We start from the raw sequence: 55704 nt of genomic DNA on the forward strand, positions 1-55704 counted from the left end.
GCCGCCATCAGCGGGCCACCGCGCACCGCGATCTGTCCGGCCTGCACACTGGAGAACACGTGCAGGCCGAATACCGCCTCCGGCTTGAAGTCGGCGAACAGGCCTTCCTTCAGCATCAGTGCGGCACCGCCCTCTTCCGGCGGCGGTGCACCTTCCTCGGCCGGCTGGAAGATCAGCATCACCTGGCCCGGCAGGTCCTTCTTCATCGCGACCAATGCTTCGGCCACGCCCAGCAGGGTGGCGGTGTGCGCGTCATGGCCGCAGGCATGCATCACGCCCACGGTCTGCCCGCGGTACTGGTCGGTGGCCTTGGAGGCGAACGGCAGGCCGGTCTGTTCGGTCACCGGCAGCGCGTCCATGTCCGCGCGCAGGGCGATCTTCGGGCCGGGCTTGCCGCCTTCGATGATCGCCACCACGCCGTGGTGGGCGATGCCGGTCTTCGGCTTCAGGCCCATCGCACGCAGGCGCTTGGCGACCTCGGCCGAGGTTCGCACCTCGCGGTTGGACAGCTCCGGGTGCTGATGGAAGTCACGGCGCCATTCGACCACCTTGGCCTGCAGGCGCTGGGCGGCGGCGGTCACTTCGGGGCGTTGCCCGTCCTGGACATGGGCAAGGACCGGCAGGGCCAGCAGCAGGGCGGACAGCAGCAGCGAACGGCGCATCGCAATCTCCACGGCAAAGGGGGTTCCAGCTGAATGTAGGGCAACGCCGCCGCCACGGGAACCTCCGCGGCCAGATCCGGTCATAGCGCCCGTCCCATCCGTCATGCAGGAAACGTGATGTGGCGCAGGTATGCTTTGCGCATTGCCAACCGGGGCCGCGCCCCGTCCAGCCCTCTTGGAGTCCTTGAATGTCACGTGTTTGGAAGATCGTGCTGCTGGTCGTGGCGGTACTGGTGCTGGCCGTGGTCGGCCTGCGCGTGCTTGGCGGGGGCAAGGAAAAGGCCGGTGGCGCGGCAGCAGCTGCGCGCCAGGGCGGTGAAGACCCGGATGCCGGCCCGGTGCCGGTCACCGTGGTGGATGCGGCACGCCAGGACGTGCCGGTCTATGCCAGCGCGCTGGGCACGGTGACGGCAATGAACACCGTCACCGTCAGCCCGCAGGTGGGCGGACAGCTGATGAGCCTGAACTTCCGCGAAGGCCAGGAAGTGAAGAAGGGCGATGTGCTGGCGGTGATCGACCCGCGCACCGCCCAGGCCAGCTATGACCAGGCGGTGGCATCCAAGCGCCAGAACGAGGCGCTGCTGGCCACCGCGCGTTCCAACTACCAGCGCTCGAACGCGCCGGAGTATCGCCAGTTCGTCGCCAAGACCGATCTGGATACACAGCGAAACCAAGTGGCACAGTACGAAAGCGCAGTCGCGGCGAACGAGGCCAGCATGCGCTCGGCGCAGGTGCAGCTGCAGTACACCAAGGTCACCGCGCCGATCACCGGCATCGCCGGCATCCGTGCGGTCGACGCCGGCAACGTGGTCAACGCCGGCACCGCGCTGGTCACCCTGACCCAGATCCATCCGATCCACGTGCTGTTCAACCTGCCCGAGCGCCAGCTCGGCGACGTGCGCCAGGCACAGGCCGCCGGTGCGGTGCCGGTGGCAGCGCTGGACCGCGCCGATTCGCACGTGCTGTCCGGTGACGGCAAGCTGGACGTGGTCGACAACCTGATCAGTGCCGACAGCGGCACGTTCAAGGCACGCGCGATCTTCGACAATACCGACAACGGCCTGTGGCCGGGCCAGTTCGTCAACGTGCGCATGCAGCTGCGCACGATTGCCGGCGGCGTGGTCATTCCGACCCAGGCCGTACTGCGCGGGCCGGATGGCGAGTACGTCTATGTCGTGCAGGGCGACAACACGGTGAAGATGCAGACCGTGCGCAGCGGCGTGGAAGTGGGTGACAGCCAGGTGCAGATCGCCGAAGGCCTGAAGGGCGGCGAGCGCGTGGTCAGCGAAGGCCAGTTCCGCCTGAAGCCGGGCAGCAAGGTCACCGCGCTGAAGCCGGGCGAGACCCCGGTCGCACCGACCGAGGCCGAACTGAAGGCCGCCGAGCAGAAGAACGGCGGCGGTGGCCGTCGCGGTGGTGGCCCGCGCTGAGCGCAGGCTACTGACCTTCCCGCGCCGGCAAGCCTGCCGGCGCTGCCATTGAAGTGCCAGCAAGGATCAGTCCGTGGGCTTTTCGACGATCTTCATCCGCCGCCCCATCGCCACCTCGCTGTTGATGGCGGGCCTGTTGCTGCTGGGCATCCTCGGTTACCGCAAGCTGCCGGTGTCGGCGCTGCCGGAAATCGATGCGCCCAGCCTGGTGGTCACCACCCAGTACCCTGGCGCCAACGCCACCACCATGGCCTCGCTGGTCACCACGCCGCTGGAGCGCCAGTTCGGTCAGATCTCCGGGCTGGAGCTGATGACCTCCGACTCGTCGGCCGGGTTGTCCACGATCATCCTGCAGTTCTCGATGGACCGGAACATCGACATCGCCGCGCAGGACGTACAGGCGGCGATACGCCAGGCCACCCTGCCCTCGTCGCTGCCCTACCAGCCGGTCTACAACCGGGTGAACCCGGCCGACGCGGCCATCGTCACCCTCAAGCTGACCTCCGATACGCGGCCGCTGCGCGACGTCAACAACTACGCTGACTCGATCCTCGCCCAGCGCCTGTCGCAGGTACAGGGCGTGGGCCTGGTCTCGATCGCCGGCAACGTGCGTCCGGCCGTGCGCATCCAGGTCAATCCGGCGCAGCTGTCGAACATGGGCCTGACCCTGGAAGAGCTGCGCAGCGCGCTGACCCAGGCCAACGTCAATGCACCCAAGGGTTCACTGAACGGCAAGACCCAGTCCTACAGCATCGGTACCAACGACCAGCTCACCAGTGCCGCCGAGTACCGCGACACCATCATCAGCTACAAGAACGGCCGTCCGGTGCGTTTGTCCGACGTGGCCGAAGTGGTTGATGGCGTGGAGAACGACCAGCTGGCCGCCTGGGCCGATGGCAAGCCGGCGGTGCTGCTGGAAGTGCGGCGCCAGCCCGGCGCCAACATCGTGCAGACCGTCGAGCGCATCCGCGCGATCCTGCCGCAGCTGCAGGGCGTGCTGCCAGCCGACGTGCACCTGGAGATCTTCAACGACCGTACCGAGACCATCCGCGCCTCGGTGCATGAAGTGCAGTTCACCCTGATCCTCACCATCGGCCTGGTGGTGGCAGTGATCTTCGTGTTCCTGCGCCGGCTGTGGGCCACGATCATTCCCTCGGTGGCCGTGCCACTGTCATTGGCGGGCACTTTCGCGGTGATGGCCTTCACCGGCATGTCGCTGGACAACCTCTCGCTGATGGCGCTGGTGGTGGCCACCGGCTTCGTGGTCGACGATGCGATCGTGATGATCGAGAACATCGTGCGTTACATCGAGCAGGGCAAGAGTGGCAAGGAAGCGGCCGAGATCGGTGCGCGCCAGATCGGCTTCACTGTGCTGTCGCTGACCGTGTCGCTGGTGGCAGTGTTCCTGCCGCTGCTGCTGATGCCCGGCGTCACCGGCCGCCTGTTCCACGAATTCGCCTGGGTGCTGAGCATCGCGGTGGTGCTGTCGATGCTGATCTCGCTGACGCTCACCCCGATGATGTGCGCCTACCTGCTCAAGCCCGACGCCCTGCCCGAGGGCGAGGACGCGCATGAGCGTGCGGCGGCGGCCGGCACGCAGAACCTGTGGACGCGCACCGTCGGCCTGTACGAGCGCAGCCTGGACTGGGTGCTGGGCCACCAGCGCCTGACCCTGGCCGTGGCCGGCGGCGCACTGGTGCTGACCGTGCTGCTGTACGTGCTGATTCCCAAGGGCCTGCTGCCCGAACAGGACACCGGCCTGATCACCGGCGTGGTGCAGGCCGACCAGAATATCGCCTTCCCGCAGATGGAGCAGCGCACCAGGCAGGTCGCCGAAGCGCTGCGCCAGGATCCGGATGTGACCGGCGTGTCGGCCTTCATTGGCGCGGGCAGCATGAATCCCACGCTCAACCAGGGCCAGCTGTCGATCGTGCTGAAGGAACGCGGCGAGCGCGATGGCCTGGATGAGATCCTGCCGCGCCTGCAGAAGGCGGTGGCCGGTATTCCGGGCGTGGCGCTGTACCTGAAGCCGGTACAGGACGTAACCCTGGACACCCGCGTGGCCGCCACCGAGTACCAGTACTCGTTGTCGGACGTCGATCCGGCGACGGTGGCCACCCAGGCCACGCGCCTGACCGAAGCGCTGCGCAAGCGCCCGGAACTGGCTGACGTCGACAACAACCTGTCCAACCAGGGCCGCGCCCTCGAGCTGAACATCGACCGCGACAAGGCCAGCGTGCTGGGCGTGCCGATGCAGACCATCGACGACACGCTCTACGATGCGTTCGGCCAGCGCCAGATCTCGACCATCTTCACCGAACTCAACCAGTATCGGGTTGTGCTGGAAGTGGCGCCGGAGTTCCGCACCAGCACCGCGCTGATGGAACAGCTGGCCGTTGCCTCCAATGGTGCCGGTGCTCTGACCGGCACCAATGCCACCAGCTTCGGCCAGGTCACCTCGTCGAATTCATCGACGGCTACCGGCATCGGCGCGCAGAACACCGGCATCACCGTCGGCGCCGGCAGCATCATTCCGCTGTCGGCACTGGCCGAAGGCAAGGTCAGCAGTGCGCCGCTGGTGGTCAGCCACCAGCAGCAGCTGCCGGCGGTGACGGTCTCGTTCAACGTGGCGCCGGGCTATTCGCTGTCCGACGCCGTGCGTGCGATCCAGGAGACCAAGGACAGCCTGGACATGCCGGCACACCTGCATGCCGAATTCATCGGCAAGGCCGCCGAATTCACCGGCAGCCAGACCGATGTGGTGTGGCTGCTGCTGGCCTCGCTGGTGGTGATCTACATCGTGCTGGGTGTGCTCTACGAGAGCTACATCCACCCGATCACGATCATCTCCACGCTGCCGCCGGCCGGTGTCGGCGCGCTGCTGGCGCTGATGCTGTGCGGGCTGAGCCTGTCGGTGGATGGCATCGTCGGCATCGTGCTGCTGATCGGCATCGTCAAGAAGAACGGCATCATGATGGTGGACTTCGCCATCGAGGCCCGCCGCGCCGGTGCCAACGCACACGAAGCGATCCGCCGCGCCTGCCTGCTGCGCTTCCGCCCGATCATGATGACGACGGCTGCGGCCATGCTCGGCGCGCTGCCGCTGGCGCTGGGCACCGGCATCGGCTCGGAACTGCGCCGCCCGCTCGGCATCGCCATCGTCGGCGGCCTGCTGTTGTCGCAGCTGGTCACGCTGTACACCACGCCGGTGATCTACCTGTACATGGAGCGATTCTCCGAATGGCTGGCCCGCCGCCGCGAACAGCGCGCGCTGCGCAACGGTTCGCTGCAGGAGCCGCAGGCATGATCCACGCCCCGCTGCTGCGAGGGGCCGCACGATGAACCTGTCCGGCCCCTTCATCCGCCGCCCGATCGGCACCGCGCTGCTGGCCATCGGCCTGTTCATGGTCGGACTGATCTGCTACCTGCGGCTGGGCGTATCGGCGCTGCCGAACATCGAGATCCCGGTGATCTTCGTGCACGCCAGCCAGTCCGGCGCCGATGCGGCGACCATGGCCTCCACGGTCACCGCGCCACTGGAACGCCACCTCGGCCAGCTGCCGGGCATCGACCGCATGCGCTCGTCGAGTTCGGAAGGCAGCTCGCTGGTGTTCATGATCTTCCAGAGCGGCCACAACATCGATTCGGCCGCGCTGGACGTGCAGACCGCGATCAACTCGGCGCAGGCCGACCTGCCTTCGGGCATGGGCTCGCCGATGTACCAGAAGGCGAACCCGAACGACGACCCGGTCATCGCCATCGCGCTGACCTCGCAGACGCAGTCGGCCGATGAGCTGTACAACGTCGCCGACTCGCTGCTGGCGCAGCGCATCCGCCAGATCAGCGGCGTTGCCTCGGTCGACATCGCCGGTGCCTCGACGCCGGCGGTACGCGTGGACGTCAACCTGCGCCTGATGAACGCCCTCGGCCTGACTGCCGATGATCTGCGCAACGCCGTACGCGCAGCCAATGTCACCTCGCCCACCGGCTTCCTCAGCGATGGCAATACCACCACCGCGATCATCGCCAACGATTCGGTCGCGCGTGCGGCCGACTTCGCCGACCTGGTGGTCAAGACCCAGGGTGACGGCCGGGTGATCCGCCTGAAGGACATCGCCAACGTCTACGACGGCCAGCAGGATGCCTACCAGGCCGCGTGGTTCGACCACAAGCCGGCGGTGGTGATGTACGTGTTCACCCGTGCCGGCGCCAACATCGTGGAGACCGTGGACCGGGTCAAGGCGCAGATTCCGACCCTGCGCGACTACCTGCAGCCCGGCACCACGATGACGCCGTACTTCGACCGTACGCCGACCATCCGCTCGTCGCTGCATGAGGTGCAGATCACCCTGCTGATCAGCCTGGCGATGGTGGTGCTGACCATGGCGCTGTTCCTGCGCCGGCTGGCGCCGACGCTGATCGCCGCCGTAACCGTGCCGCTGTCGCTGGCCGGTGCCGCGCTGGTGATGTACGTGATGGGCTTCACCCTGAACAACCTGAGCCTGCTGGCGCTGGTGATCGCGATCGGCTTCGTGGTCGACGATGCGATCGTGGTGATCGAGAACATCATGCGTCACCTCGACGAAGGCATGCCGCGGATGCAGGCGGCACTGACCGGGGCGCGCGAGATCGGCTTCACCATCGTCTCGATCACCGCCTCGCTGGTGGCCGTGTTCATCCCGCTGCTGTTCGCCAGCGGCATGATGGGCGCGTTCTTCCGCGAGTTCACCGTCACCCTGGTGGCAGCGATCGTGGTCTCGATGATCGTCTCGCTGACGCTGACCCCGGCGCTGTGCAGCCGCTTCCTCAGCGCCCACGACCACACGGCGCCGCCGTCACGCTTCGGCCGCTGGCTGGATGCCGGCCACGAGCGCATGCTGCGCATCTACACCGTGTTCCTGGACTTCTCGCTGCGCCACGCGCTGCTGCTGTCGCTGACACCGCTGCTGCTGATCGGTGCAACCATCTTCCTGTTCGGTGCAGTGAAGAAGGGCGCGTTCCCGCCGCAGGACACCGGCCTGATCTGGGGCCGCGCCAACTCCAGCGCTACGGTCTCCTTCGAGGACATGGTCAGCCGCCAGCGCCGCATCACCGACATGCTGATGGCCGACCCGGCGGTGAAGACAGTGGGCGTGCGCCTGGGCAGCGGCCGCCAGGGCTCCAGCGCACAGTTCAACGTCGAGCTGAAGTCGCGCAAGGAAGGCCGCCGCGAAACCACCGCGCATGCCCTGGCGCGACTGAGTGCGAAGGCCGACCGCTACCCCGACCTGCAGCTGCGCCTGCGCGCGATCCAGGATCTGCCCAGCAACGATGGCGGTGGCTCCAGCCAAGGCGCGCAGTACCGCATCTCGCTGCAGGGCAATGACCTGGCGTCACTGCAGGAATGGCTGCCCAAGCTGCAGGCGGAGCTGAAGAAGAACCCGAAGCTGCGCGACGTCGGCACCGACGTGGACAATGCCGGCCTGCGCCAGAACATCGAGATCGACCGTGCCAAGGCAGCCCGCCTGGGTGTTTCGGTCGGCGCCATCGACGGCGCCCTGTACGGCGCGTTCGGCCAGCGCCAGATCTCGACCATCTATTCAGACATCAACCAGTACAGCGTGGTGGTCAACGCCCTGCCCTCGCAGACCGCTACGCCGGCGGCACTGGACGAGGTGCATGTGCGTGCGCGCAACGGCGACATGGTGCCGCTCACTGCGGTGGCCAAGCAGGTGCCGGGGCTGGCGCCTTCGCAGATCACCCATGAGAACCAGTACACGACGATGGACCTCAGCTACAACCTGGCGCCGAACGTGAGCATGGGCGAAGCCAAGGCGATCATCGACGCCACCGTGGCCGGCATGCGCATGCCCGGCGACATCCGCCTGGCCGATGATGCGGGGTTCGGGTTCAACTCCGATCCCAGCGACATGCTGATCCTGGTGTTTGCCGCGATCCTGACCGTGTACCTGGTGCTGGGCATGCTCTACGAGAGCCTGATCCATCCGGTCACCATCCTGTCCACGCTGCCGGCGGCGGGCGTGGGTGCGCTGCTGGCGTTGTTCGGCACCAACACCGAACTGTCGGTGATCTCGATGATCGCGCTGGTGCTGTTGATCGGCATCGTCAAGAAGAATGCGATCATGATGATCGACTTCGCGCTGGTGGCGCAGCGCGAGCATGGACTGGCACCGCGCGAGGCGGCACGCGAGGCCAGCATCGTACGCTTCCGTCCGATCATGATGACCACGATGGTGGCGATCCTGGCGGCGGTTCCGCTGGCGATCGGCCTGGGCGAAGGGTCCGAGCTGCGTCGTCCGCTGGGTATCGCGATGATCGGCGGCCTGCTTTTCTCGCAGAGCCTGACCCTGCTCAGCACCCCGGCGCTGTACGTGATCTTCTCCTGCCTGGCCGAGCGCTGGCGGGCACGTCGCGCACGCAGGCGCGAAGCGAAGCTGCTCAAGCGCGCGCAGCGGGCGTAGAAGGGCCCATCCGCGCATGGCGCGGATCGACTGAAACGGTAGCGCCGGGCCATGTCCGGCGGGTGCGGACCGTCGGTCCGCACTCCATATTTCACGCGTACCCCGCAATAATGAAGCTCGATCCTTCCACCGAGCCTGCATGTCCGCCCGCCAATCCCGCCTCAGCCGCCTGTGGGCCCACGAAAAGGCCAGTTACGGCCTGCGTGTGTTCATCGCCCTGACCGCAGCGCTTGCCGTGTGCTGGCAGCTGGATGCGCTCACCGCCCTGCCCGGCGTGTTCCTCGGCATCATCGCCAGCGCCATCGCCGAGACCGATGACAACTGGTGGGGGCGTACCAAGGCGGTACTGCTGTCGCTGCTGTGCTTCTGCCTCGCCGCCGCCTCGGTGATCTGGCTGTTCCCCTGGCCATGGATCTTCATCGGTGCGCTGGCGCTGTCCACGTTCGGGCTGACCCTGCTGGGTGCGCTCGGCGAACGCTACGCGTCGATCGCCCAGGCCACGGTAACGCTGGCGATCTACACCATGATCGGGCTGGAGCAGCATGGCGCCAGCGACCTGCACAGCGCGCTGGAAGCGGTCAGCCACCTGCTGGCCGGTGCGGTCTGGTACGGCCTGCTGTCGATCCTGTGGACCGCGCTGTTCGCCAACCGCCCGGTCCGCGAACGCGTGGCGCGCCTGTACGTTGAACTGGGCCGCTACCTGCAGTTGAAGGCAACACTGTTCGAGCCGGTGCGCGAGGCTGACCTGCAACGTCGCCAGCTCGACCTGGCCGAGCAGAACCGGCGCGTGGTCGGTGCGTTGAACGAGGCCAAGACCGCGATCCTGGCCCGCTTCGGCCGTTCCGGGCGGCCAGGCGTGAACTCCGGCCTGTACCTGCGCCTCTATTACATGGCACAGGATTTCCACGAGCGCGCCAGCTCCTCGCACTACCCGTATGGCGCCCTGGTCGACGCCTTCTTCCACAGTGACGTGCTGTACCGCTGCCAGCGCCTGCTCGACCTGCAGGGCCAGGCCTGCGCGCGGCTGGGCGAGGCGATCCGCCTGCGCCGTCCGTTCGTGTATGGCGAAAGCAACCAGCAGGCCGGCCGCGACCTGGCCGATGCGCTGGCCTACCTGCGCGACCAGCAGCGCCCGCAGTGGCAACGCCTGCTCGGCTCGCTGGACCTGCTGGTGCATAACCTGCGCAGCATCGAACGCCGCCTGTTGGACGCCGAGCGTTCCGAGGCCAGCCTGGACAACGTCGATACCCGCCTGCGCGACAGCAACCCGCACACCCTGCGCGAGATGGGCGTGCGCGTGCGCCAGCAGCTCACGCCCGGTTCGGTCCTGTTCCGCCACGGCCTGCGCATGGCATTGGCGCTGATCGCCGGTTTCGCGGCAATCCGCCTGTTCAATGCCCAGAACGGCTCATGGGTGCTGCTGACCATCGTGTTCGTTTGCCGCCCCAACTTCGGTGCCACCCGCCAGCGCCTGGCGCAACGCATCGTCGGCACCGTGGCCGGCCTGGTACTGACCTGGGCGCTGCTGCAGCTGTTCCCGCAGCTGCACGTGCAGCTGCTGATCGCGCTGCTGTCGGCGCTGTTGTTCTTCTTCACCCGCACCGACCGCTACCTGGTGGCATCGGCGGCGATCACGGTGATGGCCCTGACCTGCTTCAACCTGATCGGCGATGGCTTCGTGCTGATCGTGCCGCGCATGGTCGATACGCTGCTGGGCTGCGCAATCGCCGCCGCGGCTGCGTTCCTGATCCTGCCCGACTGGCAGGGCCGCCAGCTGCACCTCGTGCTGGCGCGCGTGCTGGACACCGCCGCACGCTACCTGGATTCGGTACTGGGCCAGTACCGCAGCGGCATGCGCGATGACCTCGCCTACCGCATCGCCCGCCGCGACATGCACAACGCCGATGCCGCGCTGTCCACCGCGCTGTCGAACATGCTGCGCGAGCCGGGCCACGTGCGCCGCAACCTCGATGCCGGTTTCCATTTCCTGGCGTTGTCCAACATGCTGCTCGGCCATCTCTCGGCGCTGGGTGCGCACCGCGACCAGGTGGACAGCTACGCCGGTGATCCGCTGGCGCTGGCCGCCGGTGAGCGCGTGCGAAAGGCGCTGCAGCAGCTGTCCTCGGCCCTGGCCGCACGGCAGCCGGTCAGCGAGGACGACAATGACGCCGACCGCGCGGTGGCCGCCGAGCTGGAGCAGATCGATGAGGCGATGCCGCCGAAGCTGCAGCTGATCCGCACGCAGATGGCGCTGGTGCTGCGGATGCTGCCGAAGGTGCGGGCGGCAGCGAATGAGGCGGTGACCAGCCTGACCTGATCCCTCACCGCTGAATCAGGCATTTCATCCACGCACGGCGTGGATCTACTGCGCCGTGTGCAACGGCGCGTTGCGCCTGGCGCTGCAGTTCGATCACGCCGCCACGCGGATACTGGGCAATCCCCCGCTCCGGATCATCGTCATGAAAATCGAACTCAGTGGCCGCACCGCGCTGATCACCGCCTCCACCGCCGGCATCGGCCTGGCGATCGCCCAGGGTCTTGCCGCAGCGGGTGCGCGGGTCATTCTCAACGGCCGCAGCACCGACAGCGTCGAACGCGCCCGCCAGCGCCTGCTAGCCGCCGTTCCGGGGGCCGAGGTGATCGGCGTGGCCGCCGACCTCTCCGATGCAGCCGGCGTCGATACCCTGCTGGCGGGCCTGCCCAAGGTCGACATCCTGGTCAACAACGCCGGCATTTTCGGCCCCGAGGACTTCTTCGAGACCGAAGACGCCACCTGGGAGCGTTACTGGCAGACCAACGTAATGTCCGGCGTGCGCCTGTCGCGTGCGTTGCTGCCGGCGATGGTGGCAGCCGGTTGGGGCCGCGTGTTGTTCATTTCCTCCGAATCCGCACGCAACATTCCGGCCGACATGATCCATTACGGAGTCAGCAAGACCGCGCAGCTGTCGCTGTCGCGCGGCCTGGCCAAGCGCGTGGCCGGCAGCGGCGTCACCGTCAACGCGGTGCTGCCCGGCCCGACCCTGTCCGACGGCTTTGCGGCGATGTTCGAAGATGAACGCCAGCGCAGTGGCAAGCCGCTGGAGCAGATCGGTCGCGAGTTCGTGATGGCACACCGGCCGTCTTCGGTGATCCAGCGCACCGCCACGGTCGAGGAAGTGGCCAACATGGTGGTGTACCTGGCCTCGCCGCAGGCCTCCGCCACCTCCGGTGCGGCACTGCGCGTGGATGGCGGCGTGGTCGACGATATCGTCTGAGATCTTTCAAAGTGTGCGGACCGACGGTCCGCACCCACAGGTCCGCACCCACAGCGGATGGACAGGAATGCTAGGCTGCGCCGGTCAAGGAGGCTCCATGTCCGGTCACAACCAGTTCGCCCTGCTGCGCCAGCGCCGTTTCCTGCCGTTCTTCGTCGTCCAGGCGCTCGGAGCGTTCAACGACAACGTGTACCGGCAGGCGATCATCAGCATGTTGCTGTTCATGGCCGTGCCGGAGGAAGAACTGGGGCTGTATGCCACGCTGGCACCGGCCATCTTCATCCTGCCGTACTTCCTGTTCTCGGCACTGGCCGGGCAGATCGCCGACAAACTGGAAAAATCGCGACTGATCGTGATCACCACCACCATGGAGATCGTGATCATGTCGCTGGCGGCCACCGGCTTCCTCACCCAGAGCCTGCCGGTGCTGCTGGTCGCCCTGTTCTGCACCGGCATGCAGTCAACCCTGTTCGGCCCGGTGAAGTACTCGGTACTGCCCTCGGTACTCAAGCCGGAAGAGCTGACCGGTGGCAACGGTCTGGTTGAAATGGGCACCTCGATGTCGATCCTGTCCGGCATGATCGTCGGCGGCCTGGTGTTCACTGTGGCCGGCAGCCACGGCACGGTGGTGGCGGCCTGCGCGATCATCGGCCTGGCGATCTGCGGAAATATCGCTGCGCGCCTGATTCCCAAGGTCGATGCCGGCGACCCGAACCTGAAGATCAACTGGAACCCGCTGCCCGAATCACTGGCGGTGCTGCGCATGGCGCGCCAGCAGAAGGCGGTGCGCAATTCAATCCTGGGTGTGTCCTGGTTCTGGTTCGTCGGCACCGTGCTGACCTCGCAGCTGCCGGCCTATGCCGTGACCAACCTCGGCGGTGAGCCGACCCTGTACATCTTTGCGCTGGCCCTGTTCTCGGTCGGCACCGGCATCGGCTCGCTGCTGTGCGAGAAGCTGTCGGCACGCACGGTGGAAATCGGCCTGGTGCCGCTGGGTGCGTTCGGCATGACCGCGTTCCTGCTCGACCTGTACTTCGCCCGCAGTGGCGAAGCAACGGTGCACGGGCTGACCATCGGCACGTTCCTGCAGCAGCCGGGCAGCATCCGCATCGTCATCGACCTGATCGGCATCGGCCTGTTCACCGGCATCTTCGTGGTGCCACTGTTCGCGCTGATCCAGAGCCGCACACCGAAGGCCCAGATGTCGCGCGTGTTCGCCGCGCTGAACATCCAGAATTCCGGCTTCATCGTCGGCGCAGCCCTGCTGTCGCTGGCCGCGCACAAGCTGCTGCACTGGACCATTCCGCAGCAGTTCCTGGCGCTGGCCATCGCCAACGCGCTGGTGGCGATCTACATCTTCACCATCGTCCCCGAATTCCTGATGCGCTTCCTCAGCTGGCTGATGGTGCGCACCCTGTACCGGCTGCGCCCGCACGGCATCGAAGCGAACGTGCCCGACGAAGGCGCCGCGCTGCTGGTCTGCAACCATGTCAGCTACATGGATGCGCTGATCCTGTCGGCGACGATTCCGCGCCCGGTGCGCTTCGTCATGTACTACAGGATCTTCAACATCCCGGTGATGCGCTGGATCTTCCGCACCGCCAAGGCGATCCCGATTGCCGGCGCGCGCGAAGACCCGGCGCTGATGCAGCGCGCGTTCGATGACATAGACGCCGCGCTGGCCGAAGGCGAGCTGGTCTGCATCTTCCCCGAAGGTGCGTTGACCAAGGATGGTGCGATGGCGCCGTTCAAGTCCGGCGTCGAGAAGATCCTCGAACGGCGGCCGGTGCCGGTGGTGCCGATGGCGCTGCGCGGCATGTGGTCGAGCATGTGGAGCCGTCGCGACAGCCGCCTTGGCCGGATGCGCGTGCCACGCCGTTTCCGTGCCACCGTCGAGGTGGTGGCCGCACCGGCCGTGGATGGCCACAGCACCAGCGCACCGGTGTTGGAGGCCCAGGTGCGGGCCTTGCGCGGCGATCACGCCTGACGGTACCGGCCCGCCAGTCGGGCCCGGCGCCCCCCCCACATACGTCACCGTCCAGTGGCGTACGCGACATGTCGTGACTGTAAACGCATACATGCAACGTCGGTTGCGGTAGATTACGCACCCACAGGGGGGAGGTCCGGTCGATACATCACGGCCGGCCACCAAGGAATGGAGTCTCGCTTTGAATCAACCACCACCGCTCAGCCGTCCGGTCTACATCCCCAACCATCTGGTCTGGGCGATCCTGACGACGCTGTTCTGCTGCCTGCCGTTGGGCGTGGTGTCGATCGTCTATGCCTCCCAGGTCGATGGCCGCCGCGCGGCCGGCGACCTGCCGGGGGCCTACAGCGCGTCGCGCAAGGCGGGCTGGTGGGCGGTGGCTTCGGCCGTGGCCCTGCCAGTCCTGTTGCTGTTGTGGTTCGGGCTGTTCGGCGGCTTGGCCGTACTGGGCGCTCTTTCCGACCAATGATTCACCACCACCACCCATCAAGGAGCTTGAACCCATGAATACCGCTACTCCGCAGGTCCCGAACAACCTGGTCTGGGCGATCCTGACCACCCTGTTCTGCTGCCTGCCGGCCGGCATCGTGTCGATCGTCTACGCCGCCCAGGTCAACGGCAAGCTGGCCGCTGGCGACATCGCCGGCGCCCAGGATTCGGCTGCCAAGGCCAAGAAGTGGGCCATCTGGTCGGCCATCGCCTGGGTCGTCGTGGTCGTGCTGTACGTGCTGTTCTTCGTTGTGCTCGGCGGCATGGGCGCGATGAGCAACAGCAGCTACTGATACGCCTGGACGGATCCGGCGCCTGCGCCGGATCCGTTGTTGCATGTCCGCGCTTCCCGCTCGTTCCCGACTCGCCCGCTGGGCACCGCTGCTGGTTTCCGCCGGCCTGGCCGTGGGTGCCACGGTGGTCCTGCGCAACGTCAATCCGTATGTCGCCGGCAATCCGTTGCCGAGCTGCCCGCTCTACGCCCTGACCGGCCTGTACTGCCCGGGCTGTGGCAGCACGCGCTGCCTGTATTCCCTGGTCCACTTCGACCTGCCCGGCGCGATGGCGATGAACCCGCTGCTGGTCATCAGCCTGCCGTTCCTGTTGCTGATGCTGCTGAACATCGCCGGCATCCGCCCACGCGCGCTCGACCCGCTGATGCGGGTACTGGCCAATCCCGTGTTCTGGCTCTGGGTGCTGCCCGGGTATGCGCTGCTGCGCAACCTGCCGTGGGCACCGTTCACTGCACTGGCACCGGTCTAGGTTTCCAGCCAACGGCGCAGCCCCTCGTGGTGGGCGAGTGCATTGATACGGGATCTGGCCGGGCGGGTGGGCTGCGCAGGGGCCGCTGCAAGTCCCCCTCCGGGGCCCGGCCCAGCCGCTGGCGGCTGGGCGTTCGGTCGCTTGCGAAGCCGTGCCTCGCAAGCAAAGCGCCCTCACCCATGTAAGCTCGGTCGCCGCATCCATGCGGCTCACGCCCCTGCGCAGCCCACCCGCCCGGCCACGGACAGTTTCCGTGTGCGTCCACCACGGAAAAGAAAGAGAAGATCAAAAGCGGAAGCGGATCGCTTCGCTCTGCATCCACGCATGGCGTGGATCTACCGTGTCGACCAAGGTCGGCACCTACCCGCAATCGCAGGTCACCCATCGCCACCGGGAAACCATCGGGGGTGGGGCGGTGTGGGGCTGCAGGACCGTTGGCGCCATGGATGGCGCCATCGAGCCCCCAGGGACGGGTTTACGGCGTGTCCTGCAGCCCCACACCGCCCCGCCCAACCCTCAGCAACCCAGAGCCGCTTTGGCTTTGGCTTTGGCTTTGGCTTTGGCTTTGGCTTTGGCTTTGGCTTTGGCTTTGGCTTTGGCCTCTGCAGGTGCAGGGCTGCAAGCCCTGCAAAGCAACTACGTCACCCAGCCTGCAATCACCAGCAGGGCGAGGATCGCCAGCCACAGCAGCAGCATCCGCCACACCAGGCTCATCGCATCACGCAGGTCCGGCAGCCGCTGCCACACCGGCAACAGCCCCGCCTCGGTGTAATCGTGCGCGTCCTCGCGCAGCTCGGCGTTGACGCTGGCCCGCGCCACCGCGCCCAGGAACCCGATGTTGCCGGCCAGGCGCTCACCATGGGCCTGGCGCCAGGCCTTCCACGCCGTATCGAAGTTGCCCACCAGCGCCATCGAGAACGCCATCAACTGCGCCACCGGCCATTCGATCCAGCCCAGCAGGCGCTGCGCCAGCGCCAGCGGCTCCACCGGCACGCGGGCACGCATCGGGCTTTCCGCCATCAATGCCAGCAGGCGATAGCCCAGCGCACCGGCCGGGCCCAGCAGCAGGAACCAGAACAGCACCGCGAACCAGCGCCGCAGTGCATTGAGCACGGTCGCCTCGACCAGCGAGGGCACGTCCTCGCGCAGGCTGCCCCCGGCCGACTGCAGGTTGCGCACGGCCGCCTGTCGTGTCGCCGCGTCATCGGCATCGATGATGGCCTCGATATCGCGGTCCAGATCGCGTGGCCCCCAGCACCAGGCCAGCACGCCCACGCCCAGCAACAGCGACGGCAGACCGAACAGCACCCCGCGCAGCAACCACGCCAGCAGCACCATCAGCAGCAGCGGCGGCAGCAATGCCAGGGCCACGCCTGCCTGACCCTGCCAGGCCTTGCCGCCGCGCGCGTCCAGCCAGCCCAGCCAGCGCCGGAAGCCGTCGAAACGGCGCAGCGAGGCGGCAGCGGCCGGGGCAACATGGCCCAGGGCCAGTGCCACCAGCACGGCGGCCAGAGTGGTGAACATGGCAGGTCTCCCTACGAAACAGAACGCTCGGCGCCGCTACCTTACCTGTCGCAGCGGCGCCCTCAGCGGTGAACCGGACTGTAACCCGGGCCGTGTTCAGGTGGCGGCAATACAGCTGCCACGACCGGACCGGCAGAGGATCGGGTTCAGCCCTTCTGCTGGCGGTACCAGTGTTCGATCAGGCCGCGCGAAATCGAGATCGGCGGCGACAGGCGGATGCCCTGGCCATCGTCCTCCACATCGCGTGCCAGTGCCGCGCCCACCTCGTCGGCACTGAACCAGCGCGCGTCTTCCAGCTCGCCATCCACCGTCGGCAGGTCATCCTGCGCCTGTGCACGGAAGCCGATCATCAGCGCGCCCGGGAACGGCCACGGCTGCGAGCCGAGGTACTGGCACGCGGTCACCCGCACCTTGCTCTCCTCATGCACTTCACGCACCACGGTCTGCTCGAAGGTCTCGCCGGGTTCGACGAAGCCGGCCAGCACCGAGTAACGCCGCGGTGCCCAGTTGGACTGCCGGCCCAGCAGCAGCCGGCCCTGGTTTTCCACGGCGACGATCACGGCGGGGTCGACGCGCGGGTAGTGCTCGGTGGAACACTGCGCGCAACGACCGACGAAGCCGCCGCGGGCAAACGCCACGGCGCCGCCGCACACACCGCAGAAGCGGGTGCGCGAGTGCCAGTAGGACATGCCGCGGGCATAGCTGAAGGCGGTCGCATCGGCCATCGACCACAGCAGAGCGGCCTGGCGCAGGTCGAGGCGACGTGGTGCGGTGACGGTGACGCTGGCGGCTTCAACCGAGAACCACGCTTGTTCCCCGCGCAGGCCGAGGAAGATCGCCGAGCCGGGACCACCCCCGATGTCGGCGCCGGTCAGCGCCAGCGGCTGGTCGTCATCGCCGGTGAAGGCGCTGCCGTCCTGATCGAGCACGAGAATGCGCGCGCCCGGCCACAGGCGCGCCAGTGCATCGGCATCGTCGCGCAGGGCATCGGCGCGCTCCAGCGGTTCGCCAACGAAGGCAAAACCGGAAAGCGGCGAAGAAGTATTGGGCATCCGGCAAGCGTGCCGCCAATCGATGCGGGTGGCAAGGTCGGCGCTGTGCGCAATCTGCTGTTGTGGGCTGGAGGGCACAGAGCATCCACGCATGGCGTGGATCTACGGATCCGCTCTGGCAGGTGCCAACCTTGGTTGGCACATCCTGGCCACAGGGCTCTTACATGCTGAAGCTGCTGCCGCAGCCGCAGGTGGTCTTCGCGTTCGGGTTGCGGATCACGAACTGCGCACCGGTCAGGCTCTCGGTGTAATCCACCTCTGCGCCCATCAGGTACTGCAGGCTCAGCGGGTCGACCAGCAGGGTCACCCCGCTGGTCTGTACCGCCAGGTCGTCCTCGGCACGGTTCTCGTCGAACTCGAACCCGTACTGGAAGCCCGAACAGCCACCGCCTTCGATGTACACGCGCAGGGCCAGGTCGGGGTTGCCCTCTTCCTGGATCAGGGATTTGACCTTGGCGGCCGCCGACTCGGTGAAGTTCAGCGGGCGCTCCAGCGACTGGTAATCGGGCGCGGCAACCGGGGTGGCGCCGGGCAGGGAGACTAGCGTGCTCATGCCGTCAGCATGGGGGTGCCGACGATGGCTTTCAAGCCATCGCCTCGGCCAGCTTGCGGCGTGCGGCGGTGTCACCCTTGCCACCATTGGCCTCTTCGCCTTCCGGAGCCGGCAGGGCGGCCATCGGGGCGCTGGCATGGATCAGGCGACCGTTCAGCTGGGCGCCCGCATTCATCTCCACCACCTGGTAATGGACGTTGCCATTGACCCGTGCGCTCGGGGTCAGTTCGACCTTCTCAGTGGCATGCACGTCGCCGTCCAGGCGGCCACTGATGACCACCACCTGGGCACGGATCTCGCCCTCGATCACGCCATGCTCGGCGACCGTCAGGGTCGCACCACTGGCGCCTTCGGCGGCGATCACCTTGCCATGGATGCGGCCTTCCACATACAGGCCCCCACTGAATTCCACATCACCGCGGATCACCACCTGGTTGCCGATCAGGGCATCCACCACCAGCTGGCCTTCACGGTTGGATTTGCTGCTTCCGAACATCTGCCTACTCCCCTTTGGCGGCCGGCGCACCGGCCTGTTTCCAGTCGAATACCTGGGTGGTACCCCCCGTACCACTCCCCAATGTCACCCGCACGCGTTGCGGGGTGAAGTCAGCCGGCAGCATCACGCTGCCGGTGAGCTGCTGGAAGTACCGGAACGAGTAATCCTGTCCCGGCACCTTGCTGCGCTGGTGCAGATCATCCCAGCTGATCGTGGCCAGCTTGCCGTTCTTGACGCCTTCCACGGTGAAGCGCATCTGCCCCTGGCTGATGGCGCCACGGTTGAGGTTCTGGGTCAGCACCGCGGTGTACTGCCAGGTGCCGGCCGCTTCCGGGCTGAACTCGATCGAATGGGTGTTCAGGCCCTTGCGCTGGCTGGTGGAGCCCACCAGGCGCTCATAGAAGGCGACGTCGGCACGCAGGCCTGCGATTTCCTCATCGCGCTCGGCCAGCGAGGACTGCACCTCGGTGTTGGCGGCGCGGCTGATGCGGTCGGAGGCTTCCAGCGTGGCCTGCTTCTGGCGCAATTCGGTCAGCTGCGCCTGCAACGTCTCGGCACGCTTCTCGGCAGCCTGCAGGCGCTGGCCCTGGGCGTCGCGCGGCGTGGCCATCCAGCAGCCACCCAGCACGGCCAGCACCAGGCTGAGCAGCCAGATGCCGCCGATCACCAGCAGGCGGCGACGGTCGGCCGGCGGTTGTGGTGCGCCGGGCAGGCGGACCTGCACGCGCATGGGAGGACGGTTGGTCATGGGTGGATTCCGGGGCATCGCGAGGGCGACACCGGTACGGCCCCTGTGGCAAACGACGGGCTAGTGTATGACAGGACGGGTGGGTTTCCTGCGCAGTGGCGAGCCACGGTCTGTGGCGTTCAGGCATGCCATCGTTGATAGTGTGGTCCCCTGCACAGTTCCGTCGCCGGAGCATCGCCATGACCGAAGCCCACCTGTTCGTGATCGGCATCCTGCTGGCCTGGCTGGCCGGCATCCGCGTCTACCTCACCGTGTTCGGTGTCGGCCTGGCCGGCCTGCTCGGCTGGGTCGACCTGCCGCCGGCCCTGCAGGCCACTGAATCGTGGTGGGTGCTGGGCACCTCGGCGGCGCTGGCGGTGACCGAATTCTTCGCCGACAAGATTCCCGGCGTCGACTCGGCCTGGGACCTCGTGCAGACATTGGCCCGCGTGCCAGCGGGGGCCTTCCTCGCCGCCGCCACGCTGTCGCCCGATGGGCAACTGGGCACCGGCGCACTTGCCGCCGGTGCCGGTGTGGCGTTGGCCAGTCATGGCCTGAAGGCCGGCACCCGCGCCCTGCTCAATACCTCGCCCGAGCCTGCCAGCAACTGGGTGGCCTCCGCCGCCGAGGACACCGTGGTGGTCGGTGGCCTGGCCCTCGCCCTGGCACACCCGTGGATCGCGCTGATCGTGGTGCTGGCCTGCAGCCTGGCCGGTGCGCTGCTGGTGTGGCTGGTCTGGCGCGCCCTGTGGAAGGGCGTGCGCTGGCTGGCACGCGGTGCGTCGCCCGACAGTCCACGCCAGCCCGGTACCGGTTGATCGCCGGGCTTGTCGCATAATGGACGCGAACACCAGGAGCACCGATGGCCGCAAACGAATCCCCCGCGGGCGCCCGCCCGGGACGCGCTGAAACCCCTCCGGCCGATCATTGGCAACGCTGGACGGCTGAACCGGCGAACGCCGTCGCCGCAGCGCCGGCAGCAGTTCCGCCGCTGGCAGCCTCCGACGCACCTGCATCGATCGGCAGCGCACCACCGCCGCTGCCGGGCCCGGCCGTGCTGGCCGAGGCTGGCAACAACGACCAGGCGCCGCCGCCCTCCGATTCGCCCTACCGCGTGCTGATCGTCGAGGACGACCGCGCGCAGGCCCTGTTCGCACAGAGCGTGCTGCATGGCGCCGGCATGCAGGCCATCGTGCACAGCGATGCCGACGGTGCGTTGCAGGCGATCAAGGAGCATCGCCCCGACCTGATCCTGATGGACCTGCACCTACCCGGCCTGGACGGCATGCGCCTGACCGCGCTGATCCGCCAGCAGCCTGGCCTGCAGTTGCTGCCGATCGTGTTCCTGAGCGGCGATCCGGATCCGGAGCGCCAGTTCGAAGTGCTCGACAGCGGCGCCGACGATTACCTGAGCAAGCCGATCCGGCCGCGCCACCTGATCGCCGCCGTGGCCAACCGCATCCGTCGCGCACGTGCGCAGGCGGCAACCCTGCCCGGTGCAACCGGCGCACCGGCCACCAGCAATCCGGAAACCGGCCTGCCGACGCGTCACCACGTGCTGCAGCAGCTCAATGCCGCCCTCGCCCATCGCGACCGGGGTGGCGTGTTCTTCGTTGAAGTGGCCAGCGCGCTGGGCCTGCGCGAACGCTATGGCTACGCCGCCTTCGAGCGCCTGATGGTGCAGGCCGGGCAGCGCCTGGCCGAGGCCGGCCATCCACACCTGCTGGCACGCCTGAACGACAACAGCTTCCTGCTGCTGGCCCGCAATACCGATGAAGACAGCCTGGAAAGCATCGCCGCGACCCTGCGTGAGCAGCTCTCGGCGCGCGCCTTCGTGATCCGCGACGATGAATCGGTGCACCTGCGCGGCGTGGTGGGTTACGCGCCGCTGTCGCCGGGCTTCGACGATGCCAACGCTGCACTGGAAGCGGTCGAGCGCACCACCCTGCAGGCACGCCTGCTCAGCGCCGGCGTGGCGGGCCACGTGCACCGCCAGGCCGTCACCGAACAGGAACACCTGGCACTGCTGGAAGGCCAGCTGGAGCTGGCCTATCAGCCGATCGTTGCCGTCGCCGGTGGCAACACCGCGCAGTATCAGCTGCTGCTGCGCCTGCGCCAGGCCGATGGCACCGTGCTGGCGGCCGGCCAGGTAATTCCCGCCGCCGAGGCGGCAGGCCGCATCGCCGACCTCGACCAGCAGGTGATGGACCATGCGCTTGGCCTGCTGGACCTGTACCGGCACGCAACGCAGCCGCTGAACCTGTTCGTCTCGCAGTCGCTGCGCACTCTGCAGCGCGATGCCTTTGGCGACTGGCTGCTGGAATCACTGCAGCAGCGTGACCTGCCCGGCAGTGCGCTGGTGATCGACGTGCGCCTGCCCGACGCGCTGATCCACACCGTGCCGCTGCAGCAGTTCTGCCAGCGCATGGCCGGCGCCGGCGTGCGCTTCTGCCTGAGCCAGTTCGAGCCCAGCGGCGAAGCCGATGCACTGCTGACCCAGCTGCCGCTGTCGTTCGTGCGCATGGCCGCGCGCTTCTCCAGCAGCCATTCCAACCCGGCCACGCGCGAGGAACTGCGCAAGGCGATCGAACAGGCGCATGCGGCCGGGCTGCAGATCATCGGCCAGCAGATCGAAGACCCGCAGGCCGCGGCCGCGATGTGGGTCGGCGGCGTCGATTACATCCAGGGCAACATGGTGCAGTCGGCCGGCAGCGACCTGAACTTCGACTTCCACAACGCGGTGCTCTGACGTGCCGCTGTGGGGCGTGCTGCTGGTTGCCCTTGCCGCGGCCGCCATGGCGCTGCTGTTGGGCCTGCGCCTGCGCACGCGCAGCCGGGCACTGGCCCGGCTGCAGCGCGAACACAGCGCGCTGGCCGCCGACCGCGACCAGCTGCGCCATACCACCGAACGCCAAGGCCAGCTGGAACAGCAGCTGCTGCAGGCCAAGCAGGCCGCCGAAGCGGCCGTGCTGGCCAAGGGCGAGTTCCTGGCCACGATGAGCCACGAGATCCGCACCCCGCTCAACGGCATCCTGCCGATGCTGGAGCTGATCGCGCGCGGGCCGCTGGGCGAGGACCAGCGGCAGATGCTCGCCACCGCTTCGGCCAGTTCACAGCAGCTGCTGCGCATCGTCGACGACATCCTCGACTACTCCCGGCTGGAAGCACAGGCGCTGGAACTGGAGATCACCAGCTTCAACCTGCGCGACCTGCTCGATGGCGTGGTGCAGCTGATGCAACGCGCCGCCGACGCCAAGGGCCTGGCCCTGGGCCTGCAACTGGATCCTTCGGTGCGCCTGCCGGTGCGCGGCGACCCGGTGCGCCTGCGCCAGGTGCTGAGCAACCTGCTGGCCAACGCAATCAAGTTCACCGCCCGCGGCCAGGTGCAGCTGCGCGTGCTGCGGCTGGGCGAAGGTGCCGCGCAGCACCAGCTGCGCTTCGAGATCATCGATACCGGCATCGGCATCGACGACACACTGCAGGCACGCCTGTTCCAGTCCTTCAGCCAAGCCGACGCATCCACCACCCGCATCTACGGCGGCACCGGCCTGGGCCTGGCCATCTGCAAGCGCATCATCGACCTGATGCACGGGCAGATCGGCGTGCAGTCCACGCCTGGCCAGGGCGCTACGTTCTGGTTCGAGATCCCGCTGCTGAAGGTTCCTGGCGACCTGCCGGCGATGGCGCGCGCGCCAGCACCGCTGCTGCTGTTCAGTGCCGATGCAACGCTGCAGGCACGCATCGAGCGCATCGCGGCCCATCATGGCCTGCTGGTGCACGCCATGGCGCAGCTCGATGCCGTGGTCGAGCGCCTGCGCGCGGTGCCGAGGCCGGGGCAACCGGCGCCGGCCTGGCTGCTGGTCGATGCACGTGCGCGCCACATCGGTGAAGCGACGCTGCAACAGGCGTTGGCCGAACGTGGCGAGGACGATGCCCTGCAGGTGCTGTGGCTGCAGGACGATACCCTTCCGGCACGCCCGCGCCAGCGGCAGCTACCCTCGCATTTCGACGACGCTGCGCTGCATGCACTGCTGGCTGCAACGGTCGCGCATGCGCGCCCTGCCGCGCTGCTGGCCAACGCCGAACAGGGGCAGCCCACGCCCACGCTGCCGCCGTTGCACCTGCGCGTGCTGCTGGTGGAAGACAACACGGTCAACCGGATGGTGGCCGAGCATCTGCTGCGCGTATTCCAGTGCGAGGTGCGCAATGCCGCCGATGGCGAGCAGGCGCTGGCCGCCCTTCGCGAAGGCGGCGTGGACGTGGTGCTGATGGATTGCCAGATGCCGGTGCTGGACGGCTACGCCGCCACGCGCCACTGGCGTGCGGAAGAAGCGGAAACCGGGCGCACGCGGTTGCCGATCATCGCGATGACGGCCAACGCCATGGCCGGTGATCGCGAGCGCTGCCTGCAGGCCGGCATGGACGACTACCTGTCCAAGCCGATCGCACGTGCCACGCTGCATGCGCTGTTGCAGCGCTGGGGTGGCGGGAAGGCTGCATCACCTGGACAGCCTTCCGTAGAGCCGAGCCATGCTCGGCTGACGGCCAATTGCAGTCGCACGCCATCAGCCGAGCATGGCTCGGCGCTACAGAATCCGGAAAAGCAGGTGGCGCCAGCACCGCAACCGGTGCTCGACCGTGATGTGCTGGACGAACTGCACGCGGTGATCGGCGATACCGCCCTCCAGATCGTCTCGGTGTTCCTGGAGGATGCGCCGGCGATGGTGCAGCAGCTGCAGCAGGCCGCGCAGAACGGCGACGAACCCCGCCTGCAGGCGGTCGCGCACAGCCTGAAATCATCAAGCGCGAACGTGGGGGCTTTGTCGCTGTCGGCGGTGGCGCAGCGGATCGAACATGAGGCCCGCAGCGGCAGCCTGCAGCGCCCCGCCGTAGCGGTAGCGCTGCTGGTTGCCGAATTCGCCCGTGCGCGCGTGGCACTGACGGGCTACCTGGCACAGCATCGCGCCGGCCAGGCCGGCTGAGTCAGTCTTCCAGCTTGCTCAGCAGGTACTTCGGCTCGCCGATGCGCTCGATCAGGTCGAGCTGGGTTTCCAGCCAGTCGATGTGCTCTTCTTCCGAGTCGAGGATCTTCACGAACAGCTGGCGGCTGACGTAGTCACCCACCGAATCGGAATAGGCCACGGCCTCACGCAGGGTGACCACGCCATCGCGTTCCAGCGACAGGTCGCACTGCAGGATCTCGGTCGGGTTCTCGCCGATGCGCAGCTTGCCCAGCGCCTGGAAGTTCGGCAGGCCTTCAAGGAACAGGATGCGGTCGGCGAGCATGTCGGCATGCTTCATCTCGTCGATCGATTCCTTGTACTCATGTTCGGCCAGTTCCTTGATGCCCCAGTTCTTCAGCATCTTGGCGTGCAGGAAGTACTGGTTGATCGCGGTCAGCTCGTTGTAGAGGACCTTGTTGAGGAATTCGATGACCTTGGTGTCGCCCTTCATGGGGATGCTCCTGCACGCTGAAAACGCAGGCACTTTAACGCCTTGCGTGCGGTCGTGAAGGAACGCGAATCGTGCGCATTGGCCTATGCGGCCACGGGTGAAGGATGCGGAAGCGCGGCGTCAACGCGCCGCGAAAGAGACGTCAGGCGACCTGGGCCAGACCGAGGACCGGCAGCGGCAGATCGTGGGTGGCACGTGCCTTGGACAGCAGGTCGCCTGCCATGTCCAGGCAGGAACCGCAGGTCGCGCCACAACCGGTACGCATGGTCAGCTCGGCCACCGTGCTGACGCCATGGCTGGCGGCTTCGCGGATCTGGTGGTCGGTGACTCCGTTGCAGATGCAGACGTACACAGGCGTGAACCGGGCTGACAGGCCAAGAGTGGCCTGTTGGCTATTTCAATGGAAACGAGAATGGTTGTCAATCAGAGACCTGAACCATTCTCGATACGGTTCAGAGTGCGATCGAATACAACAGGGCCAGCACCGGCGTACTGAAGAACATGGTCAGCCAGTGCAGGCCACCGCCTGCCGCCCTCAGGCGCAGCAGGTAGTCCGCCAGATACAGGGCACCGGCACAGTTCACCAGGATGAGGACCATGCCCAGCCCAAGCGGGATCGTTGCGCTGCCGCCAAGCACCACCACGCCCAACGCCATCCAGGGCAGGCTGGCCAGCCGGACAACCAGGCCCTGCTGGAGATACCCGGCGGGGACGCGTTGTGACGGATCGACCCGCGGCCTGCGCGGCCTCCCCATCAAACCGCCCCCGGCTCACCCTTGGCCTTGCGCGGCCAGTAGCCACCGCGCTTGGGCGTGCGCTTGCGGGGCCTGTCGTGGCCGGCAGCGTGACCCGGCATCCAGGCCTCCGCAGCGCTCTTGGGCATGGCGGTGACGCCCTGCCCGGCCACCCCGCGCGCCAACGGCGCCAGATGTCGCAGAGCGCGCGCATAGACGCCACGCTTGAACATCACCACGTGCTCCACCGGGTACCAGAAGTCCACCCAGCGCCAGTGGTCGAACTCGGGCGAATCGGTATGGTCCAGCTGCACATGTGATTCGTCGCCGGTCAGGCGCAGCAGGAACCAGACCTGCTTCTGGCCGATGCAGACCTGCCGCTCATTGCGGCGGATGGCCCGCGCCGGCAGCTTGTAGCGCAGCCAGCCGGGCGTCGCCCCGAGCACTTCCACGTGCTCAGGCAGCAGGCCGGTCTCTTCCTGCAGTTCACGATACATGGCCTCGACAGGCGTCTCGTCGGTGTTCATGCCACCCTGCGGGAACTGCCAGCCGTCCCGGCGCACACGTCGTGCCCAGAACACCTGGCCGTCCTGCCGCATCAGCACAATGCCGACGTTCGGTCGATAGCCGTCCGGATCGATCACGATGCGGACTCCTAAGAAAATCTACTGGTCGGGACTATCCCATGCCCTCTGTCGACCCACAAGCACGACACAAAAGTGTTGACAGGGTCGATACACATCCGCAGAATAGCGGGCTCACCAAGGCTATGTAGCTCAGCCGGTTAGAGCACAGCACTCATAATGCTGGGGTCGGTGGTTCGAGTCCACCCATAGCCACCACACTGAAAATCAAGTTGTTTTTCAGTGTGAAAAGTGAGAAAATAGCTGCACGTTTTGCCCCGTCGCCAAGCGGTAAGGCACCTGACTCTGACTCAGGCATTCGGTGGTTCGAATCCATCCGGGGCAGCCAAATTAAAAGCAAAAGGCCAGATCGAAAGATCTGGCCTTTTGCTTTTAATTTGGTCGCGCATCCCACCTTATCCCCGCGCCTGTCGGCGCGCCCCCTTGAACATCAAGGGGGCTCTCCTCCAGAGAGGGGCCCGGGGTCGGATCCTTTTCCAAAGGAAAAGGCTCTGACCCCACCTCATCGCCAGCCGCTGGCCGGCAACCTCGAAACGCGTAGCCCCAGAACGACAAAAGCCCGGCCGAAGCCGGGCTTTTGCTTTTCCATCCAGCGGGCTCCCGAAGGAGCCCAACCAGGCGCGGTAGATCAGCGCTTGGAGAACTGGGTGGCGCGGCGGGCCTTGTGCAGACCGACCTTCTTACGCTCGACTTCACGGGCGTCACGGGTCATGAAGCCGGCCTTGCGCAGCTCGGACTTCAGGGTTTCGTCGTACTCGACCAGAGCACGGGCGATGCCCAGACGGATCGCACCGGCCTGGCCGGTGGTGCCGCCGCCAGCGGCGGTGACCAGGATGTCGAAGCTTTCGGTGTTCTTGGTCAGCTCGAGCGGCTGGCGCACGATCATGCGCGCAGTCTCACGACCGAAGAACTCGTCCAGCGGACGGCCGTTGACGGTGATGTTGCCCGAACCCTTGCGCAGGAACACGCGAGCGGTGGAGGACTTGCGGCGGCCAGTGCCGTAGTTTTGAGTGATAGCCATGATTAGATATCCAGAACCTGCGGCTGCTGTGCGGCGTGCGGATGCTCAGTGCCGGCGTAGACCTTGAGCTTGCGGTACATCTGGCGACCCAGCGGGCCCTTCGGCAGCATGCCCTTCACGGCGATCTCGATCACGCGCTCCGGGTGGCGCTCCAGCGCCTGTGCCAGGGATTCGGTCTTCAGGTTGCCGATGTAACCGGTGAAACGGTGATACATCTTGTCCTGCAGCTTCTTGCCGGTGACGGCAATCTTTTCTGCATTGATGACGACCAGGTAGTCGCCGGTATCAACGTGGGGGGTGTAGACCGGCTTGTGCTTGCCGCGCAGACGGCGGGCCAGCTCGGTGGCGAGACGGCCCAGGGTCTTGCCCTCGGCGTCGACGAGGTACCAGTCGCGCTGGACGGTCTCGTTCTTGGCAGTGAAAGTGCTCATGAAGAACTCTAGGTTAGGTCGGGCTCATTGCGGCGAAAGGCTCACCGGAACTCTGCCACGCGTTGTGAAAAGGTGAAGCGTAAGAGGCGGGATTGTACGCAGGTAAGACCCCCGTTGCAAGCCGGCCCCTGACCGGGTTGGCAGGGGGACGGGGCCGGGCGAGAATCGCGGGGTCTTCCGCCCCACCGTGTACCGCCATGACCGTGCTCCGCCAGATCACCCCGCTGGACCACCTGCTGACCGAGGCGCAGCGCGCCCTGGACACGGTGTTCGGCAACCCGCCGGCGGCCCGTCCCTACCCGGCTGCGGACACCGACGAGCCGGGCATGGACAGCACTGAACGCCGCCATGCGGCCGGGCTGATGCGGATCAACCATGTCGGCGAGGTCTGCGCGCAGGGCCTGTACTTCGGCCAGGCCGCCGTGGCCCGCGACCCGGCCACGCGTGAACACCTGCTGGAAGCGGCCCAGGAAGAGACCGACCACCTGGCCTGGTGCGCCACCCGGCTGGGCGAACTGGACAGCCGTCCGAGCCTGTTCAACCCGCTCTGGTATGCCGGCAGCTACACCATCGGCACCCTGGCCGGGCTGCGTGGCGACGGCTGGAACCTGGGCTTCGTGGTCGAAACCGAGCGCCAGGTGGAAGCCCATCTGGACGAGCACCTGGTCGACCTGCCGGCCAGCGACCTGCGCAGCCGCGCGGTCATCCAGGTGATGAAGGAAGACGAGGCCCGCCATGCGGAGCACGCCGAGCAGGCCGGCGCACGCCGCCTGCCGTTCCCGATCCCGGGCGCGATGGCGCTGGCATCGAAGGTGATGAAGCACATCGCTTACCGCATTTGAACGGCCGCCCCCACCAACGGTGGGGGCCTACCGAAGAGGTGCGGCGAGGCCCGACGGTAGGGCCCGACCGTTGGTCGGGCCGCCTTAGTTCGGCGACACCAGCTTCAGGCCGATCACACCGGCCACGATCAGGCCCACGCAGGCCAGGCGGGCCGGCGATGCGCTGTCGTTGAACAGGTAGATGCCCAGCACCGCCACGCCCATGGCGCCGATACCGGTCCAGATCGCGTAGGCCGTGCCGACCGGGATGCTCTTCATCGCCTGGCTCATCAGGTACAGGCTGATCAGCGCGGACACGACCGTGGCAGCAGTGGGAAGGGGTTTGCTGAAGCCTTCGGAGTACTTCATTCCGAGGGCGAAACCGATCTCGAACAGGCCGGCCAGCAGCAGGTAGATCCAGGGCATGGGTGGGGGCTCCTTACCTTTTTTGAGAAAAACGAAACGGCCCGGTGTTTTCACACCGGGCCGTGGTTCGGTACATCACCGTGGAACTACGTCGCTTGCGCGACACCAGTTCCACGGGGCGGGTCGTCCCGCCTGGGTGGCGATGCCTACGGGCATCGCGCATGGGGCTTACTCGGACAGGTTCCGGCCGTGGAACAGCTCTTCGATCTCGCGCTTGAGCAGCGCTTCGATCTTCATGCGTTCCTTGAACGACAGGTTCTTGGCCTTTTCCTCGAACAGGTACTGGTCCAGGTCGAAGTCCTTCAGGTGCATCTTCGTGTGGAAGATGTTTTCCTGGTAGACGTTGACGTCGAACATCTCGTAACGCGACTTGATGTTCTTGGCCAGGAAGTTCTGGATCGAATTGATCTTGTGATCGATGTAGTGCTTCTTGCCCTTCACATCGCGGGTGAAGCCACGGACGCGGTAGTCCATGATCACGATGTCCGACTCGAGGCTTTCGATCAGGTAGTTCAACGCCTTCAACGGCGAAATGACGCCGCAGGTGGCCACGTCGATGTCGGCGCGGAAGGTGGCGATACCTTCCTGCGGGTGCGTTTCCGGATAGGTGTGCACGGTGATGTGCGACTTGTCCATGTGCGCCACCACGGCGTCGGAGATCAGCTCCTTGCCGGCCTGCTTCTTGTCGATCACCGGTTCTTCGGAGATCAGGATGGTCACCGAGGCACCCTGCGGGTCGTAGTCCTGGCGGGCCACGTTCAGGATGTTGGCGCCGATGATCTCGGCGACATCGGTCAAGATTTGAGTCAGCCTGTCGGCGTTGTACTCTTCATCGATGTATTCAATGTAACGCTGACGCTCCTCTTCGGTGCGCGCGTAACACACGTCATAGATGTTGAAGCTCAGCGCCTTGGTGAGGTTGTTGAAACCCTGCAGCCTCAGGCGAGGCAACGGCTTGACCACGGCGGTCGATTCCTGTGTAAGAAGGGAAAGGGGGAATTATGGGGCAAACTGTCCCCGGGGGGAACGTGAAGATCGCTCACATCTGGCACACTGTTTGCCCTTAACAATTGCGCTGGTTAAGCTCCGCTATCGACCCCGTGAATCCGTTCATGCGCAGAGGGAGCGCTCCTATCGTGTCAACCGTGCGCCTAGCTAGCAGTCCACTGGCCCTGGATATCGCCACAATCGATCGTTTCCTGGCGCACAGCCACAGGCGGCGATACCCCACCCGTACCGACGTCTTCCGACCCGGTGACCCGGCGGGAACCCTGTATTACGTCATCAGCGGCTCGGTTTCGATCATGGCCGAGGAAGATGACGATCGCGAGCTCGTGCTGGGCTACTTCGGTGCTGGCGAGTTCGTCGGCGAGATGGGCCTGTTCGTTGAATCGGACCGCCGCGAGGTGATCCTGCGGACCCGCACCGCCTGTGAGCTGGCCGAAATCAGCTACGAGCGCCTGCATCAGCTGTTCCTCGGCCCGCTGTCGGCCGATGCCCCGCGCCTGCTGTACGCGCTGGGCCAGCAGATCTCCAAGCGCCTGCTCGACACCAGCCGCAAGGCCAGCCGACTGGCATTCCTGGACGTCACCGACCGGATCGTGCGCACCCTGCACGACCTGGCGCAGGAACCGGAAGCAATGAGCCACCCGCAGGGCAGCCAGCTGCGCGTCTCGCGCCAGGAACTGGCGCGCCTGGTCGGCTGTTCGCGCGAAATGGCCGGCCGCGTGCTGAAGAAGTTGCAGACCGACGGCCTGCTGCATGCCCGCGGCAAGACCGTGGTGCTGTACGGCACCCGTTGACCGTTGAGCACCCGGTGGGTGCGGACCTTGGTCCGCACTCCTTCGCGCGCTAGGCTCGGGGCATGGAGCTGAGCAGCGAATTCTGGTGGTTCATCCTCATCGGCCTCGGCGCGCAGCTGGTCGACGGCGCGCTGGGCATGGCTTTCGGCCTGGTCTCATCGTCGGTGATGCTGAGCATGGGCCTGCCGCCGGCGCAGGTCAGCGCCAGCATCCACACCGCGGAAGTGTTCACCACCGGCGCCTCGGGTGTGTCGCACCTCGCCGCCGGGAATGTCGATAAACGCCTGTTCCTGCGCCTGGCCCTGCCCGGCGCGGTGGGCGGCGCGGTGGGCGCCTACGTGCTCACCCAGATCCCGGGCGAGATCATCCGGCCACTGATCTACCTGTACCTGCTGGTGCTGGCGATCATCATCCTGGCCCGCGCGGCCGGACGCTGGATGCCCAAGGGCGAGATCCGCCGGGTGCCGGTGCTGGGCTTCTTTGCCGGCCTGCTGGACGCCAGCGGCGGCGGTGGCTGGGGGCCGATCGCCACGTCCACCCTGCTCGCTCGTGGTGGCCAGGCGCGCACCACCATCGGTACGGTCAATGCGGCGGAGTTCGTGGTCACGCTGACGGTGTCGGCGACCTTCCTGCTGTCGATGGGGGTGCAGCACCTGCAGATCGTCGCCGGCCTGCTGATCGGCGGCATGATGGCCGCGCCGGTGGCGGCGATCCTGGTCAAGCGGGTGAAGGAGCGCTGGGTGCTGGTGGCCGTTGGCGTGCTGGTGCTGGGCATCAGCCTGTTCCAGATCGGCCACGCGGTGTACGGGCACCTGTATCGCTGAGGCATTCCCTGTAGAGCCGGGCCATGCTCGGCTGATCGCGCACGGATACCGCAACGAAGAGCAGCCGAGCATGGCTCGGCTCTACAACAGGCTCGGATCAGGCCTTGTCGCCACCACGGTCCACGCAGCCCCAGTTGAGGATGCGGGTGCCGGCCGGCAGCACGCGGCGGAAGAAGTCCACCCGGCCCGGCTTCGGGTTCACCACCACCGGCGCCTTGGCGGCCAGCAGCAGCGGCAGGTCGGCGGTACTGTCGGAGTAGGCGATATCGATATCGCCGTAACCGCGCTCGCGCAGCATGCGCATCTTCTCTTCGTTGTGGCAGTGACGGGTCGGGCCGACGCCACCCAGCCGTGGGCCAACCTCGGTGCCGATCACCGGTACGTCCTGGTGGGCGACGAAGGCCAGGATCGCCCGTGCCAGCTCTGGCGGCGCGCCGGTGGCAACCACCACGCGGTCGCCCTTGGCGCGGTGCGCGGCGAACACCTCCAGCGCCTGCGGCAGCAGCTTGGCGCGCATCTGCGCCTCATTGCGCAGCACATAGGCGTCGATGACCTTGTTGAAATCGCGCGCACGGTGCAGGCCGAAGCTGCCGATCCACACATAGACCGAAATACCGGCACGACGGGTCGGCAGCAGCGCCACCATCGGCCCGGCAATCGGCGTGACCAGCAGCGCCGCCAGCATCCGCAACGGGTTGCGCTTGATCAGCGAGGCGAACAGGTGGGTGCCCGAATCGCCGTCGTAGAGGGTGTGGTCGAAATCGAAGACCACCAGCGGCGCATCGTCGCGGGGCGTCGGATAGTGCGTTCTCATGCCGCGAAGAATAGCTGACGCAGACCCTCGCCCGGCTCTTCCACACGCATGAAGGCCTCGCCGACCAGGAACGCATGGATGCCGGCATCGCGCATCAGCGCCACGTCCTGTGGGCCCAGGATGCCGCTCTCGGTCACCAGCAGGCGGTCACGCGGCACCGCCTTCTGCATGTCCAGCGTGGTCTGCAGCGACACCTCGAAGGTGCGCAGGTTGCGGTTGTTGATGCCGATCATCGGTGCCGGCACCTGCAGCGCACGCTCCAGTTCGTCGATGTCATGCACTTCCACCAGCACGTCCATGCCCAGCGACAGTGCCAGTTCGGACAGGGTGGCCAGCTGGGTGTCGTCCAGCGCGGCGACGATCAGCAGGATGCAGTCGGCGCCCAGCACGCGCGCCTCGTACACCTGGTAGGCGTCAATCACGAAGTCCTTGCGCAGCACCGGCAGCGTGCAGGCCTCGCGGGCCTGCTGCAGGTAGGCGTCGGCACCCTGGAAGAAATCCACGTCGGTCAGCACCGACAGGCAACTGGCGCCACCGAACTCGTAGCTGACGGCGATATCGGCCGGGCGGAAATCCGGACGGATCACGCCCTTGGACGGGCTGGCCTTCTTCACCTCGGCGATGACCGCGGGGTCGCCATTGGCCACGGCCGCCTGCAGGGCGCGCACGAAGCCACGTACCGGCGGGGCGCTGGCCACGGCGGCCTGAAGCGCCTCGAGCGGGCGCTGGGCGCGGCGCTGGGCCACTTCTTCGGCCTTGCGGGCCAGGATCGTCTGCAGGATGTCGCTCATCGTCGTCGGTTCGGTGCGGGGGCGGTGAGGACGGCCATTATCGGCCATCAAAAGGGTCAGGCTGAACCGCGCGCTCAGGCAACCAGCGCGCGGGTAGTCTCCACATACTGCTGCAGGCGCTGGCGGGCGCTGCCGTTGGCGATGGCTGCACGGGCACGGGCCAGACCATCGCCGATGTCGCTGGCCACGCCGGCCACGTACAGCGCGGCGCCGGCATTCAGCGCCACGATGTCCAGTGCCGGGCCCTGCTGGTTGTCCAGCACGGCGCGCAGCATGGCGATGGACTGCTCCGGGCCGTCCACGCGCAGGTTGCGGCTGGCCGACATGGCGATGCCGAAGTCTTCCGGGTGGATCTCGTACTCGCGCACCTTGCCGTCGCGCAGCTCGCCCACCAGGGTGCCGGCACCCAGCGAGATCTCGTCCATGTTATCGCGGCCCCAGACCACCATGGCGCGCTCGGTGCCCAGCTCGCGCAGCACGCGCGCCTGGATGCCCACCAGATCGGGGTGGAACACGCCCATCAGCACCGACGGCGCGCTGGCCGGGTTGGTCAGCGGGCCGAGGATGTTGAAGATGGTGCGCACGCCCATCTCGCGGCGGACCGGCGCAACCACCTTCATCGACGGATGGTGGATCGGCGCGAACATGAAGCCGATGCCGGTCTGCTCGATGGCCGCGGCCACCTGGGCCGGCTGCAGCTCGATGGCCGCACCCAGTGCTTCGACCGCATCGGCGCTGCCGGACTTGGACGACACGCTGCGGTTGCCATGCTTGGCCACGCGCGCACCGGCTGCGGCCGCCACGAACATCGCGCAGGTGGAGATGTTGAAGGTATGCGAGCCATCGCCACCGGTACCGACGATGTCGACCAGGTGGGTGGTATCGGCCACCGGCACCGCCAGCGCGAATTCGCGCATGACCGTGGCCGCGGCCGCGATCTCGTCGATGGTTTCCTTCTTCACCCGCAGGCCGGTGAGGATGGCGGCGGTCATCATCGGCGAGACATCGCCGCGCATGATCTGCCGCATCAGGTCGACCATTTCGTCGAAGAAGATTTCGCGGTGCTCGATGGTGCGTTGCAGGGCTTCCTGGGGGGAGAAGCTCATGGGAATGCTCCTTGGATCAGGCCGCCGGACGCTGCAGGAAATTGCGCAGCAGGGCGTGGCCGTGTTCGGTGAGGATGGATTCGGGGTGGAACTGCACGCCCTCCACCGGGAACTGGCGGTGACGCAGGCCCATGATCTCTTCGATCGAGCCGTCCTCGTTCTCGGTCCAGGCGGTCACTTCCAGCGCATCGGGCAGGCTGTGCTTGTCCACCACCAGCGAGTGGTAGCGGGTGGCCTGGTAACGGTCCGGCAGGCCGGCGAACACGCCCTTGCCTTCATGGCGGATGGGCGAGGTCTTGCCGTGCATGATGTTGCCCGCGCGGATGACCGTGCCACCGTAGACTTGGCCGATGCCCTGGTGGCCCAGGCACACGCCGAGGATGGGCGTGGTCGGGCCCAGGCGCTGGATCAATTCCAGCGACACGCCCGCCTCGTTGGGCGTGCACGGGCCGGGCGAGATGACGATGCGCTCGGGTTTCTGCGCGGCGATCTCGTCCACGCTCATCGCATCGTTGCGCACCACCTTCACTTCGGCGCCCAGCGTCTGCAGGTACTGCACGAGGTTGTAGGTGAAGCTGTCGTAGTTGTCGATCATCCACAACATGGTCAGGTTCCGTCGCTTATCAGGAAAATGGCGTATACGTTTTCGGTGTAGGTGATGGGGCCGGCTTCAATGGACTCCGGTGCACCGGGCGCAGGTGCCGAGGCCGGTGCATAGCTGCCGGTCACCGAGATCCTGTCCAGATACTCACCATCCTCGCCCGGCTGCGGCCATTGCCCGGCCTGGATGCCGTAGGCGAAGTCCGGCGCCACGTCGGAGATGCTGTACAGGCCACGCACTTTCGTTCCATAGGCCTTGGCCAGGCCCTGCGCGGACTCGCGGGTCTTGGCCGCTGCTTCGCCCTTGAGTTCGCGTCGCAGCGCCACTTCGCCCGAGTAGGTCGGGGCCACGCTGCTGACCTGCACGTTCTCGTTGGCCTTCAGCGCACCCAGCACGTCCTGCATCGCCTTCACGCTGGCGAAGCTGGCACGCAGCTGGCGCGACACGCGGGTGCCGATGAAGACCTGCCGGTTCTGCTCATAGCGCGTCGCCGGACCGATACGCAGGTTGTCCGCGCGCACGCTGCCTTCCACCGCCTTGTGCTGCTTGAACAGCGCCAGCACACGCGCGACGTTGTCCTGCACGCGGTGGCGCGCGGCGTCGGCATCCATGTCGGTCTCTTCGATGTTCAACTGCAGGCCGAACCGGTCCGGCATCACCACGCGGCGCGCCTCGCCCTTCACCAGCAGGTGCGGCTGCGAAGGAATGGTATTGGCCTGCGCCCACGCAGACGGGGCCATCGTGGCCAGCAGTGACGACCACAGCAATGCGCTCAGCAGCTTCATGCGGTACTCCTTGTCTTGAATGGGAACTGCAGGAGGTGCCGCGGCGCAGGCCACGGCACGGAAAGGCTCACAGGCCCTTGGCGGCCTGGGCGACGGCGCGGAACAGCGCGCGGCCCTTGTTCATCGTCTCGTCCCATTCCTTGTCCGGGTCCGAGTCGTAGACGATGCCGGCGCCGGCCTGCACGTACAGGCGGCCATCCTTGATCACCGCGGTGCGGATCGCGATCGCGGTATCGGCATCGCCGTGCCAGCCGATGTAGCCGATGCTGCCGGCATAGACATTGCGCTTGATCGGTTCCAGCTCGCGGATCACCTCCAGCGCGCGGATCTTCGGCGCGCCGCTGACCGTGCCGGCCGGGAAGGTGGCGCGCAGCACATCGGCATAGCTCAGCCCCGGCTGCAGCTGCCCGGTCACTTCGCTGACGATGTGCATGACGTGGCTGTAGCGTTCGATCACGAACTGCTCGCCCACTTCCACGGTGCCGGCCTTGGACACGCGACCGGCATCGTTGCGGCCGAGGTCGATCAGCATCAGGTGCTCGGCGCGTTCCTTCGGATCGGCCAGCAGTTCGGCTTCCAGCGCCAGATCCTGCTCGACGGTGGCACCGCGCGGACGGGTACCGGCGATCGGGCGCACGGTGACTTCGCCATCCTGCAGACGCACCAGGATTTCCGGCGACGAGCCGACCACCTGCAGGTCGCCGACATCCAGGAAGTACATGTACGGCGACGGGTTCAGTGCACGCAGCGCGCGGTACACATCCACCGGGCGCGCCTTGAACGGCACGCTCAGGCGCTGGCTGAGCACCACCTGGAAGATGTCACCGGCGCGGATGTATTCCTTGCTGCGCTGGACCGCATCGACGAAGCCTTCGCGGGTAAAACCGGAGACGAAATCGGACTCGTCCAGCACATCACTGTTGAGCGGGGCGGGATAACCGGCGCCCGGTGCGCGCAGCTTGGCGGTCAGTGCATCCAGGCGGGCCTGGGCCTGCTCGAAGGCGCCCTCGACCCGGGGGTCGGCATGCACGATCAGGTACAGCCGGCCCTTGAGATTGTCGAACACCGCCAGCTCATTGGAATCCAGCAGCAGGATGTCCGGGGTGCCCAGTTCATCACGGCCGGCCGGCGGCGCCAGGCGCGGTTCGATGTAGCCGATGCATTCGAAACCGAACCAGCCGACCAGGCCACCGGTGAAGCCCGGCAGGCCTTCCAGCTTGGGCACCGAGTGGGCGCTGCGCAGCGCCTCGACTTCGGCGAAGGGATCGGCCACCTCGCGGGTTTCCACCACCTGGCCGTCTTCGCGCACGGTCAGCGTGTGGCCGTGGAAGGCATACACGCGTCGCGCCGGCAGGCCGATGATCGAGTAACGACCGAAGCGCTCGCCGCCTTCGACGGATTCAAACAGGTAGGTATTGGGGCCGTCGGCGAGCTTCAGATAGACCGAAAGCGGCGTGTCCAGGTCGGACAGCACTTCACGGACGACGGGAATATGGGTGTGGCCTTCAGCGGCCTGCTGCTGAAACTGAGCGTGCGAGTTCAAGACGACTTTCCTTCCGGGACACAGCGTTATGGGGGCGGACGACGGCAACGGGCCACCATCGCCACCAACGGCGTGCGGAAGAAAGGGTATGCGGGGTCGTCAGGCTGGACACCCCTTGACTGTATCGCAGCCGGGGCGGGAGGGGAACCCCGCCGCCGCGGCGCGGTTCATTCGGCCATTAGCCCATCCGCCGGGCGTTCTCCTGGGCCTCCAGCCCCTGTTGCTGGGCCAGTCCAGCCGCCGTCACCTGTTCGCGACCGGTGTTCAGGGCGTCAACCTGCGCCGTGCTCACGGCCAGCGGCTGGGCCATGCCGGCCGCCACGTCCACGTGCGCATGTCGGCGGTGGGCCGCCTGCAGATCCGGGGTATCGACCGCGAATGCCCGCGTGCGGTCGTCACTGAGCAGCACATGGGAAATGGCCTGCAGCCCATCGCGCTTGGCCTGCGCAGCCAACGCCCCGGCCAGCTGGTCGCTCTGCAGGTTCGGGATGCGGCCATGTGCCACATCGAGGCCGTGCACGCCGGTCTGCGCGCCCTTGAACAGATGGAAGTCGATGTGCCCCGGATCGTTCAGCGCTGGCATCTTCGCGGCCCCCTCCTGCAGCTGCGCATGCGGCCGTCCAAGCAGCTTGCGCGCGGCCGCCTCCTGGCTCGCGATTGCCGCGTCGAGACTGGGGTTCATCGTCTCGCTCATGCCATGCCGGTCCACCGACTCCCCCATGGTCGCACTGCCGCGCCCGATCACCCACGACGTCTTGGCAAGGTTGACCAGGTTCTGCGGCAGTGCCGGCGTGGGCAGGTGCGTGGCAATGCCCTTGTTGGCCATCGCACCCAGCCCGACGGTGCCGGCCAGCACGGCCGGCGCCTGCGAGGTCAGCCCGGTGATCTGATGGCTGCTCCAGTTCATGCCCATGTGGAAAGTCGCGCCGTACACGGCATAGCCATTGCGCAGCCCATTGGCCACGCCATGCACGCCCTGCTGCAGCTGGCCGCCCAGATGATGGCCGCCGGCGCGGATGCGGCCGGCATCCGCCGCTGCTTCACGGGTGGCTTCACGGGCCTTGGTTTCGTGTTGATTGCGGGCCGCGTCACCGTGCTCGCGCATCTGCCTGGCCATGTCGTCGGCACCGAGCGCACCCAGCACGCTGGCCCCGATGTTCCAGCCGTAACTGCCCTTGGCCTGCACGCGGTGGCTGACCGATTCGACCAGACCCTGCAGCTCGCGTCCCTTGGCAATGACCGTCGCACCGCCTTCGATGCCGACCCGCATGCTCTTTCCACCGTAGTCGACCACGGTGCCGATCGCATTTCCCTGCAGGGTCGACGCACGCTCGACGGCCACGCCGGACAGGCTCATGCCCCGGCCCGCCAGCGCGCCGACCTGCTCGACATGTTCACCGGCAACCCGTCCGGCACGCATGCCACGCGCACCTGCGATCAGCACCTCGGCCAACGGGCCACCGTATTCGGCAAGCTGGCTTGGCGCTTCTCGATGGCGGCGGTCCACCACCTTTCCGTTCACTTCGGTCTTGGCGTCCAGCAACAGTTCCATCCTGCCCGCGGCCACCGGAACATTGCGCAATGCTTCTGCCCCGGATTTCGACGCCAGCTGGTCAACCAGCTGGGCCGTGGCCGTCTGCGCGCCGGCCGGCATCATCTCCTGCAGCTTGCGGGTAACCATCTGCTGCACGCCCGGCTGGCGCAGCAGCTGGCTGGTCTCGCTGGCCAACAGGCCAAAGCCCTGCCGGTGATGCTCGTTGAGCCGCTTCAATCCGTTCTGCACATCGTTGAGCACTTCACCCGAGGTCTGGTAGGTGTGCACCGTGTCGCGCGTGTTGAACACCGGCAATCCGTGGGATTTCGCGTAGCGATCGGCGGTGGCCGGATGCAGGCCCGCCGAATTGAAGGTGGTCGCACGTACACCGGTCACCGCCGAAGCGGCAGAGGCCATGCCGCCGCCAAGCGAATGACCGGCGAGTTCAAAGTGGGTACCGGAGGTCTTCAAGCGACTCGCCAGTGCCATGGCCCGATCGTAGTAGTCGCTCTGCATGCCCACGCCCTGGCGTCCGTTGTTGAGGAAATCCTCGCCTCCGGACTCACGCCGCCCGCCTTTCGCCCGGGGATCGATGATTTCGCCCGTTGATCCCTTGAACATCAGCACCGGCTTGGCATCATCACCGAACACCCTTTTGTCCGGAATGTAGATCTCTGCGCGGAAACCCGAGTCGTTCGGCCGCATCAGCTTCTTCAGGTCGGCTGCACCCAGGCTGATGCCCGCCGCTTTGAGCGTGTCCGGGTCGGTCACGGCACTGGCTCGCGTCCACCCGACCGGCGGTTCTCCTTTGCCCTTTGCCGAGGCATACACATCATCAGCAAGCGAACCCAGCTCGCGGGCGTGATAGGTCTCGCGCAAGCGCGCCGCTTCGGTGGCGTGTCCACCGCCCTGCAGCTGCTCGACCAGGTGCTGCTGCGCCTGGACGCTCCTGGCGCGGGCCTGCAGCAGGCGTTCCTGCTGCTCGGGATCGTGACCGCTCATGGCAGACTCCATTGCTCATCAGTGAAGACGCGGTCATCCAGGACCTGCTGGAATGACCACGGCCAACGCTATCATCCCCCGAACGCGTCCATGTCAAGGAATCACATGCACCGTCACCCTCACAGTTCCTTTACGCCATTTTCCTGCCTGGCGCTGATGCTGCTGATGCTGCTGAGTGCCTGCGCGCGCACGTCTTCACATGGCGCGGAGCGCTATTTCGAGGGCAAGGCCCTGGAGCTGGCCATCGCTGCCGAACAGGGTGATGCGGCGACGATCACGCGCCTGATCAAGACCGAAGGCGTGAACCCCGACAAGGAGTTCTCGAAGCAGGATTGCATTCCGCTCATCGCGTGGCCGTTGCGCGCGCAGAACCTGGAAGGCCTGCGCGCGATGCTCGACAACGGCGCCGACCCGAATGCACGGCGTATTGAAACGCTGGACGGCGAGACGTTCCGCCACAACAACGCCATGGTCTATGCCGCGAAGATGGACGATCCGCGCTACCTGGCCCTACTGCTGGATCATGGCGGCGACCCGGACACGCGCACCTCCAATACCGAAACGCTGCTGTTCCAGGCCTTCATTTCCGGCAACCTGTGGAAGAACATCCAGCTGCTGGTGGAGCGAGGCGCACGCGTCAACGAATCCAACATCGGCCAGGCCGATACCGTTCTCAGCTGGTACACCGGCCGTGGCGGCTTCGAGCAGGCCTACTGGCTGCTTGAACATGGTGCGGACCCCACGATTGCATCGCCGTCATCGGCGCAACCGGGCGCGCCCGATCGGATGGCCATGGTCGAAGCGATCTACTGGGAAATCACCACACCGGACCTGCTGCCGTGGCAGAAGAAGTGCCAGCAGTGGCTGATCGATCACGGCATTGCCCGGCCGCCGCTGCCGCAGTACATCCGCGAGAAGCGTGAAGCATTCGGGTTCCCGGCGAAGGAGCAGGACATACCGCCGTTGTAGGAGTTCCGGTCCGGCTCAGCGCGGCTCGGACAACAGTGCACAGCCCACGGGCAGGTGCATCCGCACCCGGCCCGGCACGCACGCGATGCGGAACTGGCGCGCCTGTACCGGTTCACCGTCCAGGTTGAGCGTCAGCGGGCGCTCGGACTCCACCTGCAGCCATGGCAGCCGCGCGCGCGTTGCCAGCTGTTCCAGTGCGGCCTGGGTGCCGGACTTCAGCATCTGGCCGAGCGTGGCGGTGACTTCCCCCTCCAGCTCCGGAAGCACCGTCACGTCCAGCTGCCCATCATCGATCAGTGCCTGCGGGCACAATTGCTGGCCACCGCCTGCCTGGCGGCCATTGCCGATGCCGAGCGCGATGAAGTCGCCTTCCCACGCGAAGTCCGGGCCGGACAGCCGCGCGGTGATCGGCTCGATGCGACCCAGCTTGGCGATGCCGGTGATCACGTAGGCCAGCCCGCCCAGCATCTTCTTCAAGCCGGCATCGGTCTCCACCGTTACCTGCGTGCCAAAACCACCGCTGGCAAGGTTGGCGCACCACCAGTGGGTGCCATCGGCGTCCACACGCAGGAGATCGATCGCATGCGGCGTCGCCTGCCCGATCAAGCCGAAGGCCTCCTTCGGCTCGGTGGGAATGCCGGCAGCAGTCGCGAAGTCGTTGGCGGTCCCCATCGGAATCAGCGCCAGTGATGGCAGCGCATCCGCCGGTTCCTCACGGTGGGCCAGGGTCTCGGCCACCGCACTGAGCGTGCCATCGCCACCGGCGGCCACGATCACATCCACGCCGTGATCAATCGCTTCGGCCACGTAGCGCTCGGCATCACCGTCCTCCCAGGTCACCCGCACTTCCAGCTGCACACCCTGCCCGCGCCAGTGGCCGACGGCGTCGCGCAACTCATCGTTGCCAGCGGATTTGCCATTGAGGATCAGGCGCCAGCGCGGTGCGGCCATGTGGTGCTTCCAGGACGGGGGCGCACAGGCTAGCAATGCGCTGTTTGTCCGCGGTGAATGTCACGCAGATGTCATTCAGCAACCGGAGAATGGAAGGCCATAGCAGGGACGATGGATGGAGGCAGGATCAGCCTCCCACGCATGCAGCGAGGCCACGCCAGTGATTGGCGTGGCTTTTTTTTCGGCGTTCGCAGGGAGTGCGAACCAAGGTTCGCACCTACCTGGTTGCGGTTCGCCCCATCGGGTTGGTAGATCAACGCCATGCGTGGATGCATTTCATTTCAACCGTTGGCGAAATCGTGCAGCGCCTGGCCCTGCAGCCGGTACACGGTCCACTCGTCCTGGGGCTTGGCACCAGCGGCGGTGTAGAACTCGATGGCCGGGGTATTCCAGTCCAGCACCGACCATTCGAAGCGGCCGCAGCCTTCGGCCACGGCCTGCCGGGCGATGTATTTCAGCAGCGCCTTGCCTGCGCCGACGCCGCGCTTTTCCTGGCTGACGTACAGGTCTTCCAGGTAGATGCCCTTGCGGCCCAGCCAGGTGGAGTAGTTGTAGAAATACACCGCATAGCCGATGGCCTCACCGTCGGCTTCGCAGATCAACGCGCGTGCGGTCGCGTCGGCGCCGAACAGGCTCTCGGCGATGCCGATCTCATCGGTCTGCACCGAATGCTCGGCCTTCTCGTAGATGGCCAGCTCACGGATGAAGTGCAGGATCAGGCCGGCATCGGCCACGGTGGCCGGACGGATGTTCAACACGGCCACCGTACCCATGGCTCAGCCCCTTGCCGCAGCAACGTTCGCGCGCATCTGCGCGATCACGTCCTGGTAGCTGGTCTTGGCGTTGAAGATGGCCGAGCCGGCGACGAAGGTGTCAGCGCCAGCGGCGGCGATCTCACCGATGTTGTCGGCCTTCACGCCACCGTCGATCTCGAGGCGGATGTCCTTGCCGCTGGCGTCGATCATCTTGCGCACCACGCGCAGCTTGTCCAGCGCCGAGGGGATGAAGGCCTGGCCACCGAAACCCGGGTTGACCGACATCAGCAGCACCAGGTCCAGGTCATCCAGCACCCAGTCGAGGATGTCCACCGGGGTGGCCGGATTGAGCACAATGCCCGGCTTGCAGCCCAGCGAGCGGATCAGCTGGATGGTGCGGTGCACGTGGCGACTGGCCTCCGGGTGGAAGCTGATGTAGGTGGCACCGGCTTCGGCGAAGTCCGGGATGATGCGGTCCACCGGCTCAACCATCAGGTGCACGTCGATCGGCGCGGTGACGCCGTGCTTGCGCAAGGCCTGGCAGACCATCGGGCCGATGGTCAGGTTCGGCACGTAGTGGTTGTCCATCACGTCGAAGTGGACCCAGTCCGCACCGGCGGCGAGGACGTTGTCGACTTCCTCGCCGAGGCGGGCGAAGTTGGCGGAGAGAATGGACGGGGCGATGAGGCAGTTGGACATGGCCGGGGCCTTCGGAACGGGGAAAGGATTCTCCCGCCCGCAGGCGGGACTGTCGGGTCAGCGCTTGCGCAGGGTCTTGATGCGGTCGTAGGCGGCGTTGATCCGCCGCGACTTCTGCTCGGCCTGCTGCTGCAGCTCGGGGGCGGCGCCGCCAAGCTTGTCGGGGTGGTACTGCGAGATCAGCTTGCGATAGGCGCGCTCGACCTCGGCATCGGTGGCCTCGGAGGTCAGCCCCAGCTCCCGGTACGGGTTCTCCTTGTTCAGGCGGAACCAGTCCGAGTCGAAGGCATGGCCGATCAACAGGCCGACCACCGCGCCAAACAGCGGATTGGGCCGGAACAGCAGGGCGCCGGCGATGAATCCGAGCAGTTTTCCGTACCAGCGCATGGCGCTCCGGGGTCGACCGACGAAATGGACGCTCATTTTACGTCACAGCGGGCCCGGACGGCTTTACACTAGGCCGCCCGCTGGTCAGCGGGCCCGCCGGGTCCGTTGGGCAGCCGTATCGACAACGCCCCAGGAGTGCCCGTGCCAACCACGCTGTTGCAATCCGATCTCCCCGGCCTGCCCTTGCGCCATCGCGGCAAGGTGCGTGATGTGTTCGATATCCCGCGCGAGCGGCTGCCTGCAGGGACCCCGCCGGGCGACTACCTGCTGATGGTGGCCACCGATCGCCTGTCGGCGTTCGACGTGGTCCTGCCCGACCCGATCCCGGGCAAGGGCGAGATGCTCTGCCAGGTGTCCAACTTCTGGTTCGCCAAGACTGCGCACCTGATGCCCAACCACCTGACCGGCATCGACGTGGCCAGCGTGCTGCCCGAGGGCGTGGATCCGGCCCTGTACGCCAAGCGTGCGGTGGTCACCCGCAAGCTGAAGCCGGTGCCGGTGGAAGCGATCGCCCGCGGCTACCTGATCGGCAGCGGCTGGAAGGACTACCAGCGCACCGGGAAGGTCAGCGGCATCGACCTGCCCGATGGCCTGCGCCAGGCCGAGCAGCTGCCGGAGCCGATCTTCACCCCCTCGACCAAGGCCGCCGTCGGCGACCATGACGAGAACATCGATTTCGATGCGATGGTGAAGCAGGTCGGTGCGGACCTGGCCGAGCGCGTGCGCGACGCCACCCTGCGCATCTACAAGTTCGCCGCCGACTACGCCCGCGAGAGCGGCATCATCCTGGCCGATACCAAATTCGAGTTCGGTACCGACGCCGATGGCCGCCTGTACATCATGGACGAGATGCTGACGCCGGATTCCTCGCGTTACTGGCCGGCCGACGAGTACGAAGTGGGTACCAGCCCACCGAGCTACGACAAGCAGTTCGTGCGCGATTACCTGGAGACGCTGGACTGGGGCAAGACCGCCCCGGGCCCGACCATCCCGGCCGAGATCATCGAGCGCACCCGCGCCAAGTACGCCGAGGCGCTGCAGCGCCTGGCCGGGATCAGCGTCGACTGATCCGCCTGCGCCCCCGGCCGGAAAGGCGGGGGCACTCTGAAGGGGTAGTGCCGGCCGCTGGCCGGCAACCTCGGCGAATCCGCAGCCAGGCATGGCCTGGCTCTACTGTCGGCTCTGGCGGGAGTATGCTGGCCGCATGCAGACATCCACCGAGCTTGCGCGGCCGATCGACCGCTATTTCGCCAGCTACTCCGACGACCACCGCAATGTGATCAACCAGCGCATCCACGTGGTGGCGGTACCGGCGATCCTGTGGTCGGTGGTGGCCCTGCTGTGGTGCCTACCGCCGCTGATCACCTGGTTCCAGTACGGCATCTGGTCGGCGTTCGCGATGTTCAGCGCCTGGTGCTTCTACAACAAGCTGTCGCGCCCGCTGGGCATCGGCATGCTCATCCAGTTCTTCGTGTTCGGCTGCCTGTGCCGCCTGCTGGAAGCCGAAATCGGCCTGCAGGCCCTGCGCTGGCTGGCGGTGGGCGTGTTCGTGGTGGCCTGGATTGCGCAGTTCATCGGCCACACGTTCGAGGGCCGCAAGCCCAGCTTCCTGACTGACCTGACCTACCTGCTGATCGGCCCGGCCTGGGTGATGGCCAAGTTCTACCGCAAGCTCGACTGGCGCTATTGAACTGCGGGCGGCCGACGGCGGCCGTCGTTTCCTGAACGGGCAGATTCCGTCACCCGCACTCCACGACGGCCCTGCCAGCCTGCCCCGGTGACTCGCTCCCCACTTCCCGCCCGTCGACGGCAGCCCCTGTGCGACAGGGCCTGCGGTCTCCCTGCGTGGGCGTAGGGTGTCCCCGAGGGCAACCGGGGAAGGACTGCAGGAACGTGATGCTGCACCGCAGAAAAAATGAATCAGCGAACGTTACATGCAATTGATCGCTGTTCGATGGGTTTCGGCGACATTTCGCGGCCTGTTATCCTCCCTGACCTGCTCGTGAATCATGGATTCCCTGCATGCTCCCCAGCCTGCCCCTGCTGCTGGCCCTGCCGTTCCTGATGGCAGCGGCTGTTGCGGCCTTCCCCCGTAGTTCGCGCTCGACTGCTGCCTGGCTGGCGGCGCTGGCGCCGTTGGGCGGGCTGGCCATCCTCGGCTGGCTGACCCCGTCCGTACTCGGCGGCCAGGTGATGCGGACGATGGTCCCTTGGCTGCCTCAGATCGGCCTGGACTTCACCCTGCGTCTGGACGGGCTGGCCTGGATGTTCGCCGGGCTGGTGCTGGGCATCGGCGCGCTGGTGGTGCTGTATGCGCGCTACTACCTGAGCCAGCAGGACAACGCGCACCGCTTCTACTCCTACCTGCTGCTGTTCATGGGCGCCATGCTGGGCATGGTGCTGTCGGGCAACCTGCTGTTGCTGATGATCTTCTGGGAAATGACCAGCATCAGCTCGTTCCTGCTGATCGGCTTCTGGTCGCACCGCCAGGACGCCCGCGAAGGCGCGCGCATGGCGCTGGTGATCACCGGCGGCGGCGGCCTGGCCCTGCTCGGCGGCGTGCTGCTGATCGGCCGCATCGTCGGCAGCTTCGACCTGGACGTGGTACTGGCCGCCGGCGAGCAGATCCGCGCCAGCGCGCTGTATCCGTATGCCCTGTTCCTGATGCTGGCCGGCATCTTCACCAAGAGCGCGCAGTTCCCGTTCCACTTCTGGCTGCCGCACGCGATGGCGGCGCCGACCCCGGTCTCGGCCTACCTGCACTCGGCCACCATGGTGAAGGCCGGCGTGTTCCTGCTGGCGCGGCTGCATCCGGCGCTGGCCGGCAGCGACCTGTTCTTCTACACGGTCAGCGGCATCGGCGCGATCACCCTGTTGATCGGGGCCTGGAACGCGATCTTCCAGCACGACCTGAAGGGCCTGCTTGCGTACTCCACGATCTCGCATCTGGGCCTGATCACCCTGCTGTTCGGCCTGTCCACGCCAATGGCGGTGGTGGCCGGCGTGTTCCACATCCTCAACCACGCCACCTTCAAGGCCTCGCTGTTCATGGCCGCCGGCATCATCGACCACGAAACCGGCACCCGTGACATGCGCAAGCTCGGAGGCCTGCGTAAGCTGATGCCGTTCACCAGCGCGCTGGCGATCATCGCCTCGCTGGCGATGGCCGGCATCCCGCTGCTCAACGGCTTCCTGTCCAAGGAAATGCTGTTCGCCGAGGCACTGACCGCCGGTGGCGGCCCGGGCGCGATGCGCACGGCGGTGTCGATCGCCGCGCTGCTGGCCGGCGTGCTGGGCGTGGCCTACAGCCTGCGCTTCGTGCACGACACTTTCTTCGGCCCCGGCCCGCACGACCTGGACCGCGTGCCGCATGAACCGCCGCGCTGGATGAAGGTGCCGGTGGAACTGCTGGTGGTGATCTGCGTGGCGGTAGGCATCGCCCCGGCACTGACCGTGGCGCCGGTGCTGCATGCCGCTGCGGCCTCGATCCTCGGCAACGCCATGCCCGAGTACAGCCTGGCGGTATGGCACGGTTTCAACCTGCCGCTGGCGATGAGCGCGATCGGCGTAGTCGGTGGCGTGGCGCTGTACTTCGGCCTGCGCAGGCTGATCAACCTGCACGGCGTGGAAACCCGCACCACCGGGCGCAACGTGTTCCATGCACAGCTGGATGCGATCTCCGCGCTGGCCATGCGCCTGACCAACGGCATCGCCAATGGCAGCCTGCAGCGGATGCTGCTGGGCCTGGTGCTGGTGGCCATCACCGTGGCCGCCGCGCCCTACATCGCCAACCCGGCCTCGCCGAACTGGACCAAACCGCAGCCGATCCCGCTGCTGGGCTGGGCGCTGTGGCTGGTGATGATGGCCTGTGCAGTGGCCACCCTGCGTGTCTACAAGCAGCGCCTGCTGGCGGTGCTGCTGGTGGGCGGTGTCGGCCTGATGGTGGCGCTGACCTTCGTGTTCCTGTCCGCACCCGATCTGGCCCTGACCCAGCTGCTGGTCGAGATGGTGACCCTGGTGCTGATGCTGCTGGGCATGAACTACCTGCCCGCGCAGTCCGGACCGGAGCGGCCGCGCTGGCGCAAGCGGCGCGATGCGGTGATCGCGATCATCGCCGGTGCCGGGCTTGGCGCGCTGGCCTATTCGGCGATGACCCTGCCGCCCAACACCATGGCCGGCGAGCTGCTCGCCCGCGCCCTGCCCGAGGCATATGGCCAGAACGTGGTCAACGTGATCCTGGTCGACTTCCGCGGCTTCGATACCTTCGGCGAGATCACCGTGTTCGGCATCGCTGCGCTGGTGGTGCACGCGCTGCTGCGGCGTACGCGGATGGCGCCGGAACAGATCATGCCCGGCCCGCCGATCAAGCTGCCGGTGCCGGCCGACCTGGCGCAGATCATGTTCCCGCTCACCCTGACCGTCTCGATCTTCCTGTTCCTGCGCGGCCACAACGCGCCGGGCGGTGGCTTCATCGCCGGCCTGGTGCTGGCGGTGCCGCTGCTGATCCAGTACGTGATCCAGGGCACCGCGTCGGTGGAATCGCGTTTCGGCTTCGACTACATCCGCTGCATCGGCATGGGCCTGCTGATCGCCCTGCTCAGTGGCTGCGCCTCGATGCTGTTCGGCGTGCCGTTCCTGACCAGCGGCCACCTCGACCTGCACCTGCCGCTGATCGGCGACGTACCGCTGGCAAGCGCGATCGGTTTCGACATCGGCGTCTACCTGGTGGTGTTCGGCGGCGCCATGCTGATGCTGTCGATGATGGGTACGATCAAGCCGTCGCGCACCCGCACCGCCCGCAAGGGTGAGATCGACCTGCAACGCCGTTCGGCCCGCACCGGGGAGATGCACTGATGGAACTGGCCCTGGCTACCGCGATCGGCGTGCTGACCGCCATCGGCATCTACCTGCTGCTGCGTGCGCGCAGCTTCGATGTGATCCTCGGCATGACCTTCCTGTCCTACGCCACCAACCTGCTGATCTTCGCCGGTGGCCGCGTGGTGCTGGGCAAGGCGCCGGTGCTGCAGGAAGGCGTGGACAGCCACCTCGGCAACTACACCGACCCGTTACCGCAGGCACTGGTGCTGACCGCGATCGTGATCGCCTTCGCGATGACTGCGGTGAGCATCGTGCTGGCCATGCGCAGCCGCAGCGACAACCACAGCGACCACGTGGACGCACACGAGCCCGACGACGACCTGCAGGATGAGCGCGTGCCGCCGCGCCAGGGCGAGGACCGCGCATGAACCACCTGGTGATCCTGCCGATCCTGATTCCCCTGCTGGGCGCTGCGCTGTCGCTGTTCGTCGAACACCGTCGCTACGGCCCGAGGGTGCAGCGCGCGGTGGCCTGGACCGCGCTGTCGGCGCAGGCCCTGGCGGTGGGCCTGCTGTTTGCCAGCACGGCCAGCGGTGACATCAACGTCTACCTGCTGGGAGACTGGCCATCGCGGCTGGGCATCGCGCTGGTGGCCGACCGGCTGTCGGCGTGGATGCTGCTGACCACCCTGCTGCTGGCCATTCCCTGCCTGCTGCATGCCTGCTCGGGCTGGGACCGCCGCGCACCGCACTTCCATGCACTGTTCCAGTTCCAGCTGGTGGGCCTCAACGGTGCGTTCCTGACCGGCGACATCTTCAACCTGTTCGTGTTCTTCGAGGTGATGCTGATCGCCTCCTACGGCCTGCTGCTCAGCGGTGGCCGCGGCCTGCGCATGCGCATCGGCCTGCACTACGTGGTGTTCAACGTCACCGCCTCGACCCTGTTCCTGATCGCGCTGGGCCTGCTGTACGCCTCGCTGGGTTCGCTGAACATGGCCGAGCTGTCGCAGCGCATCGCCGAGGTGCCAGCGGCGCAGCTGACCCTGGTGAAGGCGACGATGGGCCTGTTGCTGCTGGTGTTCTGCGCCAAGGCCGCACTGATGCCGCTGTACCTGTGGCTGCCGGAAGCCTATTCGCGCGCGCCGGCCGCCGTGGCTGCGCTGTTCGCGATCATGACCAAGGTCGGCCTGTACTCGGTGCTGCGCATCCAGATGCTGTGGTTCGGCGACGATGCCGGCGCGATGACCGGCTATGGCCGCGACTGGCTACTGTGGGCCGGCGTGGCAACGCTGGTGCTCGGTGGCCTGGGTGCGCTGGCCGCAACCCGCCTGCGCGTGCTGATCTCCTACCTGGTGATCGTGTCGGCAGCCACGCTGTTCATCGCCTTCTCGGTAGGCACGCCGCAGGTGCTGTCAGCCGGCCTGTACTACTTGCCACACAGCAGCTTCGTCGCCGCCGCGCTGTTCCTGATTGCCGACCTGATCCGCCGCCGACGTGGTGGCGCCAGCGACCGCAAGGAAGTGGTGGCACCGATGCCGGGCAAGGAAACCCCAGCGGTGCTGTTCCTGATCGGCGCGGTATCGGTGGCCGGCCTGCCGCCGCTGTCCGGCTTCCTGGCCAAGGCCGCGCTGCTGGCTGGCATGCCGGCACAGTACACCGCCCCCGTCTGGACCGCGGTGCTGGTCAGCAGCCTGCTGGTGATCATGGGCCTGACCCGCGGCGGCATCCGCCTGTTCTGGCGCGTGCCACCGGTCGATCCCGAGGCACCGAAGCCGCGCAAGGCACGCCTGCGCCGGGTCGAGCTCTACGCCGCCTGCATCCTGCTGGGCTACGGCATCGGCATGACCCTGGGCGCCGCCCCACTGATGCGCTACACCGACGCCACCGCCGCACAGCTGCTGCACCCCAGTGAGTACGTGCAGCAGCTGCGTGCGACCACGCCGGAGATCCGCCAGCCATGACCGCCCAGCGCTCCCTGTTCCGCCGCGTCATTCCCTCGCCGATGCTCAGCATCATGGTGGTGGCGTTCTGGCTGCTGATGTCCGACAGCTTCACCCTCGGCCAGATCGTGCTGGGGCTGGTGCTGGGCGTGGTGGTGCCGCTGTTCGCTGCACGCCTGGACCGCGAGTTCGCGCGCATCGGCACCCTGCGCCCGTTGCCGAAACTGCTGTGCGTGACCCTGTGGGACATCCTGATGTCCAACATCCGCGTCGCCATCCAGGTGCTCGGCCCGGAGAAGAACATCCACCCCGGTTTCATCTGGTTGCCGCTGGACATCGCCAACATCCACGGCATCGCCGCGCTGACCAGCATGATCACCCTGACCCCGGGCACGGTCTCGGCCGCGCTCAGTGACGACCGCAAGTTCCTGCTGGTGCACGTGCTGCACCTGGAGGACCCACAGGACCTGATCGATACGATCAAGCGCCGTTACGAGGCGCCGTTGATGGAGATCTTCCCATGACCGGTTTTGAAGTCATCCAGACCACCCTGGTGGTGTGCATGCACGTGGTCGGCCTGGCCATGCTGCTGGCCACCTGGCGCCTGCTGCGCGGGCCCACCGTGCCCGACCGCATCCTCGCGCTGGACACGCTGTCGGTGACCGCGATCGCCGAACTGATGCTGTTCGGCATGTACCTCAACTCGCCGATCTACTTCGAGGCGGCGCTGATCATCGCCATGCTCGGCTTCGGCAGCACCGTGGTGCTGAGCAAGTTCGTGCTGCGCCGGGACATCGTCGAATGATCACCGCGATCCAGATCGGCCTGTCGATCCTGCTGCTGTTCGGCTGCTTCTTCATCCTGGTCGGCGCGCTGGGCCTGGTGAAGCTGTCCACCTTCTTCAAGCGCCTGCACGCACCGACCAAGGCCAGCACGCTGGGCGTGGGCTGCGTGCTGGTGTGCTCGGTCTGCTACCACATCTTCCTCGGCCAGGACCCGCAGCCGCGCGAGCTGCTGATCACCGTGTTCCTGTTCATCACCGCACCGATCAGCGCGCACATGATGGCCAAGGCCGCGCTGTCGCTGCTGATGGAAACCCGCCCCAGCCTGCCCGGCAACGAGCCGGCCGCTGAAGAGCAGCTGCCTCCGCCGGAACCGGTGCGCGAGGAAGAAGGTTCGCAGAGCCGGTAAATCCGGTAGCGGCCGACCTTGGTCGGCGCTTTGTTTTCGCGAGTGCCAACCAAGGTTGGCACCCACCAGGTGATCGGTGGTTGGCCCCCACCGGGAGATCGGTGGTGGGTGCCGACCGTTGGTCGGCACGGAAACAACCGCATCCACGCATGGCGTGGATCTACAGCGCTGGGGCGCCGACCAGCAGCAGCTCCAGCACGAACCAGCCGACGAATGCGACCAGCAGGATCCCGCCTTCGCCCCGGCTGATCTTCAGGTCGCCGCGCAGCATCGGGTACAGCACCAGCGCGAACGCCAGCAGCGCCGGCAGTTCCAGGCGCACGAACGAGGCCGGCAGCGCCAGCGGCTGCAGCACCGCCATCGCACCGATCACCAGCAGCAGATTGACCACGCTGGAACCCAGCACGTGGCCCAGCACCATGTCGCCATGCCCGCGACGGGCGGCGGCGATGGCGGTGGCCACCTCCGGCAGTGCGGTGCCGATCGCTACCGGCAGCAGGCCGACCAGCAGGGGCGTCCAAGCCAGGGCTACGCCGAAGTCCGCCGCGGCCCCGACCACCAGGCGTGCGCCCCAGTACAGGGCCAGCGCGGCGATCAGCACCCGCAACACGTTCAACGGCAGGCTGGTGCGGCTCAGTGCGGATTCGGCAATGGCCGCCTGCACCTCGGCGCTCTCGCCGCGGCCACGGCGCAGCAGCAGCACCTGCACCACGATGAAGCCGGCCAGCAGTACGCCGCCCTCCCAGCGTGCCAAGCCGCCATCAAGACCGAACAGGATCAGCAGCACGCCGGCCGCCAGCAGCGACCACCACAGCACCGTCTGCAGGCGCGCGCGCAGCAGCAGTGGCGCAGCCATGGCCGCCGCGGCCAGGGTCAGGCCCAGGTTGACGATGCTGCTGCCCACCGCGTTGCCCAGGGCCAGCTCCGGTTGGTCCACCGCCAGCGCGCGCGCATTGACCGCCAGTTCCGGCAACGAGGTGGTTACCCCGAGCAGCAGCAGCCCGGCAGTGAACGGGCTGGCCCCGAAACGTTGGGCCAGGCCGGACACGGCCTTGACGATGGAGTCCCCGCCCAGCGCCAGCAGCAGCAGGCCGAGCAGGAACCAGGCAATGGCAATGGCGATCATCGAGCACTCCCCCCAGCAGTGGTGGCGCGATTCTACGCTTGGCCCGCACGCGCGGCTGGGCCGTGGATCAAGGATCAGCCACACCCTTCCGCATAATCGACCTGCGGGGTCTGCCCGACGCGCCAGGCACCCACCCGGCCATCGGCACCGAGCGCGAAGTCGATCACGGCCCCGCCCTCCTGCGCCGGGCGAACGCGCAGGTGCTGGGCCTTCTCGTCGTACTTGTCAGGGCCGACATCGGCCCGCTCCGGGTACAGCACCTGCAGCTCACCCAGGGTCATGCCGACCTTGCCGCCGCCTGGTGCGGTGATGGCTGCGCTGCGCACGTCGTAGCGCACCAGCTTGCGGCCTTCGATCATCAGGCGCGGGTCCTCGGCATCCTGCGGGCGCAGGAAGTAACAGCCATCGTTGCCATCGTCAGCCGGCAGCGGCTTGCCGGCGGCATCGGTGCCCAGCCCCTGCAGCGGCGTGCCGAAGCCGGCGCGCACGTCGGCGATGCCGGCCCCCAGCTTCGCACCAGCGAAGCCGTCCAGGCGGGCTGGACTGTCCTTGCGGAGGTCGTTCGCCGGGCGAGCCGCCAGATCAGGATCCGTCGACTGGGCGGGGCCGGTCGCCGAGGCGGTTTCTGCCGGAGTGTCGCTGCCGCTGCCGGCCGCCCCCTGCTTGTCGGGGCCGCCACTGCAGGCGGCGAGCGAAAGGAGCAACAGACCAGCAATCGGGAGGTGCTTCATCGGTGCGGTTCCCTGGCACGAAGATGGCTGCACGCTAGCCCATCCGGTGTGCAGGCGCTGCATTGTCATCGCGGTTTCATCGCCTTCGTTCAGGCTCGGCGAGCACCGACATGCCGTCCCTTCCATGCAACCGCGCAAGACCGATCTCGCCCGAACCGCGCTGCAGGCCCACCGCGCGCCGCTGGACATGCGCCAGCGCCGGCTGCTGATCCTGTGCGACGGCCAGCGCACCGTTGCCGACCTGACCGGTCTGCTCGGCCAGGAAGCACCGGCGATGGTCATCCAGCTGGTACAGGCGGGGTACCTGAGCACCGGCACGGGCGCCATGACCCCGGCACCGTCGACCGCAGCCGCGGCAACGCCGGTGCCCACGCCGCCGGCAGCCACACCTGCTGCACCCGCGATCGAACGTCGCCGCTCGCTGGTGGCCGCGCGCATCTACGTGCTGGGCATATTGGAGATGCAGCGCCACCCGCAGGCGGCAGCACTGTTCCGTGACCTGCAGCAGGCGCGTGCGGAAGAAGAGGTGCTGCAGCGGCTGCAGTCAGCGATGCAGATGCTGCCCGGGCTGACCTCGGAGGGCTATTGCCAACGCGTGCGACAGCGCCTGCTGGAGGCGTTGCCGTTGGAGCACTGCGAGGCGTTCGCCGAAGTGGCGTAAGCGCAAGTTCCGGCGGAGAGCATCCACGCATGGCGTGGACCTACTGCATCACGACCGCCTTTCGCTAGATCCACGCCATGCGTGGATGCGATCAGGATCCATGCCGACCAACGGTCGGCACCCACCGAGGCAGTGGTTGGTAGATCCGCGCCATGCGTGGATGCGATCACGATCTGTGCCGACCAAGGTCGGCACCCACCACGCTAGCGGGACGACCGGAAGTTGTTACGCAGGCCGTTCCAGCACTGCTGGTAATCGCCCTGGCGGTGGCCGGCGGCCAGCGCCTGTGCGGTCGGGCGGATCACCGCACGGGTCTCGAACATGAAGGCCATCGTGTCCTTGATCACATCGGCCTTGGACAGATCGGCATTGGACGCCTTGTCAAAGGTCGGCGCGTCCGGGCCGTGACCGCTCATGCAGTTGTGCAGCGACGCGCCACCCGGCACGAAGCCTTCGGCCTTGGCATCGTAGGCGCCATGCACCAGGCCCATGAACTCGCTGGCGATGTTGCGGTGGAACCACGGCGGGCGGAACGTGTTCTGCGCCACCAGCCAACGCGGCGGGAAGATCGCGAAGTCCATGTTGCTGGTTCCCGGCGTGTCGCTTGGCGAATGCAGCACCAGGAAGATCGACGGGTCCGGGTGGTCGTAGCTGATCGATCCGATGGTGTTGAAGCGACGCAGGTCGTAGCGGTACGGCGCGTAATTGCCGTGCCAGGCCACCACGTCCAGCGGCGAATGGTCGATCGGCGCACGCCACAGGCGGCCTTCGAACTTGGCGATCAGTTCGAAGTCGCCATCCACATCCTCGAACGCCGCATGCGGGGTCTCGAAGTCGCGCGGATTGGCCAGGCCGTTGGAACCGATCGGGCCGAGGTCGGGCAGCTTCAGCAACGCACCGTAGTTCTCGCAGATGTAGCCGCGGCTCGGGCCATCGGGCAGTTCGACGCGGAAACGCACGCCGCGCGGAATCACCGCGATCTGCTGCGGCTCGATCTCGATCACGCCCAGCTCGGTCAGCAGGCGCAGCGCGCCCAGCTGCGGCACGATCAGCAGTTCACCGTCGGCGTCGTAGAAGTAGCGGCCGACCATGTCGCGGTTGGCAGCGTAAAGGTGGATGCCCACGCCGGCATGCGCGTCGGGCGAACCGTTGCCGCCCATCGTGTACAGGCCTTCGACAAAGTCGGTCGGCAGCTCCGGCAGCGGCAGCGGGCTCCAGCGCAGCTGGTTCGGCGAGGCCGGCTGTGCGCCGAAATCACACTGCAACTGCGACTGCGCAAACGGAGTGAACTCGCCATGGGTCACCGCCGGGCGGATCCGGTACAGCCAGCTGCGGCGATTGCTGCCACGCGGCGCGGTGAAGGCGGTGCCGGTCAACTGTTCGGCGTACAGGCCGTGGGCCACCTTCTGGGGCGAGTTCTGCCCGACCGGCAGCGCGCCGGCGACGGCCTCGGTGGCGAATTCGTTGCCGAAGCCGGACTGGTAGCCGCGGGCGGTGATGGCGGGGGACATGGGGGCTCCTGGGTACGGCGAGACCGGAACGGAAAGCAGCCGAGCATGGCCCGGCTCTACAGATGGGCAGGCGCCGGGACTGGCCCGGCGCTACCGATGACCTTACAGCACGCCGCGGCGGATCTGGTCGCGTTCGATGCTCTCGAACAGCGCGGTGAAGTTGCCTTCGCCGAAGCCTTCGTTGCCCTTGCGCTGGATGATCTCGAAGAAGATCGGGCCGATGCAGTTCTGGGTGA

Annotated in this window: 54 protein-coding genes and 2 tRNA genes (2 of these 56 only partly in view); 27 read left to right on the forward strand and 29 right to left on the reverse strand. The window is 66.9% G+C overall.

Features of this window, described 5'->3' with window-relative positions:
* On the reverse strand, nt 1-662 hold the 5' portion of the coding sequence (locus AC5P6E_RS03045; RefSeq protein ID WP_495230685.1) for a M20 family metallopeptidase. The gene continues 658 nt to the left of window position 1, outside the view; 662 of the gene's 1320 nt are visible here — the first part of the coding sequence; the start codon lies at nt 660-662; its stop codon lies off the left edge, out of view.
* A 188-nt stretch (nt 663-850) separates the two neighbouring features.
* Here AC5P6E_RS03045 and AC5P6E_RS03050 point away from each other — a divergent pair, with 188 nt between their 5' ends.
* From AC5P6E_RS03050 to AC5P6E_RS03090, 9 genes are all read left to right on the forward strand, one after another.
* Nucleotides 851-2092 (forward strand): efflux RND transporter periplasmic adaptor subunit, encoded by a 1242-nt coding sequence (locus AC5P6E_RS03050; protein ID WP_010481017.1) that lies wholly within the window; start codon nt 851-853, stop codon nt 2090-2092.
* 73 nt (nt 2093-2165) lie between these two features.
* Nucleotides 2166-5399 carry an efflux RND transporter permease subunit gene (locus AC5P6E_RS03055; protein WP_043397347.1) on the forward strand — a complete coding sequence of 1078 codons (3234 nt, stop codon included), beginning with the start codon at nt 2166-2168 and terminating at the stop codon, nt 5397-5399.
* 31 nt (nt 5400-5430) lie between these two features.
* Nucleotides 5431-8553, forward strand: a complete 3123-nt coding sequence (locus AC5P6E_RS03060) for an efflux RND transporter permease subunit (protein WP_217014404.1) — start codon at nt 5431-5433, stop codon at nt 8551-8553.
* A 139-nt stretch (nt 8554-8692) separates the two neighbouring features.
* On the forward strand, nt 8693-10870 hold the full coding sequence (gene yccS, locus AC5P6E_RS03065) for a YccS family putative transporter (RefSeq protein WP_312719472.1): 2178 nt from the start codon (nt 8693-8695) through the stop codon (nt 10868-10870).
* Nucleotides 10871-11012: 142 nt separating this feature from the next.
* On the forward strand, nt 11013-11807 hold the full coding sequence (locus AC5P6E_RS03070; protein WP_495230686.1) for an SDR family NAD(P)-dependent oxidoreductase: 795 nt from the start codon (nt 11013-11015) through the stop codon (nt 11805-11807).
* A 97-nt stretch (nt 11808-11904) separates the two neighbouring features.
* Entirely contained in the window at nt 11905-13794 is a 1890-nt protein-coding gene (locus AC5P6E_RS03075) for an MFS transporter (protein WP_478415365.1), read from the forward strand.
* A gap of 181 nt (nt 13795-13975) precedes the next feature.
* On the forward strand, nt 13976-14263 hold the full coding sequence (locus tag AC5P6E_RS03080) for a CD225/dispanin family protein (protein WP_005419784.1): 288 nt from the start codon (nt 13976-13978) through the stop codon (nt 14261-14263).
* A gap of 34 nt (nt 14264-14297) precedes the next feature.
* A complete protein-coding gene (locus AC5P6E_RS03085; RefSeq protein ID WP_010481000.1) occupies nt 14298-14576 on the forward strand; it encodes a CD225/dispanin family protein in 279 nt (92 codons plus the stop codon).
* A 43-nt stretch (nt 14577-14619) separates the two neighbouring features.
* On the forward strand, nt 14620-15045 hold the full coding sequence (locus tag AC5P6E_RS03090; RefSeq protein WP_010480999.1) for a DUF2752 domain-containing protein: 426 nt from the start codon (nt 14620-14622) through the stop codon (nt 15043-15045).
* A gap of 636 nt (nt 15046-15681) precedes the next feature.
* Here the strand turns inward: AC5P6E_RS03090 and ampE are convergent.
* The 5 genes from ampE to AC5P6E_RS03115 all read right to left on the reverse strand — a co-directional run bounded on the left by ampE (nt 15682) and on the right by AC5P6E_RS03115 (nt 19418).
* A complete protein-coding gene (gene ampE, locus AC5P6E_RS03095; protein WP_019336615.1) occupies nt 15682-16569 on the reverse strand; it encodes a regulatory signaling modulator protein AmpE in 888 nt (295 codons plus the stop codon).
* A gap of 146 nt (nt 16570-16715) precedes the next feature.
* The gene (gene nudC / locus AC5P6E_RS03100; RefSeq protein WP_019336614.1) at nt 16716-17621 is read right to left on the reverse strand and encodes an NAD(+) diphosphatase; all 906 of its coding nucleotides are present in this window, start codon (nt 17619-17621) and stop codon (nt 16716-16718) included.
* Nucleotides 17622-17781: 160 nt separating this feature from the next.
* Nucleotides 17782-18174, reverse strand: coding sequence for an iron-sulfur cluster insertion protein ErpA (erpA, locus tag AC5P6E_RS03105; protein ID WP_005419789.1), 393 nt, complete (start codon nt 18172-18174; stop codon nt 17782-17784).
* A 31-nt stretch (nt 18175-18205) separates the two neighbouring features.
* On the reverse strand, nt 18206-18670 hold the full coding sequence (locus AC5P6E_RS03110; RefSeq protein WP_010482635.1) for a bactofilin family protein: 465 nt from the start codon (nt 18668-18670) through the stop codon (nt 18206-18208).
* Nucleotides 18671-18674: 4 nt separating this feature from the next.
* Nucleotides 18675-19418 carry a DUF6776 family protein gene (locus AC5P6E_RS03115; RefSeq protein WP_019336613.1) on the reverse strand — a complete coding sequence of 248 codons (744 nt, stop codon included), beginning with the start codon at nt 19416-19418 and terminating at the stop codon, nt 18675-18677.
* Nucleotides 19419-19597: 179 nt separating this feature from the next.
* Between AC5P6E_RS03115 and AC5P6E_RS03120 the strand changes: the two genes are divergently transcribed.
* The 3 genes from AC5P6E_RS03120 to AC5P6E_RS03130 are packed head-to-tail and all read left to right on the forward strand — an operon-like array spanning nt 19598 to nt 24379.
* Nucleotides 19598-20215, forward strand: a complete 618-nt coding sequence (locus AC5P6E_RS03120; RefSeq protein WP_010482636.1) for a DUF4126 domain-containing protein — start codon at nt 19598-19600, stop codon at nt 20213-20215.
* Nucleotides 20216-20259: 44 nt separating this feature from the next.
* Nucleotides 20260-22146 carry an EAL domain-containing protein gene (locus AC5P6E_RS03125; RefSeq protein ID WP_191863360.1) on the forward strand — a complete coding sequence of 629 codons (1887 nt, stop codon included), beginning with the start codon at nt 20260-20262 and terminating at the stop codon, nt 22144-22146.
* A gap of 1 nt (nt 22147) precedes the next feature.
* Nucleotides 22148-24379: an ATP-binding protein gene (locus tag AC5P6E_RS03130; RefSeq protein WP_495230688.1), complete on the forward strand. Its 2232-nt coding sequence runs from the start codon at nt 22148-22150 to the stop codon at nt 24377-24379.
* A gap of 1 nt (nt 24380) precedes the next feature.
* On the opposite strand, the gene bfr is transcribed toward AC5P6E_RS03130, so the two are convergent.
* The 4 genes from bfr to AC5P6E_RS03150 form a co-directional block, all read right to left on the reverse strand.
* Entirely contained in the window at nt 24381-24851 is a 471-nt protein-coding gene (gene bfr, locus AC5P6E_RS03135) for a bacterioferritin (protein ID WP_019336610.1), read from the reverse strand.
* 142 nt (nt 24852-24993) lie between these two features.
* Nucleotides 24994-25203 carry a (2Fe-2S)-binding protein gene (locus tag AC5P6E_RS03140; RefSeq protein WP_049411802.1) on the reverse strand — a complete coding sequence of 70 codons (210 nt, stop codon included), beginning with the start codon at nt 25201-25203 and terminating at the stop codon, nt 24994-24996.
* 100 nt (nt 25204-25303) lie between these two features.
* Entirely contained in the window at nt 25304-25606 is a 303-nt protein-coding gene (locus AC5P6E_RS03145; RefSeq protein WP_239683694.1) for a hypothetical protein, read from the reverse strand.
* Nucleotides 25606-26229 carry an RNA pyrophosphohydrolase gene (locus AC5P6E_RS03150; RefSeq protein WP_010482644.1) on the reverse strand — a complete coding sequence of 208 codons (624 nt, stop codon included), beginning with the start codon at nt 26227-26229 and terminating at the stop codon, nt 25606-25608. Before AC5P6E_RS03150 ends, AC5P6E_RS03145 begins: the two co-directional genes overlap by 1 nt.
* A gap of 121 nt (nt 26230-26350) precedes the next feature.
* Between AC5P6E_RS03150 and AC5P6E_RS03155 the strand changes: the two genes are divergently transcribed.
* Nucleotides 26351-26427, forward strand: a tRNA-Met gene (locus AC5P6E_RS03155).
* Nucleotides 26428-26482: 55 nt separating this feature from the next.
* A tRNA-Gln gene (locus AC5P6E_RS03160) sits at nt 26483-26557 on the forward strand.
* A gap of 300 nt (nt 26558-26857) precedes the next feature.
* Here AC5P6E_RS03160 and rpsI read toward each other — a convergent pair.
* Together rpsI and rplM are read right to left on the reverse strand one after the other, a co-directional pair.
* Entirely contained in the window at nt 26858-27250 is a 393-nt protein-coding gene (gene rpsI, locus AC5P6E_RS03165) for a 30S ribosomal protein S9 (RefSeq protein ID WP_005411311.1), read from the reverse strand.
* Between the two features lie 2 nt (nt 27251-27252).
* Nucleotides 27253-27681, reverse strand: coding sequence for a 50S ribosomal protein L13 (rplM, locus tag AC5P6E_RS03170; protein WP_005414692.1), 429 nt, complete (start codon nt 27679-27681; stop codon nt 27253-27255).
* A 197-nt stretch (nt 27682-27878) separates the two neighbouring features.
* Here rplM and coq7 point away from each other — a divergent pair, with 197 nt between their 5' ends.
* Nucleotides 27879-28523 carry a 2-polyprenyl-3-methyl-6-methoxy-1,4-benzoquinone monooxygenase gene (coq7, locus tag AC5P6E_RS03175; protein WP_109815069.1) on the forward strand — a complete coding sequence of 215 codons (645 nt, stop codon included), beginning with the start codon at nt 27879-27881 and terminating at the stop codon, nt 28521-28523.
* 84 nt (nt 28524-28607) lie between these two features.
* Here the strand turns inward: coq7 and AC5P6E_RS03180 are convergent, their stop codons facing one another.
* Nucleotides 28608-28928 carry a DMT family transporter gene (locus AC5P6E_RS03180; RefSeq protein ID WP_005411314.1) on the reverse strand — a complete coding sequence of 107 codons (321 nt, stop codon included), beginning with the start codon at nt 28926-28928 and terminating at the stop codon, nt 28608-28610.
* A gap of 168 nt (nt 28929-29096) precedes the next feature.
* Complete coding sequence (gene speD / locus AC5P6E_RS03185) at nt 29097-29891, reverse strand: adenosylmethionine decarboxylase (RefSeq protein WP_006473908.1); 795 nt, start codon at nt 29889-29891, stop codon at nt 29097-29099.
* Between the two features lie 149 nt (nt 29892-30040).
* Here speD and crp point away from each other — a divergent pair, with 149 nt between their 5' ends.
* Nucleotides 30041-30730: a cAMP-activated global transcriptional regulator CRP gene (crp, locus tag AC5P6E_RS03190; RefSeq protein WP_010482649.1), complete on the forward strand. Its 690-nt coding sequence runs from the start codon at nt 30041-30043 to the stop codon at nt 30728-30730.
* A gap of 62 nt (nt 30731-30792) precedes the next feature.
* The gene (locus tag AC5P6E_RS03195) at nt 30793-31554 is read left to right on the forward strand and encodes a sulfite exporter TauE/SafE family protein (RefSeq protein ID WP_010482650.1); all 762 of its coding nucleotides are present in this window, start codon (nt 30793-30795) and stop codon (nt 31552-31554) included.
* Nucleotides 31555-31651: 97 nt separating this feature from the next.
* Here the strand turns inward: AC5P6E_RS03195 and AC5P6E_RS03200 are convergent, their stop codons facing one another.
* The 7 genes from AC5P6E_RS03200 to AC5P6E_RS03230 form a co-directional block, all read right to left on the reverse strand.
* Complete coding sequence (locus AC5P6E_RS03200) at nt 31652-32368, reverse strand: haloacid dehalogenase-like hydrolase (RefSeq protein ID WP_495230689.1); 717 nt, start codon at nt 32366-32368, stop codon at nt 31652-31654.
* Nucleotides 32365-33159 carry an indole-3-glycerol phosphate synthase TrpC gene (gene trpC / locus AC5P6E_RS03205; RefSeq protein ID WP_019336605.1) on the reverse strand — a complete coding sequence of 265 codons (795 nt, stop codon included), beginning with the start codon at nt 33157-33159 and terminating at the stop codon, nt 32365-32367. The genes AC5P6E_RS03200 and trpC overlap by 4 nt, the downstream gene beginning before the upstream one ends.
* Nucleotides 33160-33233: 74 nt before the next feature.
* Nucleotides 33234-34265, reverse strand: coding sequence for an anthranilate phosphoribosyltransferase (gene trpD, locus AC5P6E_RS03210; protein WP_043399367.1), 1032 nt, complete (start codon nt 34263-34265; stop codon nt 33234-33236).
* 16 nt (nt 34266-34281) lie between these two features.
* Nucleotides 34282-34869 carry an anthranilate synthase component II gene (locus AC5P6E_RS03215; protein WP_049448425.1) on the reverse strand — a complete coding sequence of 196 codons (588 nt, stop codon included), beginning with the start codon at nt 34867-34869 and terminating at the stop codon, nt 34282-34284.
* 2 nt (nt 34870-34871) lie between these two features.
* Nucleotides 34872-35651, reverse strand: a complete 780-nt coding sequence (locus AC5P6E_RS03220) for an SIMPL domain-containing protein (RefSeq protein ID WP_010482656.1) — start codon at nt 35649-35651, stop codon at nt 34872-34874.
* 67 nt (nt 35652-35718) lie between these two features.
* A complete protein-coding gene (gene trpE / locus AC5P6E_RS03225; protein ID WP_019338578.1) occupies nt 35719-37194 on the reverse strand; it encodes an anthranilate synthase component I in 1476 nt (491 codons plus the stop codon).
* A gap of 178 nt (nt 37195-37372) precedes the next feature.
* Nucleotides 37373-39730 carry a Tle-like phospholipase domain-containing protein gene (locus AC5P6E_RS03230; RefSeq protein WP_019338579.1) on the reverse strand — a complete coding sequence of 786 codons (2358 nt, stop codon included), beginning with the start codon at nt 39728-39730 and terminating at the stop codon, nt 37373-37375.
* A gap of 105 nt (nt 39731-39835) precedes the next feature.
* Between AC5P6E_RS03230 and AC5P6E_RS03235 the strand changes: the two genes are divergently transcribed.
* The gene (locus AC5P6E_RS03235) at nt 39836-40699 is read left to right on the forward strand and encodes an ankyrin repeat domain-containing protein (RefSeq protein ID WP_495230690.1); all 864 of its coding nucleotides are present in this window, start codon (nt 39836-39838) and stop codon (nt 40697-40699) included.
* Between the two features lie 15 nt (nt 40700-40714).
* On the opposite strand, the gene yegS is transcribed toward AC5P6E_RS03235, so the two are convergent.
* The 4 genes from yegS to AC5P6E_RS03255 form a co-directional block, all read right to left on the reverse strand.
* Nucleotides 40715-41650, reverse strand: a complete 936-nt coding sequence (gene yegS, locus AC5P6E_RS03240) for a lipid kinase YegS (RefSeq protein WP_010482660.1) — start codon at nt 41648-41650, stop codon at nt 40715-40717.
* Between the two features lie 281 nt (nt 41651-41931).
* Nucleotides 41932-42414: a GNAT family N-acetyltransferase gene (locus tag AC5P6E_RS03245; RefSeq protein ID WP_010482662.1), complete on the reverse strand. Its 483-nt coding sequence runs from the start codon at nt 42412-42414 to the stop codon at nt 41932-41934.
* A gap of 12 nt (nt 42415-42426) precedes the next feature.
* The gene (rpe, locus tag AC5P6E_RS03250) at nt 42427-43104 is read right to left on the reverse strand and encodes a ribulose-phosphate 3-epimerase (RefSeq protein ID WP_010482664.1); all 678 of its coding nucleotides are present in this window, start codon (nt 43102-43104) and stop codon (nt 42427-42429) included.
* Between the two features lie 57 nt (nt 43105-43161).
* A complete protein-coding gene (locus AC5P6E_RS03255) occupies nt 43162-43491 on the reverse strand; it encodes a J domain-containing protein (RefSeq protein ID WP_005411327.1) in 330 nt (109 codons plus the stop codon).
* A gap of 141 nt (nt 43492-43632) precedes the next feature.
* On the opposite strand from AC5P6E_RS03255, the gene AC5P6E_RS03260 reads away from it, so the two are divergent.
* The 8 genes from AC5P6E_RS03260 (at nt 43633) to AC5P6E_RS03295 (ending at nt 51439) form a co-directional block, all read left to right on the forward strand.
* Complete coding sequence (locus AC5P6E_RS03260; protein ID WP_019338582.1) at nt 43633-44559, forward strand: phosphoribosylaminoimidazolesuccinocarboxamide synthase; 927 nt, start codon at nt 43633-43635, stop codon at nt 44557-44559.
* 136 nt (nt 44560-44695) lie between these two features.
* Entirely contained in the window at nt 44696-45181 is a 486-nt protein-coding gene (locus tag AC5P6E_RS03265; RefSeq protein ID WP_010482667.1) for an Mpo1 family 2-hydroxy fatty acid dioxygenase, read from the forward strand.
* A gap of 332 nt (nt 45182-45513) precedes the next feature.
* Entirely contained in the window at nt 45514-48345 is a 2832-nt protein-coding gene (locus AC5P6E_RS03270) for a monovalent cation/H+ antiporter subunit A (protein WP_313269707.1), read from the forward strand.
* On the forward strand, nt 48345-48737 hold the full coding sequence (locus tag AC5P6E_RS03275) for a Na+/H+ antiporter subunit C (RefSeq protein WP_005419863.1): 393 nt from the start codon (nt 48345-48347) through the stop codon (nt 48735-48737). The genes AC5P6E_RS03270 and AC5P6E_RS03275 overlap by 1 nt, the downstream gene beginning before the upstream one ends.
* Complete coding sequence (locus AC5P6E_RS03280; protein WP_329834405.1) at nt 48734-50269, forward strand: monovalent cation/H+ antiporter subunit D; 1536 nt, start codon at nt 48734-48736, stop codon at nt 50267-50269. The genes AC5P6E_RS03275 and AC5P6E_RS03280 overlap by 4 nt, the downstream gene beginning before the upstream one ends.
* Nucleotides 50266-50772: a Na+/H+ antiporter subunit E gene (locus AC5P6E_RS03285; RefSeq protein ID WP_019338585.1), complete on the forward strand. Its 507-nt coding sequence runs from the start codon at nt 50266-50268 to the stop codon at nt 50770-50772. Before AC5P6E_RS03280 ends, AC5P6E_RS03285 begins: the two co-directional genes overlap by 4 nt.
* Nucleotides 50769-51053: a K+/H+ antiporter subunit F gene (locus AC5P6E_RS03290; RefSeq protein ID WP_005411334.1), complete on the forward strand. Its 285-nt coding sequence runs from the start codon at nt 50769-50771 to the stop codon at nt 51051-51053. The genes AC5P6E_RS03285 and AC5P6E_RS03290 overlap by 4 nt, the downstream gene beginning before the upstream one ends.
* The gene (locus AC5P6E_RS03295; protein ID WP_019338586.1) at nt 51050-51439 is read left to right on the forward strand and encodes a Na+/H+ antiporter subunit G; all 390 of its coding nucleotides are present in this window, start codon (nt 51050-51052) and stop codon (nt 51437-51439) included. Before AC5P6E_RS03290 ends, AC5P6E_RS03295 begins: the two co-directional genes overlap by 4 nt.
* Nucleotides 51440-51599: 160 nt before the next feature.
* Here AC5P6E_RS03295 and AC5P6E_RS03300 read toward each other — a convergent pair whose 3' ends face one another.
* Both AC5P6E_RS03300 and AC5P6E_RS03305 read right to left on the reverse strand, forming a co-directional pair.
* Nucleotides 51600-52565 carry a sodium:calcium antiporter gene (locus AC5P6E_RS03300; protein ID WP_019338587.1) on the reverse strand — a complete coding sequence of 322 codons (966 nt, stop codon included), beginning with the start codon at nt 52563-52565 and terminating at the stop codon, nt 51600-51602.
* 74 nt (nt 52566-52639) lie between these two features.
* Nucleotides 52640-53296, reverse strand: coding sequence for a hypothetical protein (locus AC5P6E_RS03305; RefSeq protein ID WP_019338588.1), 657 nt, complete (start codon nt 53294-53296; stop codon nt 52640-52642).
* 124 nt (nt 53297-53420) lie between these two features.
* Between AC5P6E_RS03305 and AC5P6E_RS03310 the strand changes: the two genes are divergently transcribed.
* Complete coding sequence (locus AC5P6E_RS03310) at nt 53421-53957, forward strand: hypothetical protein (RefSeq protein WP_019338589.1); 537 nt, start codon at nt 53421-53423, stop codon at nt 53955-53957.
* Nucleotides 53958-54160: 203 nt separating this feature from the next.
* Here the strand turns inward: AC5P6E_RS03310 and hmgA are convergent, their stop codons facing one another.
* Both hmgA and hppD read right to left on the reverse strand, forming a co-directional pair.
* Entirely contained in the window at nt 54161-55468 is a 1308-nt protein-coding gene (gene hmgA, locus AC5P6E_RS03315; RefSeq protein WP_010482677.1) for a homogentisate 1,2-dioxygenase, read from the reverse strand.
* A gap of 102 nt (nt 55469-55570) precedes the next feature.
* On the reverse strand, nt 55571-55704 hold the 3' portion of the coding sequence (hppD, locus tag AC5P6E_RS03320) for a 4-hydroxyphenylpyruvate dioxygenase (protein WP_019338590.1). Its footprint extends 979 nt past the window's final position; the window shows 134 of its 1113 coding nt (coding positions 980-1113); its start codon lies beyond the right edge, outside the window; the stop codon is at nt 55571-55573.

It is taken from the genome of Stenotrophomonas sp. YJH_SMC_16, from assembly GCF_059367875.1.

What these genes read in the sequence shown, in the direction of transcription:
- rpe (WP_010482664.1), bottom strand. Translation starts at nt 43,104, where the DNA reads ATGTCCAACTGCCTCATCGCCCCGTCCATTCTCTCCGCCAACTTCGCC.
- AC5P6E_RS03310 (WP_019338589.1), top strand. Translation starts at nt 53,421, where the DNA reads ATGCAACCGCGCAAGACCGATCTCGCCCGAACCGCGCTGCAGGCCCAC.
- AC5P6E_RS03235 (WP_495230690.1), top strand. Translation starts at nt 39,836, where the DNA reads ATGCACCGTCACCCTCACAGTTCCTTTACGCCATTTTCCTGCCTGGCG.
- AC5P6E_RS03270 (WP_313269707.1), top strand. Translation starts at nt 45,514, where the DNA reads ATGCTCCCCAGCCTGCCCCTGCTGCTGGCCCTGCCGTTCCTGATGGCA.
- AC5P6E_RS03085 (WP_010481000.1), top strand. Translation starts at nt 14,298, where the DNA reads ATGAATACCGCTACTCCGCAGGTCCCGAACAACCTGGTCTGGGCGATC.
- AC5P6E_RS03090 (WP_010480999.1), top strand. Translation starts at nt 14,620, where the DNA reads ATGTCCGCGCTTCCCGCTCGTTCCCGACTCGCCCGCTGGGCACCGCTG.
- AC5P6E_RS03200 (WP_495230689.1), bottom strand. Translation starts at nt 32,368, where the DNA reads ATGAGAACGCACTATCCGACGCCCCGCGACGATGCGCCGCTGGTGGTC.
- crp (WP_010482649.1), top strand. Translation starts at nt 30,041, where the DNA reads ATGCGCAGAGGGAGCGCTCCTATCGTGTCAACCGTGCGCCTAGCTAGC.
- AC5P6E_RS03300 (WP_019338587.1), bottom strand. Translation starts at nt 52,565, where the DNA reads ATGATCGCCATTGCCATTGCCTGGTTCCTGCTCGGCCTGCTGCTGCTG.
- AC5P6E_RS03305 (WP_019338588.1), bottom strand. Translation starts at nt 53,296, where the DNA reads ATGAAGCACCTCCCGATTGCTGGTCTGTTGCTCCTTTCGCTCGCCGCC.
- erpA (WP_005419789.1), bottom strand. Translation starts at nt 18,174, where the DNA reads ATGAGCACGCTAGTCTCCCTGCCCGGCGCCACCCCGGTTGCCGCGCCC.
- AC5P6E_RS03070 (WP_495230686.1), top strand. Translation starts at nt 11,013, where the DNA reads ATGAAAATCGAACTCAGTGGCCGCACCGCGCTGATCACCGCCTCCACC.
- rpsI (WP_005411311.1), bottom strand. Translation starts at nt 27,250, where the DNA reads ATGGCTATCACTCAAAACTACGGCACTGGCCGCCGCAAGTCCTCCACC.
- AC5P6E_RS03120 (WP_010482636.1), top strand. Translation starts at nt 19,598, where the DNA reads ATGACCGAAGCCCACCTGTTCGTGATCGGCATCCTGCTGGCCTGGCTG.
- AC5P6E_RS03255 (WP_005411327.1), bottom strand. Translation starts at nt 43,491, where the DNA reads ATGCGCTGGTACGGAAAACTGCTCGGATTCATCGCCGGCGCCCTGCTG.
- AC5P6E_RS03115 (WP_019336613.1), bottom strand. Translation starts at nt 19,418, where the DNA reads ATGACCAACCGTCCTCCCATGCGCGTGCAGGTCCGCCTGCCCGGCGCA.
- AC5P6E_RS03125 (WP_191863360.1), top strand. Translation starts at nt 20,260, where the DNA reads ATGGCCGCAAACGAATCCCCCGCGGGCGCCCGCCCGGGACGCGCTGAA.
- yccS (WP_312719472.1), top strand. Translation starts at nt 8,693, where the DNA reads ATGTCCGCCCGCCAATCCCGCCTCAGCCGCCTGTGGGCCCACGAAAAG.
- AC5P6E_RS03290 (WP_005411334.1), top strand. Translation starts at nt 50,769, where the DNA reads ATGACCGGTTTTGAAGTCATCCAGACCACCCTGGTGGTGTGCATGCAC.
- ampE (WP_019336615.1), bottom strand. Translation starts at nt 16,569, where the DNA reads ATGTTCACCACTCTGGCCGCCGTGCTGGTGGCACTGGCCCTGGGCCAT.
- AC5P6E_RS03180 (WP_005411314.1), bottom strand. Translation starts at nt 28,928, where the DNA reads ATGCCCTGGATCTACCTGCTGCTGGCCGGCCTGTTCGAGATCGGTTTC.
- AC5P6E_RS03060 (WP_217014404.1), top strand. Translation starts at nt 5,431, where the DNA reads ATGAACCTGTCCGGCCCCTTCATCCGCCGCCCGATCGGCACCGCGCTG.
- AC5P6E_RS03265 (WP_010482667.1), top strand. Translation starts at nt 44,696, where the DNA reads ATGCAGACATCCACCGAGCTTGCGCGGCCGATCGACCGCTATTTCGCC.
- hmgA (WP_010482677.1), bottom strand. Translation starts at nt 55,468, where the DNA reads ATGTCCCCCGCCATCACCGCCCGCGGCTACCAGTCCGGCTTCGGCAAC.
- AC5P6E_RS03050 (WP_010481017.1), top strand. Translation starts at nt 851, where the DNA reads ATGTCACGTGTTTGGAAGATCGTGCTGCTGGTCGTGGCGGTACTGGTG.
- bfr (WP_019336610.1), bottom strand. Translation starts at nt 24,851, where the DNA reads ATGAAGGGCGACACCAAGGTCATCGAATTCCTCAACAAGGTCCTCTAC.
- AC5P6E_RS03280 (WP_329834405.1), top strand. Translation starts at nt 48,734, where the DNA reads ATGAACCACCTGGTGATCCTGCCGATCCTGATTCCCCTGCTGGGCGCT.
- trpC (WP_019336605.1), bottom strand. Translation starts at nt 33,159, where the DNA reads ATGAGCGACATCCTGCAGACGATCCTGGCCCGCAAGGCCGAAGAAGTG.
- AC5P6E_RS03220 (WP_010482656.1), bottom strand. Translation starts at nt 35,651, where the DNA reads ATGAAGCTGCTGAGCGCATTGCTGTGGTCGTCACTGCTGGCCACGATG.
- AC5P6E_RS03230 (WP_019338579.1), bottom strand. Translation starts at nt 39,730, where the DNA reads ATGAGCGGTCACGATCCCGAGCAGCAGGAACGCCTGCTGCAGGCCCGC.
- AC5P6E_RS03295 (WP_019338586.1), top strand. Translation starts at nt 51,050, where the DNA reads ATGATCACCGCGATCCAGATCGGCCTGTCGATCCTGCTGCTGTTCGGC.
- coq7 (WP_109815069.1), top strand. Translation starts at nt 27,879, where the DNA reads ATGACCGTGCTCCGCCAGATCACCCCGCTGGACCACCTGCTGACCGAG.
- AC5P6E_RS03145 (WP_239683694.1), bottom strand. Translation starts at nt 25,606, where the DNA reads ATGGGGAGGCCGCGCAGGCCGCGGGTCGATCCGTCACAACGCGTCCCC.
- AC5P6E_RS03285 (WP_019338585.1), top strand. Translation starts at nt 50,266, where the DNA reads ATGACCGCCCAGCGCTCCCTGTTCCGCCGCGTCATTCCCTCGCCGATG.
- AC5P6E_RS03110 (WP_010482635.1), bottom strand. Translation starts at nt 18,670, where the DNA reads ATGTTCGGAAGCAGCAAATCCAACCGTGAAGGCCAGCTGGTGGTGGAT.
- nudC (WP_019336614.1), bottom strand. Translation starts at nt 17,621, where the DNA reads ATGCCCAATACTTCTTCGCCGCTTTCCGGTTTTGCCTTCGTTGGCGAA.
- AC5P6E_RS03275 (WP_005419863.1), top strand. Translation starts at nt 48,345, where the DNA reads ATGGAACTGGCCCTGGCTACCGCGATCGGCGTGCTGACCGCCATCGGC.
- AC5P6E_RS03215 (WP_049448425.1), bottom strand. Translation starts at nt 34,869, where the DNA reads ATGTTGTGGATGATCGACAACTACGACAGCTTCACCTACAACCTCGTG.
- trpD (WP_043399367.1), bottom strand. Translation starts at nt 34,265, where the DNA reads ATGAGCTTCTCCCCCCAGGAAGCCCTGCAACGCACCATCGAGCACCGC.
- rplM (WP_005414692.1), bottom strand. Translation starts at nt 27,681, where the DNA reads ATGAGCACTTTCACTGCCAAGAACGAGACCGTCCAGCGCGACTGGTAC.
- yegS (WP_010482660.1), bottom strand. Translation starts at nt 41,650, where the DNA reads ATGGCCGCACCGCGCTGGCGCCTGATCCTCAATGGCAAATCCGCTGGC.
- AC5P6E_RS03075 (WP_478415365.1), top strand. Translation starts at nt 11,905, where the DNA reads ATGTCCGGTCACAACCAGTTCGCCCTGCTGCGCCAGCGCCGTTTCCTG.
- AC5P6E_RS03195 (WP_010482650.1), top strand. Translation starts at nt 30,793, where the DNA reads ATGGAGCTGAGCAGCGAATTCTGGTGGTTCATCCTCATCGGCCTCGGC.